The sequence below is a fragment of the Streptomyces sp. NPDC046887 genome, from assembly GCF_040644755.1.
GTDB lineage: Bacteria > Actinomycetota > Actinomycetes > Streptomycetales > Streptomycetaceae > Streptomyces > Streptomyces lichenis.
Genome location: NZ_JBEYXH010000001.1, coordinates 450,487 through 504,205, shown reverse-complemented (window position 1 = coordinate 504,205; position 53,719 = coordinate 450,487). Strand labels below are relative to the sequence as shown.

General features: G+C 71.1%; 63 protein-coding genes (2 of these 63 running past the window's edge). 18 read left to right on the top strand and 45 right to left on the bottom strand.

The genetic code is table 11. The annotated features are described in order from the left end of the window. The 31 genes from truA to rpsJ all read right to left on the bottom strand — a co-directional run. Nucleotides 1-259: the 5' end (the start) of a tRNA pseudouridine(38-40) synthase TruA gene (gene truA / locus ABZ945_RS02330; RefSeq protein ID WP_361262469.1), read on the bottom strand. Its footprint begins 608 nt before the window's first position; only the first 259 of its 867 coding nucleotides appear in the window; its start codon is at nt 257-259; the stop codon falls past the left edge of the window. Between the two features lie 104 nt (nt 260-363). Beyond that, nucleotides 364-849, bottom strand: a complete 486-nt coding sequence (rplQ, locus tag ABZ945_RS02325; RefSeq protein WP_361262467.1) for a 50S ribosomal protein L17 — start codon at nt 847-849, stop codon at nt 364-366. Between the two features lie 127 nt (nt 850-976). Then, nucleotides 977-1,999 (bottom strand): DNA-directed RNA polymerase subunit alpha, encoded by a 1,023-nt coding sequence (locus tag ABZ945_RS02320; RefSeq protein WP_003956430.1) that lies wholly within the window; start codon nt 1,997-1,999, stop codon nt 977-979. Between the two features lie 144 nt (nt 2,000-2,143). Next, entirely contained in the window at nt 2,144-2,548 is a 405-nt protein-coding gene (rpsK, locus tag ABZ945_RS02315; protein ID WP_003956432.1) for a 30S ribosomal protein S11, read from the bottom strand. 68 nt (nt 2,549-2,616) lie between these two features. Further along, on the bottom strand, nt 2,617-2,997 hold the full coding sequence (rpsM, locus tag ABZ945_RS02310; RefSeq protein WP_105868313.1) for a 30S ribosomal protein S13: 381 nt from the start codon (nt 2,995-2,997) through the stop codon (nt 2,617-2,619). 209 nt (nt 2,998-3,206) lie between these two features. Next, nucleotides 3,207-3,320 carry a 50S ribosomal protein L36 gene (gene rpmJ, locus ABZ945_RS02305; protein WP_003956441.1) on the bottom strand — a complete coding sequence of 38 codons (114 nt, stop codon included), beginning with the start codon at nt 3,318-3,320 and terminating at the stop codon, nt 3,207-3,209. 62 nt (nt 3,321-3,382) lie between these two features. Further along, nucleotides 3,383-3,604: a translation initiation factor IF-1 gene (gene infA, locus ABZ945_RS02300; protein ID WP_003956442.1), complete on the bottom strand. Its 222-nt coding sequence runs from the start codon at nt 3,602-3,604 to the stop codon at nt 3,383-3,385. A gap of 159 nt (nt 3,605-3,763) precedes the next feature. Beyond that, nucleotides 3,764-4,600, bottom strand: coding sequence for a type I methionyl aminopeptidase (gene map / locus ABZ945_RS02295; protein WP_361262463.1), 837 nt, complete (start codon nt 4,598-4,600; stop codon nt 3,764-3,766). Nucleotides 4,601-4,751: 151 nt separating this feature from the next. Beyond that, the gene (locus ABZ945_RS02290) at nt 4,752-5,417 is read right to left on the bottom strand and encodes an adenylate kinase (protein WP_361262461.1); all 666 of its coding nucleotides are present in this window, start codon (nt 5,415-5,417) and stop codon (nt 4,752-4,754) included. After that, on the bottom strand, nt 5,417-6,733 hold the full coding sequence (gene secY, locus ABZ945_RS02285; protein ID WP_361262458.1) for a preprotein translocase subunit SecY: 1,317 nt from the start codon (nt 6,731-6,733) through the stop codon (nt 5,417-5,419). The genes ABZ945_RS02290 and secY overlap by 1 nt, the downstream gene beginning before the upstream one ends. 387 nt (nt 6,734-7,120) lie before the next feature. Then, nucleotides 7,121-7,576 (bottom strand): 50S ribosomal protein L15, encoded by a 456-nt coding sequence (gene rplO / locus ABZ945_RS02280; protein WP_248632503.1) that lies wholly within the window; start codon nt 7,574-7,576, stop codon nt 7,121-7,123. Nucleotide 7,577: 1 nt separating this feature from the next. Beyond that, on the bottom strand, nt 7,578-7,760 hold the full coding sequence (gene rpmD, locus ABZ945_RS02275) for a 50S ribosomal protein L30 (RefSeq protein ID WP_105868308.1): 183 nt from the start codon (nt 7,758-7,760) through the stop codon (nt 7,578-7,580). Beyond that, nucleotides 7,760-8,365, bottom strand: coding sequence for a 30S ribosomal protein S5 (gene rpsE / locus ABZ945_RS02270; protein WP_005313527.1), 606 nt, complete (start codon nt 8,363-8,365; stop codon nt 7,760-7,762). Before rpsE ends, rpmD begins: the two co-directional genes overlap by 1 nt. Nucleotides 8,366-8,403: 38 nt before the next feature. Beyond that, nucleotides 8,404-8,787: a 50S ribosomal protein L18 gene (gene rplR, locus ABZ945_RS02265; protein ID WP_361262454.1), complete on the bottom strand. Its 384-nt coding sequence runs from the start codon at nt 8,785-8,787 to the stop codon at nt 8,404-8,406. 2 nt (nt 8,788-8,789) lie between these two features. Next, nucleotides 8,790-9,329, bottom strand: coding sequence for a 50S ribosomal protein L6 (rplF, locus tag ABZ945_RS02260; protein ID WP_361262452.1), 540 nt, complete (start codon nt 9,327-9,329; stop codon nt 8,790-8,792). A 21-nt stretch (nt 9,330-9,350) separates the two neighbouring features. Then, complete coding sequence (rpsH, locus tag ABZ945_RS02255) at nt 9,351-9,749, bottom strand: 30S ribosomal protein S8 (RefSeq protein WP_006347222.1); 399 nt, start codon at nt 9,747-9,749, stop codon at nt 9,351-9,353. Nucleotides 9,750-9,958: 209 nt separating this feature from the next. Next, nucleotides 9,959-10,144, bottom strand: a complete 186-nt coding sequence (locus tag ABZ945_RS02250; RefSeq protein WP_003948630.1) for a type Z 30S ribosomal protein S14 — start codon at nt 10,142-10,144, stop codon at nt 9,959-9,961. A gap of 5 nt (nt 10,145-10,149) precedes the next feature. Then, complete coding sequence (rplE, locus tag ABZ945_RS02245; RefSeq protein ID WP_361262449.1) at nt 10,150-10,707, bottom strand: 50S ribosomal protein L5; 558 nt, start codon at nt 10,705-10,707, stop codon at nt 10,150-10,152. After that, nucleotides 10,707-11,030, bottom strand: a complete 324-nt coding sequence (gene rplX / locus ABZ945_RS02240) for a 50S ribosomal protein L24 (RefSeq protein WP_105868304.1) — start codon at nt 11,028-11,030, stop codon at nt 10,707-10,709. Before rplX ends, rplE begins: the two co-directional genes overlap by 1 nt. Nucleotides 11,031-11,032: 2 nt before the next feature. Further along, nucleotides 11,033-11,401: a 50S ribosomal protein L14 gene (gene rplN / locus ABZ945_RS02235; RefSeq protein WP_003956455.1), complete on the bottom strand. Its 369-nt coding sequence runs from the start codon at nt 11,399-11,401 to the stop codon at nt 11,033-11,035. A 141-nt stretch (nt 11,402-11,542) separates the two neighbouring features. Beyond that, complete coding sequence (gene rpsQ, locus ABZ945_RS02230) at nt 11,543-11,836, bottom strand: 30S ribosomal protein S17 (protein ID WP_105868303.1); 294 nt, start codon at nt 11,834-11,836, stop codon at nt 11,543-11,545. Continuing rightward, on the bottom strand, nt 11,836-12,060 hold the full coding sequence (rpmC, locus tag ABZ945_RS02225; RefSeq protein WP_105868302.1) for a 50S ribosomal protein L29: 225 nt from the start codon (nt 12,058-12,060) through the stop codon (nt 11,836-11,838). Before rpmC ends, rpsQ begins: the two co-directional genes overlap by 1 nt. Beyond that, entirely contained in the window at nt 12,060-12,479 is a 420-nt protein-coding gene (rplP, locus tag ABZ945_RS02220; RefSeq protein ID WP_248632506.1) for a 50S ribosomal protein L16, read from the bottom strand. Before rplP ends, rpmC begins: the two co-directional genes overlap by 1 nt. A 5-nt stretch (nt 12,480-12,484) precedes the next feature. Further along, a complete protein-coding gene (gene rpsC, locus ABZ945_RS02215; protein WP_361262443.1) occupies nt 12,485-13,315 on the bottom strand; it encodes a 30S ribosomal protein S3 in 831 nt (276 codons plus the stop codon). Beyond that, the gene (gene rplV, locus ABZ945_RS02210) at nt 13,315-13,662 is read right to left on the bottom strand and encodes a 50S ribosomal protein L22 (protein ID WP_248632508.1); all 348 of its coding nucleotides are present in this window, start codon (nt 13,660-13,662) and stop codon (nt 13,315-13,317) included. The genes rpsC and rplV overlap by 1 nt, the downstream gene beginning before the upstream one ends. A gap of 49 nt (nt 13,663-13,711) precedes the next feature. Next, on the bottom strand, nt 13,712-13,993 hold the full coding sequence (gene rpsS, locus ABZ945_RS02205) for a 30S ribosomal protein S19 (protein ID WP_005481224.1): 282 nt from the start codon (nt 13,991-13,993) through the stop codon (nt 13,712-13,714). A gap of 12 nt (nt 13,994-14,005) precedes the next feature. Continuing rightward, entirely contained in the window at nt 14,006-14,842 is an 837-nt protein-coding gene (rplB, locus tag ABZ945_RS02200) for a 50S ribosomal protein L2 (protein WP_105868299.1), read from the bottom strand. Nucleotides 14,843-14,881: 39 nt separating this feature from the next. Then, on the bottom strand, nt 14,882-15,202 hold the full coding sequence (rplW, locus tag ABZ945_RS02195) for a 50S ribosomal protein L23 (RefSeq protein ID WP_361262438.1): 321 nt from the start codon (nt 15,200-15,202) through the stop codon (nt 14,882-14,884). Next, on the bottom strand, nt 15,202-15,852 hold the full coding sequence (gene rplD, locus ABZ945_RS02190) for a 50S ribosomal protein L4 (protein WP_248632510.1): 651 nt from the start codon (nt 15,850-15,852) through the stop codon (nt 15,202-15,204). Before rplD ends, rplW begins: the two co-directional genes overlap by 1 nt. 8 nt (nt 15,853-15,860) lie before the next feature. Then, nucleotides 15,861-16,505 (bottom strand): 50S ribosomal protein L3, encoded by a 645-nt coding sequence (gene rplC, locus ABZ945_RS02185; RefSeq protein ID WP_248632511.1) that lies wholly within the window; start codon nt 16,503-16,505, stop codon nt 15,861-15,863. A 13-nt stretch (nt 16,506-16,518) separates the two neighbouring features. After that, entirely contained in the window at nt 16,519-16,827 is a 309-nt protein-coding gene (gene rpsJ / locus ABZ945_RS02180; protein WP_003948644.1) for a 30S ribosomal protein S10, read from the bottom strand. 624 nt (nt 16,828-17,451) lie between these two features. Here rpsJ and ABZ945_RS02175 point away from each other — a divergent pair. Then, nucleotides 17,452-17,646: a CsbD family protein gene (locus tag ABZ945_RS02175; protein WP_361262435.1), complete on the top strand. Its 195-nt coding sequence runs from the start codon at nt 17,452-17,454 to the stop codon at nt 17,644-17,646. Nucleotides 17,647-17,770: 124 nt separating this feature from the next. Here ABZ945_RS02175 and ABZ945_RS02170 read toward each other — a convergent pair whose 3' ends face one another. Then, on the bottom strand, nt 17,771-18,550 hold the full coding sequence (locus tag ABZ945_RS02170) for an ALF repeat-containing protein (protein ID WP_361262432.1): 780 nt from the start codon (nt 18,548-18,550) through the stop codon (nt 17,771-17,773). A 256-nt stretch (nt 18,551-18,806) separates the two neighbouring features. On the opposite strand from ABZ945_RS02170, the gene ABZ945_RS02165 reads away from it, so the two are divergent. Continuing rightward, nucleotides 18,807-19,277: a hypothetical protein gene (locus ABZ945_RS02165; protein ID WP_361262429.1), complete on the top strand. Its 471-nt coding sequence runs from the start codon at nt 18,807-18,809 to the stop codon at nt 19,275-19,277. 461 nt (nt 19,278-19,738) lie between these two features. Continuing rightward, the gene (locus ABZ945_RS02160) at nt 19,739-20,044 is read left to right on the top strand and encodes a hypothetical protein (protein WP_361262426.1); all 306 of its coding nucleotides are present in this window, start codon (nt 19,739-19,741) and stop codon (nt 20,042-20,044) included. Between the two features lie 33 nt (nt 20,045-20,077). On the opposite strand, the gene ABZ945_RS02155 is transcribed toward ABZ945_RS02160, so the two are convergent. The 4 genes from ABZ945_RS02155 to ABZ945_RS02140 all read right to left on the bottom strand — a co-directional run bounded on the left by ABZ945_RS02155 (nt 20,078) and on the right by ABZ945_RS02140 (nt 21,859). Further along, on the bottom strand, nt 20,078-20,320 hold the full coding sequence (locus tag ABZ945_RS02155) for a hypothetical protein (RefSeq protein WP_361262423.1): 243 nt from the start codon (nt 20,318-20,320) through the stop codon (nt 20,078-20,080). Continuing rightward, nucleotides 20,317-20,679, bottom strand: coding sequence for a hypothetical protein (locus ABZ945_RS02150; RefSeq protein WP_361262421.1), 363 nt, complete (start codon nt 20,677-20,679; stop codon nt 20,317-20,319). The genes ABZ945_RS02155 and ABZ945_RS02150 overlap by 4 nt, the downstream gene beginning before the upstream one ends. Nucleotides 20,680-20,804: 125 nt before the next feature. Beyond that, complete coding sequence (locus ABZ945_RS02145) at nt 20,805-21,014, bottom strand: DUF397 domain-containing protein (RefSeq protein WP_361262418.1); 210 nt, start codon at nt 21,012-21,014, stop codon at nt 20,805-20,807. Then, entirely contained in the window at nt 21,011-21,859 is an 849-nt protein-coding gene (locus tag ABZ945_RS02140; RefSeq protein ID WP_361262924.1) for a helix-turn-helix transcriptional regulator, read from the bottom strand. Before ABZ945_RS02140 ends, ABZ945_RS02145 begins: the two co-directional genes overlap by 4 nt. Nucleotides 21,860-22,096: 237 nt before the next feature. Here ABZ945_RS02140 and ABZ945_RS02135 point away from each other — a divergent pair, with 237 nt between their 5' ends. The 4 genes from ABZ945_RS02135 to ABZ945_RS02120 all read left to right on the top strand — a co-directional run bounded on the left by ABZ945_RS02135 (nt 22,097) and on the right by ABZ945_RS02120 (nt 24,952). Then, nucleotides 22,097-22,588: an ATP-binding protein gene (locus ABZ945_RS02135; protein WP_361262415.1), complete on the top strand. Its 492-nt coding sequence runs from the start codon at nt 22,097-22,099 to the stop codon at nt 22,586-22,588. 231 nt (nt 22,589-22,819) lie between these two features. Beyond that, complete coding sequence (locus ABZ945_RS02130) at nt 22,820-23,668, top strand: helix-turn-helix domain-containing protein (protein ID WP_361262921.1); 849 nt, start codon at nt 22,820-22,822, stop codon at nt 23,666-23,668. Then, nucleotides 23,649-24,584 carry a hypothetical protein gene (locus ABZ945_RS02125; RefSeq protein ID WP_361262412.1) on the top strand — a complete coding sequence of 312 codons (936 nt, stop codon included), beginning with the start codon at nt 23,649-23,651 and terminating at the stop codon, nt 24,582-24,584. Before ABZ945_RS02130 ends, ABZ945_RS02125 begins: the two co-directional genes overlap by 20 nt. 86 nt (nt 24,585-24,670) lie before the next feature. Then, nucleotides 24,671-24,952 carry a hypothetical protein gene (locus ABZ945_RS02120; protein ID WP_361262410.1) on the top strand — a complete coding sequence of 94 codons (282 nt, stop codon included), beginning with the start codon at nt 24,671-24,673 and terminating at the stop codon, nt 24,950-24,952. A 75-nt stretch (nt 24,953-25,027) separates the two neighbouring features. Here the strand turns inward: ABZ945_RS02120 and ABZ945_RS02115 are convergent, their stop codons facing one another. Both ABZ945_RS02115 and ABZ945_RS02110 read right to left on the bottom strand, forming a co-directional pair. Next, a complete protein-coding gene (locus tag ABZ945_RS02115) occupies nt 25,028-25,846 on the bottom strand; it encodes a hypothetical protein (RefSeq protein ID WP_361262407.1) in 819 nt (272 codons plus the stop codon). Between the two features lie 76 nt (nt 25,847-25,922). Beyond that, complete coding sequence (locus ABZ945_RS02110) at nt 25,923-26,642, bottom strand: HNH endonuclease family protein (protein ID WP_361262918.1); 720 nt, start codon at nt 26,640-26,642, stop codon at nt 25,923-25,925. 276 nt (nt 26,643-26,918) lie between these two features. On the opposite strand from ABZ945_RS02110, the gene ABZ945_RS02105 reads away from it, so the two are divergent. Continuing rightward, nucleotides 26,919-28,106, top strand: a complete 1,188-nt coding sequence (locus ABZ945_RS02105; protein WP_361262404.1) for an alpha/beta hydrolase — start codon at nt 26,919-26,921, stop codon at nt 28,104-28,106. Between the two features lie 26 nt (nt 28,107-28,132). Here ABZ945_RS02105 and ABZ945_RS02100 read toward each other — a convergent pair whose 3' ends face one another. Further along, complete coding sequence (locus tag ABZ945_RS02100) at nt 28,133-29,581, bottom strand: MFS transporter (RefSeq protein ID WP_361262402.1); 1,449 nt, start codon at nt 29,579-29,581, stop codon at nt 28,133-28,135. A gap of 247 nt (nt 29,582-29,828) precedes the next feature. Here ABZ945_RS02100 and ABZ945_RS02095 point away from each other — a divergent pair, with 247 nt between their 5' ends. The 3 genes from ABZ945_RS02095 to ABZ945_RS02085 all read left to right on the top strand — a co-directional run bounded on the left by ABZ945_RS02095 (nt 29,829) and on the right by ABZ945_RS02085 (nt 33,628). After that, complete coding sequence (locus tag ABZ945_RS02095) at nt 29,829-30,197, top strand: low affinity iron permease family protein (protein ID WP_361262399.1); 369 nt, start codon at nt 29,829-29,831, stop codon at nt 30,195-30,197. Nucleotides 30,198-30,377: 180 nt separating this feature from the next. After that, nucleotides 30,378-32,078, top strand: a complete 1,701-nt coding sequence (locus tag ABZ945_RS02090) for a sigma-70 family RNA polymerase sigma factor (RefSeq protein ID WP_361262397.1) — start codon at nt 30,378-30,380, stop codon at nt 32,076-32,078. 137 nt (nt 32,079-32,215) lie between these two features. After that, the gene (locus ABZ945_RS02085; RefSeq protein ID WP_361262394.1) at nt 32,216-33,628 is read left to right on the top strand and encodes an LAETG motif-containing sortase-dependent surface protein; all 1,413 of its coding nucleotides are present in this window, start codon (nt 32,216-32,218) and stop codon (nt 33,626-33,628) included. 119 nt (nt 33,629-33,747) lie between these two features. Here the strand turns inward: ABZ945_RS02085 and ABZ945_RS02080 are convergent, their stop codons facing one another. Further along, nucleotides 33,748-34,221, bottom strand: a complete 474-nt coding sequence (locus ABZ945_RS02080; RefSeq protein WP_361262391.1) for a subtilase-type protease inhibitor — start codon at nt 34,219-34,221, stop codon at nt 33,748-33,750. A gap of 369 nt (nt 34,222-34,590) precedes the next feature. Beyond that, entirely contained in the window at nt 34,591-34,950 is a 360-nt protein-coding gene (locus ABZ945_RS02075; protein ID WP_361262388.1) for a hypothetical protein, read from the bottom strand. Nucleotides 34,951-35,326: 376 nt separating this feature from the next. Here ABZ945_RS02075 and ABZ945_RS02070 point away from each other — a divergent pair, with 376 nt between their 5' ends. The 4 genes from ABZ945_RS02070 (at nt 35,327) to ABZ945_RS02055 (ending at nt 38,233) form a co-directional block, all read left to right on the top strand. After that, the gene (locus tag ABZ945_RS02070) at nt 35,327-36,574 is read left to right on the top strand and encodes a hypothetical protein (protein WP_361262385.1); all 1,248 of its coding nucleotides are present in this window, start codon (nt 35,327-35,329) and stop codon (nt 36,572-36,574) included. 178 nt (nt 36,575-36,752) lie between these two features. Then, on the top strand, nt 36,753-37,187 hold the full coding sequence (locus tag ABZ945_RS02065) for a hypothetical protein (protein WP_361262382.1): 435 nt from the start codon (nt 36,753-36,755) through the stop codon (nt 37,185-37,187). Nucleotides 37,188-37,303: 116 nt separating this feature from the next. Beyond that, nucleotides 37,304-37,606, top strand: a complete 303-nt coding sequence (locus ABZ945_RS02060) for a tail fiber domain-containing protein (RefSeq protein WP_361262380.1) — start codon at nt 37,304-37,306, stop codon at nt 37,604-37,606. A 147-nt stretch (nt 37,607-37,753) separates the two neighbouring features. After that, complete coding sequence (locus ABZ945_RS02055; RefSeq protein ID WP_361262377.1) at nt 37,754-38,233, top strand: 2'-5' RNA ligase family protein; 480 nt, start codon at nt 37,754-37,756, stop codon at nt 38,231-38,233. A gap of 50 nt (nt 38,234-38,283) precedes the next feature. Here ABZ945_RS02055 and mfd read toward each other — a convergent pair whose 3' ends face one another. Continuing rightward, the gene (gene mfd / locus ABZ945_RS02050; RefSeq protein WP_361262374.1) at nt 38,284-41,814 is read right to left on the bottom strand and encodes a transcription-repair coupling factor; all 3,531 of its coding nucleotides are present in this window, start codon (nt 41,812-41,814) and stop codon (nt 38,284-38,286) included. Nucleotides 41,815-42,262: 448 nt separating this feature from the next. On the opposite strand from mfd, the gene ABZ945_RS02045 reads away from it, so the two are divergent. Then, entirely contained in the window at nt 42,263-43,762 is a 1,500-nt protein-coding gene (locus ABZ945_RS02045) for a DUF2079 domain-containing protein (protein ID WP_361262371.1), read from the top strand. A 39-nt stretch (nt 43,763-43,801) separates the two neighbouring features. Here ABZ945_RS02045 and ABZ945_RS02040 read toward each other — a convergent pair whose 3' ends face one another. Next, complete coding sequence (locus tag ABZ945_RS02040; RefSeq protein ID WP_361262368.1) at nt 43,802-46,585, bottom strand: AAA family ATPase; 2,784 nt, start codon at nt 46,583-46,585, stop codon at nt 43,802-43,804. Nucleotides 46,586-47,099: 514 nt separating this feature from the next. Between ABZ945_RS02040 and ABZ945_RS02035 the strand changes: the two genes are divergently transcribed. Next, entirely contained in the window at nt 47,100-47,702 is a 603-nt protein-coding gene (locus ABZ945_RS02035; protein ID WP_361262915.1) for a LuxR C-terminal-related transcriptional regulator, read from the top strand. 244 nt (nt 47,703-47,946) lie between these two features. After that, nucleotides 47,947-50,298 (top strand): hypothetical protein, encoded by a 2,352-nt coding sequence (locus tag ABZ945_RS02030; protein WP_361262365.1) that lies wholly within the window; start codon nt 47,947-47,949, stop codon nt 50,296-50,298. 148 nt (nt 50,299-50,446) lie between these two features. Here ABZ945_RS02030 and ABZ945_RS02025 read toward each other — a convergent pair whose 3' ends face one another. Together ABZ945_RS02025 and ABZ945_RS02020 are read right to left on the bottom strand one after the other, a co-directional pair. Then, nucleotides 50,447-53,026: an FtsX-like permease family protein gene (locus tag ABZ945_RS02025; RefSeq protein ID WP_361262362.1), complete on the bottom strand. Its 2,580-nt coding sequence runs from the start codon at nt 53,024-53,026 to the stop codon at nt 50,447-50,449. Beyond that, nucleotides 53,023-53,719, bottom strand: the 3' portion of a protein-coding gene (locus ABZ945_RS02020) for an ABC transporter ATP-binding protein (RefSeq protein WP_361262359.1). 92 nt of this gene lie beyond the right edge of the window; the window shows 697 of its 789 coding nt (coding positions 93-789); the start codon falls outside the window, past its right edge; the stop codon is at nt 53,023-53,025. The genes ABZ945_RS02025 and ABZ945_RS02020 overlap by 4 nt, the downstream gene beginning before the upstream one ends.

Below are 53,719 nucleotides of genomic sequence, written 5' to 3'. Positions count from 1 at the left end.
CCCGGTGCTCGGCCCACAGCGCCTCGGGCAGGTCGACATGGGCGACCTGCCCGCGGGCGTGCACCCCGGAGTCGGTGCGGCCGGCCACCGTCAGCTCGTACGTCCGGTCCGCGCGGGTCACCGTGCGCAGGGCGTCCTCGATGTCCCCCTGCACGGTCCGCTGCCCGCCGGCCTGCTTGGCCCAGCCGCGGAAGTCCCGCCCGTCGTAGGTCAGGTCCAGCCGCACCCGTACGAAACCGGGCTCCACCTCGTCGCTCACGCGCCCATCCTCTCCTCGTCCACCCTGTGCTCATGCGGACGGGCCCGCCCCCCAGGAACAGGGAGCGGGCCCGCTTACCGCAGCTCAGCCGGTCAGCCGGACACTTACGCGTCCTTCGACTCCTCGGCGGGGGCCTCGTCGGCCTTGGCCTCGGTGGCCTTCGCCTCCTCGGACTCCTTGACGGAGCGCTTGGTGGCGGCCTCGGCCTCGGCGACGGTCGCCTTCTTGGCGATCTCGCCCTCGACCAGCTCGATCACGGCCATCGGGGCGTTGTCGCCACGACGGTTGCCGATCTTGGTGATACGGGTGTAGCCACCCGGACGCTCGGCGTAGCGCGGGGCGATCTCGGTGAAGAGGGTGTGGACGATGCCCTTGTCGGTGATCGTCTGCAGCACCAGGCGACGGTTGTGGATGTCGCCCTTCTTCGCCTTGGTGATCAGGCGCTCGGCGACCGGACGCAGGCGGCGGGCCTTGGCCTCGGTCGTGGTGATGCGGCCGTGCTCGAAGAGCGACTTCGCCAGGTTCGCGAGAAGCAGCTTCTCGTGCGCGGCGCTGCCGCCCAGACGGGCTCCCTTGGTGGGACGCGGCATGGTGTTTCTCCTTGTGTCTGCACCGGCCGTACCAGGTACCGGTGTCAGTTACCGACGGGCGACTTCCCGCCGGAAGCTTGGTGCGCGCGGGTGCCGGGGCGCGCGGCCCCGGCACTCACGGTGGTGCTCAGTACTGCTCGGTCTCCACGAAACCGGCGTCCGCGTCGTCGTCGGCGCCGAAGGCGTCGGCGGCGGCGGTCGGGTCGAACCCGGGGGGCGAGTCCTTCAGGGCCAGGCCCATGCCGGCAAGCTTCGCCTTGACCTCGTCGATCGACTTGGCGCCGAAGTTGCGGATGTCGAGCAGGTCCGCCTCGGAGCGGGCGACGAGCTCGCCCACCGAGTGGATGCCCTCACGCTTGAGGCAGTTGTAGGAGCGGACGGTGAGCTCCAGCTCCTCGATCGGCAGCGCGAGGTCGGCGGCGAGGGCGGCGTCCGTCGGGGACGGGCCCATGTCGATGCCCTCGGCGTCGATGTTGAGCTCGCGGGCCAGGCCGAACAGCTCGACCAGGGTCTTGCCGGCCGACGCCATGGCGTCGCGCGGGCGCATGGCCTGCTTGGTCTCGACGTCGACGATCAGCTTGTCGAAGTCGGTGCGCTGCTCGACTCGGGTCGCCTCGACCTTGTAGGTGACCTTGAGGACCGGCGAGTAGATGGAGTCGACCGGGATACGGCCGATCTCCTGGCCGACCTGCTTGTTCTGCACGGCGGAGACATAGCCGCGACCGCGCTCGACGGTCAGCTCCATCTCCAGCTTGCCCTTGCCGTTGAGGGTGGCGAGGACGAGGTCGGGGTTGTGCACCTCGACACCGGCCGGGGGCGCGATGTCGGCGGCGGTGACCAGACCCGGGCCCTGCTTGCGCAGGTACATCACGACCGGCTCGTCGTGCTCCGAGGAGACGACCAGCTGCTTGATGTTGAGGATCAGGTCGGTGACGTCCTCCTTGACGCCCGGCACGGTGGTGAACTCGTGCAGGACACCGTCGATGCGGATGGACGTGACCGCCGCACCCGGGATCGAGGAGAGGAGCGTACGGCGGAGGCTGTTGCCGAGGGTGTAGCCGAAGCCCGGCTCCAGCGGCTCGATCACGAACCGGGAGCGGTACTCGTCGACGACCTCTTCGGTCAGCGAGGGACGCTGAGCGATCAGCATGGTGGGTTTTCCTTCAGTCGTGGACGCCCGCTATTTGACGTCCTCTGGTGCTGCGTACTGCGCTGCGTACTGCAAGGGTACGGGCGGCACGACCCGAAGGGGCCGTACCGCCCGGACTCTCACGAGCAGGTCAAGCGCGCTGCGTCAGACGCGGCGGCGCTTGGGCGGCCGGCAGCCGTTGTGCGGGGTGGGGGTGACGTCCTGGATGGAGCCGACCTCCAGGCCGGTGGCCTGGAGCGAACGGATCGCGGTCTCACGGCCGGAGCCGGGACCCTTGACGAAGACGTCGACCTTGCGCATGCCGTGCTCCTGCGCGCGGCGGGCGGCCGACTCGGCGGCCATCTGCGCGGCGAAGGGGGTGGACTTGCGCGAGCCCTTGAAGCCGACGTGGCCGGCGGAGGCCCAGGAGATCACGTTGCCCGAGGGGTCGGTGATCGAGACGATCGTGTTGTTGAACGTGCTCTTGATGTGCGCGTGGCCGTGAGCGACGTTCTTCTTTTCCTTGCGGCGCACCTTCTTGGCAGCGCCCTGACGTCCCTTGGGGGGCATCTCTTAACTCCTACGGGGGAGGTGGTCGGTCCTACAGCGAAGACCGCTGGTGAGGCGTCCGCTGAGGACTACTTCTTGCCCGGCTTCTTCTTGCCGGCGATCGCGCGACGCGGGCCCTTGCGGGTACGGGCGTTCGTGCTGGTGCGCTGACCGTGGACGGGCAGGCCACGACGGTGGCGCAGACCCTGGTAGCAGCCGATCTCGACCTTGCGGCGGATGTCGGCCTGGATCTCGCGGCGGAGGTCACCCTCGGTCTTGAGGTTGGCGTCCACGTACTCGCGGATCTTGACCAGGTCCTCTTCGGAGAGGTCACGAACGCGGGTGTTCGGGTTCACACCGGTCGAGGCGAGGGTTTCCTTCGCCAGGGTGCGGCCGATGCCGAAGACGTAGGTGAGTGCGACCTCCACGCGCTTTTCGCGCGGGATGTCGACACCGGAAACGCGTGCCATTCACTGGCTCCTGTGTACTCGGGGGTCTACCGCAGCGCCGATCCCGACCGCCGACCCCTGTCCGTATCGGATACGGGAGGTGGTACGTCCGGGTCCCCGGCCCCCGCCGGAGGTGCCGCCAGCCCGGTGTCCGGGCCCGGCGGGCGCTGCGTATGTACGGTGTACTGCTCGCGTCGCGCGAAGGTACTGCGAGGTGCAGGTGGTGTGCGTCAGCCCTGGCGCTGCTTGTGGCGCAGGTTGTCGCAGATGACCATGACCCGGCCGTGGCGGCGGATCACCTTGCACTTGTCGCAGATCTTCTTGACGCTCGGCTTGACCTTCATGGGTGTGAGGTTCTCCGGGTCAGTGCCAAGGGCTCCACCCGAGGGCGGAGACTCGGCAAGATCTACTTGTAGCGGTAGACGATCCGGCCACGCGTCAGGTCGTACGGGGAGAGCTCCACGACGACCCGGTCGTCCGGGAGGATACGGATGTAGTGCATACGCATCTTGCCGGAGATGTGCGCGAGGACCTTGTGACCGTTCTGGAGCTCCACCTTGAACATGGCGTTCGGCAGGGACTCGATCACGGTGCCCTCGATCTCGATGGCACCTTGCTTCTTGGCCACGCTTCGCCCTTCGAATCGGCTACCTTGATCGACTCCCGCTGCCCGGTGCGGACACACGGGTACACGAGAGCCGACGCATCAGTCTACGTCAGCCCTGTGGAAAACACGAATCCAGGATTCTGCCCGCTGACGGAGATCCCTACGCGTGACCGGCGGGTATCAACTGAGCGGATCGGGGGCGGCGGTGACGCCGAGCTGGGCGAGCTTGGCCTTGCCGCCGTCCGGGGCGGTGAGCACCAGCGGGCCGTCCTCGGTGAGCGCCACCGAGTGCTCCCAGTGCGAGGACCAGGTGCCGTCAGTGGTGATCACCGTCCACTGGTCCTCCAGCACCTCGGTGCGGGCGGTGCCGAGCGAGACCATCGGCTCGATCGCCAGGCAGAAGCCGGGCACCAGCTTGGGGCCCTTGCCGCGCTTGCGGGAGACGTAGTTCAGCAGATGCGGGTCCATGTGCATCTCGGTGCCGATGCCGTGGCCGCCGTAGTCCTCGATGATCCCGTACTTGCCGGTGGCCGGGCGGGGCTGGCGGCGGATGTAGGACTCGATGGCCCGGGAGATGTCCACCAGCCGGTTGCCGTTCTTCATCGCGGCGATCCCGGCCCACATCGACTCCTCGGTGACCCGGGAGAGCTCGATCAGCTCGGGGGCGTGCCCGGTGCCGACGAAGGCGGTGTACGCGGCGTCGCCGTGCCAGCCGTCCACGATGGCCCCGCAGTCGATGGAGATGACGTCACCGTCCTTGAGGACCGTCTCCTCGCTGGGGATGCCGTGCACCACGACCTCGTTGACCGAGGTGCAGATGGTCGCGGGGAACCCGCCGTAGCCGAGGAAGTTGGACTTGGCGCCGTGCTCGGCGATCACCTTGCGGGCGGCCTCGTCCAGGTCCTTGGTGCTGGCGCCGGGCACCGCCGCCTCCCGGGTCGCCGCATGGATGGCGGCGACGACCAGCCCCGCCTCGCGCATCTTCGCGATCTGCTCGGGAGTCTTGATCTGCACCATGACGGCTGACGCCTTTCCGGGGAGTACGGGGGGTGTGTCTCTCTGTCGGACGAGGCCGACCCCACCACGATACGGCCGCAAAGCGCCGGCCGCGGCGCCCCCGTGGGGACACCGCGGCCGGCGGATGCGACCTGCTTGCGAGCGTGCCGGGCTACGCGGCCTGGTCGCCGCGTCCGTGCAGCGCCCGCATGGCGCGCCCGGTGACCTCGTCGACCTGGCCCAGCGCGGAGATGGTGGCGACCAGCCCCTGCGCCTTGTAGTAGTCGATGATCGGCTCGGTCTGCGTGTGGTAGACCTCCAGCCGCTTGCGGACGGTCTCCTCGGAGTCGTCCTCGCGCTGGTACAGCTCGCCGCCGCAGGCGTCGCAGACACCCGCGGCCTTGGGCTGCTTGTACGCCACGTGGAAGACGTGCGCGCTGTCGTTGCGGCAGATCCGGCGGCCGGCGATCCGCTTGACCACCTCGTCCTCCGGGACCTCCAGGTCCAGGACGGCGTCCAGCTTCATGCCCTCGCGGTCCAGCATCGCGTCCAGCGCCTCGGCCTGGGCCACGTTGCGCGGGAAGCCGTCCAGCAGGAAGCCGTGCTCCGCGTCGGACTGCTCCATGCGGTCCTGGGCCATCCCGACGGTGACCTCGTCCGGGACGAGGTTGCCGGCGTCCATGTAGGACTTGGCCTGCTTGCCGAGCTCGGTGCCCTGGCTGATGTTGGCCCGGAACAGGTCGCCCGTGGAGATGTGCGGAATCGACAGGTTCTTGGCGAGGAACGCGGCCTGCGTTCCCTTGCCGGCGCCGGGCGGCCCGACGAGGACGATTCGCATCAGCGGAGGAACCCTTCGTAATTGCGCTGCTGGAGCTGGCTCTCGATCTGCTTCACGGTCTCCAGCCCCACACCCACGATGATCAGGATGCTCGTCCCGCCGAACGGGAAGTTGGGGTTGGATCCGCCGAAGCCGGCCAACGCCACTGTCGGCACGAGAGCGATCAGACCCAGGTACAGCGAGCCCGGCCAGGTGATCCGGTTGAGTACATAGCTGAGGTACTCGGCCGTAGGTCGACCGGCCCGGATACCCGGGATGAAGCCACCATACTTCTTCATGTTGTCGGCCACTTCCTCGGGGTTGAAGGAGATGGCCACATAGAAGAAGGCGAAGAAAACGATCAGCAGGAAGTAGACCGCCGTGTGGATCGGCTTGCCGTCCACCAGGTTCTGCTGGATCCACGCGGACCAGCCGGAGGTCGATCCGGAGAACTGGCCGACCAGGATCGGGATGTACAGCAGCGACGAGGCGAAGATGACGGGGATGACACCCGCCTGGTTCACCTTGAGCGGGATGTAGGTGGAGGTGCCGCCGTAGGAGCGGCGCCCGATCATCCGCTTCGCGTACTGGACCGGGATACGGCGCTGGGCCTGCTCGACGAAGACGACCAGGCCGACCATCACGAAGCCGACCAGGATGATGAAGCCGAACTCGATCCAGCCGCCGGCCAGGGTGCCGCTCTTCTTGATGGCCCACAGGGCGCTCGGGAAGCCGGCGGCGATCGAGATGAACATCAGGATCGACATGCCGTTGCCGATGCCGCGGTCGGTGATCAGCTCACCGAGCCACATGACGATGGCGGTACCCGCGGTCATCGTGATCACCATGGTGATGATGACGAAGATCGACTGGTCCGGGACGATCTGACTGGCCACCTGGCAGCCGGAGAACAGCGCACCGCTCTTGGCGGTGGCGACCAGGCCGGTGCCCTGGAGCACGGCGAGCGCGACGGTCAGGTAGCGGGTGTACTGCGTGATCTTCGCGGTGCCGGCCGAGCCCTCCTTCTTGAGGGCCTCCAGGCGCGGGATCACCACGGTCAGCAGCTGGAGGATGATGCTCGCCGTGATGTACGGCATGATGCCGAGCGCGAAGATCGTGATCTGCAGCAGGGCGCCGCCACTGAACAGGTCCATCAGACCGAGCAGGTTGTTGTCGCCCTGCCGGGCCTGGTCGACACAGATCTGGACGTTCTCGTAGCTCACACCGGGGACGGGGATGTGCGCCCCGAGCCGGTAGATCACGATGATGCCGAGCGTGAAGAGCAGCTTCTTACGCAGGTCGGGCGTCTTGACCGCCCGGGCGAACGCGGTGAGCACGGTGCCTCCTGCGACCCCCGCGCGAGAGCGTCAGAGGCGACGGGTTTGAATAATCAGCGGTTACCTGGCGAGGCGGCACTGTGCCAGCACAGTGCCGCCCAAACATTAATGTCGCCACCCTACCCGCCCCGGTGGCGCCCGGGAAACATCTGCCGGGGCCCCACAACCCGGGAAACAGCGGGGGAACGGCTGGTCGCCGTCCGAAACCCGCCCCTGGCCCGGGGGGACGTTCACCGACATGTGTGACCACGTCCACGATTCGCACGGTCCGGACAGACATGCGGGCGGACGGGCGGGGCGGGAATGCCGACGGCCCGGCCGGGGCCCCTGAGGGGCGCCCGGCCGGGCCGTACGAGTGTGTCACCGCGGCCGCGGGGGCCGCGAGGCTCAGACGAGCTCGGTGACGCTGCCGCCCGCGGCGGCGATCTTCTCCTTGGCGGAGCCCGAGACGGCGTCCACCGTCACGGTCAGCGCCACGGAGATCTCGCCCTGGCCCAGGACCTTGACGAGGCTGTTCTTGCGCACCGCGCCCTTGGCGACCAGATCGGCCACCGTGACCTCGCCACCCTCGGGGTAGAGCGAGCCGAGCTTGTCCAGGTTCACGACCTGGTACTCGGTGCGGAACGGGTTCTTGAAGCCCTTGAGCTTCGGGAGGCGCATGTGGAGGGGCATCTGCCCACCCTCGAAGCGCTCCGGAACCTGGTAGCGGGCCTTGGTGCCCTTGGTACCACGACCGGCCGTCTTACCCTTCGACGCCTCACCACGACCCACACGGGTCTTGGCGGTCTTGGCGCCGGGGGCGGGACGGAGGTTGTGGGCCTTCAGCGGGTTGTTCTCCGCCATGTCAGTCAACCTCCTCAACCGTCACGAGGTGGCGGACGGTGTGCACCATGCCGCGGAACTCGGGGCGGTCCTCCTTGACGACCACGTCGCCGAGGCGCTTGAGGCCCAGGCTCCGAAGGGTGTCGCGGTGGTTCTGCTTGCTGCCGATGTACGACTTGGTCTGCTTGATCCGGAGCTGCGCCATTACGCACCAGCCCCGGCACGCGCACGCAGCAGGGCCGCGGGGGCCACGTCCTCCAGGGGCAGACCGCGGCGGGCCGCGATCTCCTCGGGACGCTGGAGGCCCTTGAGGGCCGCCACGGTCGCGTGCACGATGTTGATCGCGTTGTCCGAGCCGAGCGACTTCGACAGGATGTCGTGCACGCCCGCGCACTCCAGCACGGCGCGCACCGGGCCACCGGCGATCACACCGGTACCGGGGGAAGCCGGCTTGAGCAGGACGACGCCCGCGGCCTTCTCGCCCTGGATGGGGTGCGGGATGGTGCCCTGGATACGGGGGACCTTGAAGAAGTGCTTCTTGGCCTCCTCCACACCCTTGGCGATGGCGGCCGGCACCTCCTTGGCCTTGCCGTAGCCGACACCGACGGTGCCGTCACCATCGCCCACCACGACCAGCGCGGTGAAGCTGAAGCGACGACCACCCTTCACAACCTTGGCGACACGGTTGATCGCGACGACACGCTCGACGTACGCGGTCTTCTCGGCGGCGGCAGCGCCACCGTCACGGCCCTTACGGTCCCGCCGCTCGCCGCCACCGGCACCGCTTCCGCGGCGCTGGGGTCCAGCCATTGGATTTACCTCTCTCTTTTCCGCTAGCTACGGGCCGACTAGAACTTGAGGCCGGCTTCGCGGGCGGCGTCCGCCAGGGCGGCGATGCGCCCGGCGTACTGGTTGCCGCCACGGTCGAACACGACAGCCTCGACGCCGGCGGCCTTGGCACGCTCGGCCACGAGCTGGCCGACCTGCTTCGCCTTCGCCGACTTGTCGCCCTCGCCGCCGCGGATGGACGCGTCCAGGGTGGACGCCGACGCCACGGTGTGACCCTTGATGTCGTCGATCACCTGAGCGGTGATGCCGCGGTTGGACCGGGTCACGACGAGGCGCGGACGCTCCGCCGTACCGGCGATCTTCTTGCGGATACGGATGTGGCGACGCTTGAGAGCCGCGCCCTTGTACGCCTTGCCCTTGGCGATCTTGACGCCGTATGCCATGGCTACTTACCAGCCTTTCCGACCTTGCGGCGGATGACCTCGCCGGCGTACTTGACGCCCTTGGCCTTGTACGGGTCGGGCTTGCGCAGCTTGCGGATGTTCGCGGCGACCTCGCCGACCTTCTGCTTGTCGATGCCCTCGACCGAGAACTTGGTCGGCGACTCGACCTTGAAGGAGATGCCCTCGGGGGCCTCCACCAGGATCGGGTGGCTGTAGCCGAGCTGGAACTCCAGGTTGGAGCCCTTCGCGGCGACGCGGTAACCGACACCGCTGATTTCGAGCGCCTTCGTGTACCCCGTGGTCACACCGGTGATCATGTTGGCCACCAGCGTGCGGGACAGGCCGTGCAGGGCCTTGTTCTGACGCTCATCGTTGGGGCGGGTGACGTTGAGCACGCCGTCCTCGCCCTTGGCGATCTCGATCGGAGCGGCGACGGTGTGGCTCAGGGCGCCCTTGGGGCCCTTCACCTGGACCGTGCGGCCATCGATGGTGACGTCCACGCCGGCGGGAACCGTGATGGGGAGCTTGCCGATACGCGACATTGGCTTTTCCTCCGTTCCCGACTACCAGACGTAGGCGAGGACTTCCCCACCCACGCCCTTCTTCTGCGCCTGCTGGCCGGTCAGGAGACCGTGGGACGTGGAGATGATCGCCACGCCCAGGCCGCCGAGGACCTTCGGCAGGTTGGTGGACTTCGCGTAGACCCGCAGGCCCGGCTTCGAGATCCGCTTGATGCCCGCGATGGAGCGCTCACGGTTCGGACCGAACTTGAGCTCCAGGACGAGGTTCTTGCCGACCTCGGCGTCCTCGACCTTCCAGCCCGTGATGAAGCCCTCCTGCTGGAGGATCTCCGCGATGTGAGACTTGATCTTGCTGTGCGGCATCGTCACGGAGTCGTGGTACGCCGAGTTCGCGTTACGCAGACGCGTGAGCATGTCTGCGATCGGATCAGTCATGGTCATGAATTGGCCTTCGGCCTCTCTCGCCGGGGTTTCCTATGTGCGCCATCCCTCTCCCCACTCATGGGCGGGACGGGTGCGGCGCGGGGACCTACGGCGTAGTAAGTCTTATGGGCGGCAGGCGCCCAACCCCAACAGCCTACGGCACGCGGGGCCGGGCTCCTGCCGACCAGATGCTTACCGAGAGCCTCCGGTAATCCCCAAGTGGGGGATTACCAGGAGCTCTTGGTCACGCCCGGCAGCTCGCCACGGTGAGCCATCTCACGAAGGCACACGCGGCACAGGCCGAACTTGCGGTACACGGAGTGGGGACGCCCGCAGCGCTGGCAGCGGGTGTAGCCACGCACACCGAACTTGGGCTTGCGAGCAGCCTTCGCGATAAGGGCCTTCTTCGCCATCTCGCTTACGCCTCCTTGAACGGGAAGCCGAGGTGACGGAGAAGGGCGCGGCCCTCGTCGTCGTTGGTCGCCGTGGTCACCACGGTGATGTCCATACCCCGGACGCGGTCGATCTTGTCCTGGTCGATCTCGTGGAACATGACCTGCTCCGTGAGACCGAAGGTGTAGTTGCCACGGCCGTCGAACTGCTTGGGGGACAGGCCGCGGAAGTCGCGGATGCGCGGGAGCGCGAGCGACAGGGTGCGGTCCAGGAACTCCCACATGCGGTCGCCACGGAGCGTGACGTGGGCACCGATCGGCTGGCCCTCACGCAGCTTGAACTGCGCGATGGACTTGCGGGCCTTGGTGACGGCCGGCTTCTGACCGGTGATCGTGGTGAGGTCGCGGATGGCGCCCTCGATCAGCTTGGAGTCGCGGGCGGCGTCGCCCACACCCATGTTGACCACGATCTTGACGAGGCCGGGGACCTGCATGACGTTCTCGTACGAGAACTCGTCACGCAGCTTGCCCGCGATCTCCTCGCGGTACTTCGTCTTGAGACGCGGAGTGGTGGTGGTAGCCATCAGATGTCCTCACCCGTCCGCTTGGCAACGCGGATCTTGTTGCCCTCGTCGTCGAAGCGGTAGCCGACCCGGGTCACGACCTTGTTGCCGTCCTTCTCGACGACGAGCTGGACGTTGCTCACGTGGATCGGGGCCTCGGTGGTGACGATGCCGCCGGCCTGCGAGGCGCGGCCCGGCTGGTTGGCCTTGGTGTGCTTCTTGACCCGGTTGACACCCTCGACCAGGACGCGGTCCTCGCGGGGGAAGGCCGCGATGACCTTGCCCTGCTTGCCCTTGTCCTTACCGGTGATGACCTGGACCAGGTCGCCCTTCTTGATCTTCATGCTTACAGCACCTCCGGCGCGAGCGAGATGATCTTCATGAACTTCTTCTCGCGCAGCTCACGGCCCACCGGGCCGAAGATACGGGTGCCGCGAGGGTCGCCGTCGTTCTTCAGAATGACGGCGGCGTTCTCGTCGAAGCGGATGTACGAGCCGTCCTGGCGGCGGCGCTCCTTGACGGTGCGAACGATGACCGCCTTGACGACGTCACCCTTCTTCACGTTGCCACCGGGGATCGCGTCCTTGACGGTGGCGACGATGACGTCACCGATGCCCGCGTAGCGGCGACCCGAGCCACCGAGAACACGGATGCAAAGGATCTCCTTGGCACCAGTGTTGTCGGCGACCCGCAGTCGCGACTCCTGCTGGATCACGTCTATCTCCTGATCGTCTGCCGGTTCCCGGGGGCCGTCGGTGTACGACGGACCCCGAGCCTGGCGGAACTGTGCCGGGACGTGTGCGCCCCGGCGGGGGTGATGCGGTGCCCTCCCCTCACGAGGAGGGCGCCCGCAAAATTACTTGGCCTTCTCGAGGATCTCGACGACGCGCCACCGCTTGGTGGCGGACAGCGGCCGGGTCTCCATGAGGAGGACACGGTCGCCGACGCCGGCGGCGTTCTGCTCGTCGTGCGCCTTGAGCTTGTTGGTACGGCGGATGACCTTGCCGTACAGCGCGTGCTTGACGCGGTCCTCGACGGCGACGACGACGGTCTTGTCCATCTTGTCGCTGACGACCAGACCCTCACGGGTCTTGCGGAAACCGCGGGCCTCGGTCTTCTCGGGGTTCTCAGTCACGTTGCTCTCGCTCATCAGGCGCTCTCCACCGTCTCGATGCCGAGCTCGCGCTCACGCATCAGGGTGTAGATCCGGGCGATGTCCTTACGGACGGACTTGAGCCGACCGTGGTTCTCAAGCTGGCCGGTCGCCGCCTGGAAGCGGAGGTTGAACAGCTCTTCCTTGGCCTCGCGGAGCTTGTTGACGAGCTCCTCGTTGCCCAGCTCGCGCAGCTCCGACGCCTTGGTACCGGTCGACATCACAGCTCACCTGCCTCGCGCTTGACGATCTTGCACTTCATCGGCAGCTTGTGAGCCGCACGGGTCAGAGCCTCGCGCGCGATCTTCTCGTTCGGGTAGGACAGCTCGAACATGACGCGTCCGGGCTTGACGTTCGCGATCCACCACTCCGGGGAACCCTTACCGGAACCCATGCGGGTCTCGGCCGGCTTCTTGGTGAGGGGACGGTCCGGGTAGATGTTGATCCAGACCTTGCCGCCACGCTTGATGTGGCGGGTCATCGCGATACGCGCCGCCTCGATCTGGCGGTTGGTCACGTACGCCGGAGTGAGGGCCTGGATGCCGTACTCGCCGAACGCAACCTGCGTACCACCCTTGGCCATGCCATCGCGCTTGGGGTGGTGCTGCTTGCGGTGCTTGACCCTACGGGGGATCAGCATGACGGTCAGGCCTCCGTTCCAGTGCTCTCAGCAGCCGGAGCAGCGGCGGTCGCCTCGGCCTTGGGGGCCTCGGCACCGGTGTTCTGCTGCGGCTTGCGGCCACGGCCGCCACGCTCGCCACCGCGGCCACCACGGGCCGGGCGGTCGGCGCCACCACGGGCCGGGCGGTTGCCGGCGCGGGCGGCGGCGTTCTCGGCGCGGACCTCGGCGATGTTCTTGACGTCGCCCTTGTAGATCCACACCTTGACGCCGATGCGACCGAAGGTGGTCTTGGCCTCGAAGAAGCCGTACTCGACGTTCGCGCGCAGGGTGTGCAGCGGCACACGGCCCTCGCGGTAGAACTCCGAGCGGGACATCTCGGCGCCGCCGAGGCGGCCACCGCACTGGATCTTGATGCCCTTGGCGCCCGCCTTCATCGCCGACTGCATGCTCTTGCGCATGGCACGGCGGAAGGAGACGCGGGAGGAGAGCTGCTCGGCGACGGCCTGGGCCACCAGCTGAGCGTCCACCTCGGGGTTCTTGACCTCAAGGATGTTCAGCTGGACCTGCTTGCCGGTCAGCTTCTCCAGGTCGCCGCGGATGCGGTCGGCCTCGGCGCCGCGGCGGCCGATCACGATGCCCGGACGGGCGGTGTGGATGTCGACGCGGACGCGGTCGCGGGTGCGCTCGATCTCCACCTTGGAGATGCCGGCGCGCTCCATGCCGGACGTCATCATCCGGCGGATGGCGACGTCTTCCTTGACGTAGTCCTTGTACAGCTTGTCGGCGTACCACCGCGACTTGAAGTCGGTGGTGATGCCGAGCCGGAACCCATGCGGGTTAACCTTCTGGCCCATTACCGGGTTCCTTCCTTGCTGCTGACGACCACGGTGATGTGGCTGGTCCGCTTACGGATCCGGTAGGCGCGGCCCTGGGCGCGCGGGCGGAACCGCTTCAGGGTCGGGCCCTCGTCCACGTACGCCTCGCTGATGAACAGCGAGCCGGCGTCCGAGTGGTCGTAGTTGTGCGCGGCGTTGGCGATGGCGCTGTCCAGCACCTTGCCGACCGGCACGCTCGCGGCCTGCGGGGCGAAACGCAGGACCGCCTGAGCCTCCGTGGCGTCCATGCCACGGATGAGGTCCACCACGCGGCGGGCCTTCATGGGCGTGACGCGGATGTACCGCGCCTGGGCCCTGGCTTCCATGGTTGTCCCTTCAGTGTCTGACACGTTCGTCATGGTCTGTCACCCCGCGTTAGCGGCGCTTCGACTTCCGGTCGTCCTTGACGTGACCCCGGAAGGTGCGCGTCGGCGAGAACTCGCCGAGCTTGTGGCCGACCATCGACTCGGTGACGAACACCGGGATGTGGGTCTTGCCGTTGTGCACCGCGATCGTGTGGCCGAGCATGGCCGGAATGATCATCGAGCGACGGGACCAGGTCTTGATGACGTTCTTGGTGCCGGCTTCGTTCTGTACGTCCACCTTCTTGATCAGGTGGTCGTCGACGAAGGGCCCCTTCTTGAGACTGCGCGGCATCTAAACCCGCTCCTAGCGCTTCTTGTTCGTCTTGCGGCGGCGGACGATGTACTTGTTCGAAGCCTTCTTCGGCGAACGAGTACGACCCTCCTTCTGACCCCACGGGGAGACCGGGTGGCGACCACCGGAGGTCTTGCCCTCACCACCACCGTGCGGGTGGTCGACCGGGTTCATCGCCACACCGCGAACGGTCGGGCGAACGCCCAGCCAGCGCTTGCGGCCGGCCTTGCCCCAGTTGATGTTCGACTGCTCGGCGTTGCCGACCTCACCGATGGTGGCGCGGCAGCGCGCGTCCACCATGCGGATCTCGCCGGACGGCATACGGAGGGTCGCCATGGCGCCCTCACGGGCCAGCAGCTGCACCGAGGCACCGGCGGAGCGGGCGAACTTGGCGCCGCCACCGGGGCGGAGCTCGATCGCGTGCACCGTGGTACCGACCGGGATGTTGCGCAGGGCCAGGTTGTTGCCGGGCTTGATGTCGGCGCCGGGGCCGTTCTCGACCCGGTCGCCCTGGCTCAGGCCACGCGGGGCGAGGATGTAGCGCTTCTCGCCGTCCACGTAGTGCAGGAGCGCGATGCGCGCGGTGCGGTTCGGGTCGTACTCGATGTGCGCGACCTTCGCCGGCACGCCGTCCTTGTCATGGCGACGGAAGTCGATGACACGGTAGGCGCGCTTGTGGCCACCGCCCTGGTGGCGGACGGTCACACGACCGGTGTTGTTACGGCCGCCCTTGCTGTGCAGGGGGCGGACCAGCGACTTCTCCGGCGTGGACCGCGTGATCTCGACAAAGTCGGCGACGCTGGAGCCACGACGGCCCGGGGTCGTCGGCTTGTACTTGCGGATACCCATTTCTCAGTCCTCGTCCGATATTCGGACCAGGGCGCTCCGTTAGGAGGCCTGGCCGAAGATGTCGATACGGCTGCCCTCAGCAAGGGTCACGATGGCGCGCTTGGTGTTGGCGCGCTTACCGAAACCGGTGCGGGTGCGCTTGCGCTTGCCCTGGCGGTTGATCGTGTTCACGCCGACGACCTTGACCGAGAAGATGGCCTCGACGGCCTGCCTGATCTGGGTCTTGTTGGCGCGGGGGTCCACGACGAACGTGTACTTGTTCTCGTCCAGCAGGGCGTAGCTCTTCTCGGAGACGACCGGCTTGACGAGAATGTCACGCGGGTCCGAGAAGGTCTTGCTGGTGACGACGGCCTCGCTCATCAGGCGTCGCTCCCTTCGGTCTCAGCGGTCTGGGGGCCAGACACGAAGGACTCGAAGGCGGCCTTGGTGAAGACCACGTCGTCGGAGACGATCACGTCGTACGTGTTCAGCTGGCCCGGCTCCAGGATGTGCACCTGGGGCAGGTTGCGGGCGGACAGCCACGCGGCCTCGTCGGAGCGCTCGACGACCAGGAGCAGGTTCTTGCGCTCCGAGATCTTGCCGAACAGCGTCTTGGCGGCCTTGGTGGACACGTCCCCGTCGACCACGCCGGTGACGACGTGGATACGGGAGTGGCGCGCGCGGTCCGAGAGGGCACCGCGCAGGGCGGCGGCCTTCATCTTCTTCGGGGTGCGCTGCGAGTAGTCACGCGGCACGGGGCCGTGGACGACGCCACCGCCGGCGAACTGCGGGGCGCGGGTCGAGCCCTGACGGGCGCGGCCGGTGCCCTTCTGGCGGTAGGGCTTCTTGCCACCGCCGCGGACTTCGCCACGGGTCTTGGTCTTGTGCGTGCCCTGGCGGGCAGCGGCCAGCTGTGCGACGACGACCTGGTGGATCAGCGGAACGCTGGTCTTGGCGTCGAAGATCTCCGCGGGGAGATCGACGGTCCCGGCCTTGTCGCCCGCCGGCGAAAGGATGTCAATGGTGCTCATCGGTTACCTCAGGCCCCCTTGGCCGCGGTACGGACCAGGACGAGGCCGCCGTTCGGACCGGGAACCGCGCCCTTGATGAGCAGCAGACCCTTCTCCGCGTCAACGGCGTGGACGGTCAGGTTCTGGGTGGTGACCCGCTCGTTGCCCATGCGGCCCGCCATGCGGAGGCCCTTGAACACGCGGCCCGGGGTGGCGCAGCCACCGATGGAACCGGGCGAGCGGTGCTTGCGCTGGGTGCCGTGTCCGGCGCCCAGGCCACGGAAGTTGTGGCGCTTCATGACACCGGCGAAGCCCTTGCCCTTGCTCTTGCCGGTGACGTCGACCTTCACGCCCGCCTCGAAGACCTCGGCGGTGACTTCCTGGCCGAGGGTGTACTCGGAGGCGTCGGCGGTGCGGATCTCCACCAGGTGGCGGCGCGGGGTGACGTCGGCCTTGGCGAAGTGGCCCTTGAGGGGCTTGTTCACCTTGCGCGGGTCGATCTCGCCGAAGGCGATCTGGACCGACTCGTAGCCGTCGGAGTCGTTGCTGCGGACCTGGGTGACGACGCAGGGCCCGGCCTTGACGACGGTCACCGGGACGACCCGGTTGTTCTCGTCCCAGACCTGGGTCATGCCGAGCTTCTCGCCCAGGACGCCCTTAATGTTCTTGGTCATCTCGCGCGTCACCTCAGAGCTTGATCTCGATGTCGACGCCGGCCGGCAGGTCGAGACGCATGAGCGAGTCGACCGTCTTCGGCGTGGGGTCGAGGATGTCGATGAGGCGCTTGTGCGTGCGCATCTCGAAGTGCTCGCGCGAGTCCTTGTACTTGTGCGGCGACTTGATGACGCAGTACACGTTCTTCTCAGTGGGCAGCGGCACCGGGCCCGCGACCGACGCACCGGTACGGGTCACCGTCTCGACGATCTTCTTCGCCGAGGAGTCGATGACCTCGTGGTCGTAGGCCTTGAGCCGGATGCGGATCTTCTGTCCCGCCATGGCTACTCAGTAGTCCTGTCTCTCGTAACGCTCTGGAACCTGGTGGGCCGCGGCCTTGCGGCCACTCGCCCCCCTCCGACCCACGCGGTCGGGCGTGTCGCACTCCCTCTACGAAGATCTCCCGAAGGATTTCCCAACCAAGGGGGTACGGCCTGCACGGACCGCGGTGCTCAATCAAGAGCTGTCGGGGGTGGAACACCCACCGGGTGCCTGGTAGGCGCCCCGCTGACACTTCCCGGAAGATTCCCGTACGTCCGCCCCTGGCGTCTTGCGAAGCCGTATATGGGACGACGAGTACTGTGGGACTCGCTTCCGGTCCTCCCGGCGGGAGGCGCGCAGCATCGGCACTCAACCGAGCAACCCGGACAGTCTGCCACACCGGGCGCCGCCGATGCCAATCGAGCCCAGAAGATTACCCCGGGGCCTTTGGCTGTCAAACCACGGCACGCGGCGTCCGCGGTGCGGTGGCCCCCGGGGCGCGCGCCCTCGCGGCGCACGGGGATGCCGCCTCCGGCCCCCCTCACCTCCGCTCTCCCCCATTTTCGGATCACCGGGTTTACGTCAGCCGGGCCAGGTCATCCGAAGAGCAGACGAAGCACTGCCAACGAGGAGGAGGGCGACAAAATGGCCGCCGACGAGAAGGCTAAGGCGAAGACCGAGCAGGCCACCGGCAAGGTGAAGCAGGCCGCCGGCAGCGCCCTGGGCAACGAGCGCCTTGAGGCCAAGGGCCACGCCGACGAGGCCAAGGGCCACGCCCGCGAGGCCAAGGAAGACATCAAGGACGAGCTCAAGGGCAAGGGCAAGGACGAGCGCCCGTAAGGCTCGCGCCTCGGCGAGTAGGTACGCCGGTCCGCGCGTACGACGGGAGGGCGGCCCCTGATGACCAGGGGCCGCCCTCCCGTTTGCGCACACGTCTCCCGGACCGGCTCCGGCCGCCTTCCGCTCAGCGCTTGGCGGCGGGCTTCACCGCCGCGGGCTTCTTCACCGCCACCGGCTTCTTCTTCGCGGCCTCGTCCTTGGCGCGCGCCTGGTCCTGGCCGATGTCCAGGAAGTGGCGCAGCTCCTCCGGCGTGCCCTTCAGCGCCTTGGCCGCGGCGGCCTTGACCGCGGGACCGCCCGCCGCGGCGATCCGGGTGACGCGGTCCCGGTCGTCGGTGAGGCGCGCCGCGTACTGACCGCTCTCCAGGAAGGCCTGGACGGCCTGCGGCGTGCCGGCCTTCAGGGCCGTCTTCGCCGCCTCCTTCACCGCGGGACCGCCCGTGGAGAAGATTCGGGAGGTCCGCACCGAGTCGTCCGCGAAGCGCGCCCGGTGCTGCTCGGTCTCCAGGAAGGCGACGATGTCCTCCGGTTTGCCGTCCATCGCCTTCGCGGCGGCTTCCTTCACCCCGGGGCCCCCGAGGCTCATGATTTTTATCACCCGCACCCGGTCGTCGTGGAGCCGCTCCTTGTACTGGCCCACCTCCAGGAAGTCGCGCATCTCCTCGGGCGTACCGTCCACCGCCTTCTGCGCCGCCTTGCGTAGTCCAGGGCCGATGTACGGGTTGGCCAGGATCCGGAGGATCGCGACCCGGTCATCATCGGCCTGCGGGCTGCCCGTCGCCGAGGCGGCCGGCGCCGAGGCCTTCGGCGCCCCACCATCCGTGGCGAGCGCCGGGACAGCGAACAGCAGGGCGGGGGTGATCGCCACCGCAGCGGCGATGGCCGTGAATCGGGCCGGCTTCATACGCATCTCTCCAAACCGCGGAGGCGTCTCTGCACACCGTCCGCGAAATCCACGAAAATCCGATAAACGGCTTTGATCTTGTGCGAAGCCTGGCGGCAGGTCAACTGGATTGAGGAGCCCGAACGCGGCCCGCACGGCCCGGAGCAGCCCTCCCCGGTCCAATCTCCCCTCCCCCGTGCACGAAGATGGCCGGGAAGGTGCACGAAGGTGGCCTGAAGGCGGCCACGAATCCAGACGGACCCTGGGGGACGAGAACATGCGCAAGAAAGTGACCGCGACCGCGATCCTGCTGGCGGCGGCCCTGCTCACCGGCTGCGGCAGCGGCGGCGACGGCGGTGACACCGGTGCCAAGGACAAGGGCGGTGCCTCGAAGCCCTCGGCCGCCGACAGCCCCTCCACCAACGAGGGAACGAAGACCGAGGACGCCTCGCACGAGGTGACCCTGGAAGTTACCGGCAAGGGCAAGGGCAAGAGCATGATCATGTGGAGCATGGCCCAGGACCTGAAGACCGAGACGGTCACTCTCCCCTGGAAGCGCACGGCCACGCTCACGCCCCAGGGCGCGGAGAAGCAGGTCGGACTTCAGGTCATGGTCACCCCCGGCACCGTCGAGGGTGAGAACGGCATGCTGACGGCGGGCGGCTGCACCATCACGGTGGACGGCAAGCAGGTCGCGGACAACGACGACGGCAAGACGCCGAAGCCCTGCACGTACAAGATCAAGTAGCCGATGCCACCCGGTCGGCGCGCCGGAGCCCAGGTCAGGGCCCCACCGTGCGCCGACCCACGGCCACGGACCAGCGGAACCCGCTGGGCGCCCGGACGCCCACGGTGCCGCCCCGCTCGGTCCCGTCCCCCGACATCAGCAGGCCGGACGCCTTCCGCGCCACGGCTCCACCGGCAGCGCGGCAGCGCGCTCCGGCGGAGGGAGCGCCTTCGCACGGAACAAGTCCAGAGCTTCCACGAAAGCGAGGGATCAGATGGACCCGACCGTGGCGCTCGCCCTGATCCGCATGGCCGCGGCGGACCGGACCCTGCCGTTCTGGGGCCAGCTCTCGGACGCCGAACTGGTCCAGCTCGGCCTGGACACCCTGCTGGCAGGCATCGACACGTCCTCCCTGCCCCTGCTGGCAGGGGGGGCTGGCACGCGGCGAGTACGGCGAGGCCCGAGAGCTGTTCGACCGGGTGGTGGCGGAACTGGACCTGCTGCCCCAGACCCCCGAGGAGCTGGCCGAGGCCCGCTGGATGGCGGCCCGCTGGTGGGCCCGCCGAATCGTCGCCCACGAACTCGACCCGCTCGAAGGAGCCCGGCTGATCTGTTGGGAGGCCGCCGCCGAGCTCGGCTACCCGGCCGAGCTGAGGTCCCTCGTCGCCCTGGTGGAGGCCGCAGACCGACCGGACGACGACCACCCCCCGCCCGAGCCGAACCAGGACGTCATCATCCGCGCGGCACGAGCGCTACTCGCTCCCGAGCTGCGCGAGCCGCTCGGATAGGCGCACACCGCCCTTGCGGTCGGAGCCGACCGCTCATGGCGGCCCGACCAGTCGGACGACCGTCACGGTGAGAACGCCCGATGAGACGACGTAGCGGAGGATGACGCCGGACACCGTGGCCTCCCGCCGGTCCTTGTCGCTCCCCACCCGGCACGATGCGTGCCCGTAGGGATCCGCCCCGATGGACCGCGCGACCCGCGTCCTGAACAGCGTCGGATCGGACAGCTTGTTCAGGGCCTCCTCGGCCGCGGGGGCATAGGCGACGCGGTACTTCATGCGCCGGCCTCCGAGGTCCGGGTCGCCGATCGCTCCGCTTGGAGCAGGACGTCCACCCGGTCCAGCTCGTCGCCCGGAATCACCTCCAGCGCCCACTTGCGGACGACCGCCCCCACCGTGCCCGGCCCAGCCCCGGAGACCTCCGCCTCGAAGGCGGCCCTGCGCTCGGCGTCCAACGCGGCCCGCACATCCCGCACCGTCAGCGGGACATCGAACTCCTCCCCGCCGTAAGTGACCCGGACGGGCCCGCTGACCTCGTACACGCGCGCTTCGCCGTCCAACTCGGCGAACGCGGCCTTCTGCGCGTTGATCCTCTCGACGAGTGCTTCCTCGTCCGGGTCATGGGAAAGGTCGGTCACTGCCCCTCCTCGTTCGTCTGCCGCATATGCCAACGAGCGCGGGCCGTCACCGTCACCGGCATACCGACGCCCCGCGTCCGACCTGGTGAGGCCGGACGCGGGGCGCGGAACGCGTACGTCGTCGGTCAGCGCTCGACGGCGTACGCGACGAACGCCGCCCACGCGGTGGGCGCGACCCCGAGCTGGGGGCCAGGAACGTTCTTGGAGTCACGGACGTGCACGGCGGCGGGAGCTACGGCAACCTCGACACAGTCGTTGGGGTTGCTGTTGTCACTGAAGCTGCTCTTGAACCAGACCAGTTCGTCGGCCGACTCGACGGACGCCTTGCGGATCATGTCTCTCCCAGCATTTGCTCGATGAAGGCCAGCGACTCCCGTGGGGTGAGAGCCTGTGCTCGGATGATGCCATAGCGCAGTTCCAGGATCCGGAGCTGCCGAGGATGCGATACCGGGCGTCCTCCGTTCTCGTCGTCCGCGCGGCCCACTGACGAGCCGTCCCCGAACTTCAGGACCTGGATCCGGCCGTCCGTACCGGGATGGTCCCACCGGTCCACAGGCATCACCTGGATGTCGACGTTGGGCAACTTTCCGATCTCAAGCAGCCGTTCCAGCTGCCGATGCCAGATCTCCCGTCCCCCCACCGGGCGACGCAGTGTCATCTCCTCCAGCACGAAGCTCAGCTCCGGCGCAGGGGTGCGTTCGAAGATGACCTGCCGCCCGATGCGTCCTGACACCGCACGCTCCAACTGGTCAGGAGACAGGGTCGGCCGTCGCGTCCTGAGTACCGCCCGGGCGTACTGCTCCGTTTGCAACAACCCGTGCAGGTTGTGGCTCCCGTACGACAGCAGCTCCACCGCCCTGGCCTCCAACTTGGCCAGTTGCCGCACCTTCTTCGGGTACCGCACCTCCGCCACATCCGGCTTCAGCGCCGCGATCGCACCGTTGGCACGGAGGGCCTTGTCCGCCCTGTCCAAGTGCTCCGCGCGCGGGATCCGGGTTCCCGCCTCCAGCTTGTAGACGTAGTCCTCGCTGTACCGCATCGCCCGGCCGAACTCCAGCGCGCTCAATCCGGCCCGCTTGCGGTGCCACCGCATCATCTTGCCGACGGTGGCCACCACGGCCGCGCCCGCCTCGTCCTCCGGATCGACCTCCCACCCTGGCTCGTCCACCTCCTCGCCCATGGAGTCCGCCTGCTCCGGCTGCTGCTCGGGCTGCTCGGGCTGCTCCGACTCGTTGCCCTGGTCCGCTTCCTCGCTCATGCGCTCCGCCTCCTGTCGTCACGCCATCTGTCTGCGAAACGCCCTTCCCGGGTCGGCGCGACGACAGACAAGACATCACTGGACAAGCTCCGGACAGTCACCGTACGCACGCCCTGAGTCACTGGCGTCCGGATGTGAACCCCCGCCAGGATCTGTGACATGAACCACATCACCGCACAACAGCCCATGTCAGAGCCTTACTTCTGCTTGCAGCTCTCCAGCACACCGCGTGGAGCGCGGCTGGCACGGCTGCTGGCCGGGGAGCGGCTGGAGGCCTGGGACCTGCCGTACGGGGTCGCCGAGGCCGCCGGCCAGATCGTCGCCGAGCTGGCGGCGAACGCGGTGACCCACGGGCGGGTGCCAGGGCGGGACTTCCGGCTGGAGTTGGCCGTACGGGACGAGGTGCTGCGCGTCGAGGTGTCGGACGCGCGAGCGGAGAGCCGCCCGCCCGTTCGACCGCAATCCGGGCCGCCGTTGAGCGAGTCGGGGCGCGGGCTGGTGATCGTGGAGGCGCTGGCGGATCGCTGGGGTGTCGCGGACGGACCGGCTCCCCGAAAGTCGGTCTGGGCTGAGCTGTGGCTTTCCGTACCGGAGCGTGGGAATTCGGGTTCCGGTGGATCGGGCGGTCTTTCCAAGGACCACGAGAGGTGAAAGAACCCCACCAAGCCCCACCCCTCCCGCCCGGAACGAGCTCTCACCCTCTCGGGTGAAAAAGGGCAACTGGGCTGGCCAAGCGGCAGGTTGCGTGTCCTAGGCTCACGGCAGCAGGCCGGGTCGACACATACGTCGGCCCCCGCCGGGACTGGCATCCCGTAGGCGAGGGCCTGACCACTAAAGGAAGCAGAGACCTTCCCTGTGGATACTCCACACCCTAGCGCGCCCCTGCCCTCCCGGTCAGTAACTGGCACCAACTCCCCGCGCGGAGTGGTGCACGAGAACTCCCGGCACACCACCCGGTTCACGGTGGTCGGCAACCACCTCGCCCAGCACGGCGAGTTGTCGCTGACCGCGATCGGACTGGCCGTGCACATCCAGTCGCTCCAGGCCGGCGCCCGCGTGGACATCAAGTCGCTGACCGCGCGGTTCCCCGAGGGGGCGCACCGGGTCGCCGGGGCGTTGCGCGAGCTGGAGGCGCACGGCTATCTGCGCCGGGAGCGCCTACGCACCCCGGCCGGCCGGGTGGTGACCCGCACGATCTCCTGCAACCAGCCGCGCGCCGTCCGTACCCCCGCACCTACCTCTGCCGAGCCCGACCGGCCGCCGCCCCCATCGCCGCCGCGCCGACGCCCGCCCGCGCCCCTGCGCGTACCGCATCCCGCGTTCCCCGCCGGGGCGCTGCTCGCCGCCGCCACCGAACTGCTGGCCGGGCTGTACCGGGCGGACGTGCGGTTGCTGCTCCCGGCGCGGGACGTACAGCGGCTGGCCCCGGGGGTGGCGGCCTGGCTGGAGCGGGAGGTCGCCCCCGAGGCCGTACGCCATGCCCTCACCGCCAACCTGCCACCCGAGGGCGTACGGCGGCCGGCCGCGCTTCTGGCCCACCGGCTGACGGCCCTGCTGCCACCGGAGCCACCACGCCCCGTACCCAAACCGAAACCCGACCCTCTCCACTTCTGCGAACCCTGCGACGTGGCCTTCCGCGCCCCACTGCCGAGCGATTGCCCGCACTGCGCGAAGGCCGTCCCTCACCCATCCAACGATCAGAAGGAGTCCGATGGTCAGCTCGCCCCATGAGGCGATGCACCGGATCTTCCAGGAGTATCCGGCACTCTTCACCAGCGTGGCGGAGGCACTGGGCGTGCCCTTCGGCACCCTCGTCGCGGTGACACCCTTACCGACCGACCTCACCGAGACCCGCCCCCTGGAACGGCGACTCGACACCCTCCTGCGCTTCGAAACCGAGGAAGAAGGCGAATTCCTCCTCGCGGTCGAAGCCCAAAGCAAACGCGACCCCGCCAAGCCCGCCAGCTGGGCCTACTACCTCAGCTACCTGTACAACAAGTACGGCCAGCACCCCGTCCTGCTCGTCGTCTGCCAGGACCGGGCAACCGCCGAGTGGGCCTCACAACCGGTCCACTTCGGACCACCCCAATGGGCCTCACTCATCCTGCGCCCCCTGGTCGCCGGGCCGCACAACATGCCGGTCATCACCCAGGAGACCGAGGCCCGCAAGGACCCGTTGCTGGCCACCCTCGCCGCGATCACCCACGCCGACAATCCGGACGTCGGTGCCATACTGAAAGCCGTCTCCAGCGCCCTGGGGACACTCCCGGAAAAGCTCTCCATCCCTCTGGCCGAACTCGTCTCCCAAGGCCTGGGCAAGCGCCCCGTCTCCGAACAGTGGAGGAACCTGATGGCCGTCGACACCTCCTTCTACACGTCATGGATCTCGGAAGAGATCCGCGAGGAAGGGCGCGAACAGGGCCGCGAAGAAGGCCACCACCGGGGCCTGGCACAGGCACTGCTCCTCGTCCTCGAAGGACGCGGCATCGCTGTCTCGGAGCAGCAGCGGGAGCGCATCACGGCCTGCGAGGACAGCGAGCAGCTCAACCAGTGGACGCGGCGGGCCATCACCGCCGAGTCCACCGCCGAAGTCCTTGGCCAGGACGCACCCGACGAAGAGCCCTCCTCCGAGGAAGACCGGCACTGACCGCATCCCGCCCGGGCCCTGGCGTCGTCGCACGCCAGGGCCCGGGCGTGCGCCCGGTCTCCGAACACGGGAGGAGCCTGATGGCTATGGACAAGTCCTTCTACACGTCATGGATCGTGGAGGAAATCCGCGAAGAGGGCCGCCAGCAGGGCCTCCGAGAAGGGTTCCAGGAGGCCCTGCTCCTCCTCGTCCTCGAAGGGCGCGGCATCGACGTCCCGGAAGAGGCTCGTGAGCGAATCACCACCTGCCGCGACCTCGGCCTCCTCAAGACATGGATCCAGCGAGCCATCACGGCAGACTCCGCCGACGACATCTTCACCGAGGAAGCAACCGACGGAGAGCCCTCCGCCCGGGAGGACCAGCACTGACCGGCGCTCGCCATCCCCCTCCCCCTCCCCCTCCCCCTCCCGGGGCCCGGGGAAAGTGACGGTGGGCTCCGCGTGTCAGGTCGCGGCGGGGAGGTGGCGGGCTGCGGTGAGCTTGGCCATCCTCTGGAGTCTCGCGAAGTAGGAGACGCAGTACTCCGACTTGATCAAGGTCACAACCTTGTCGAGGTCGGCGATGCGAGCCCAGAGGAGGGCTGTGCCACGGTCGTCCAGACCGCCGTTCAGCTCTCTCTGGACGAGGCCGGCGACGTCGGCGTCCAGGAGGATCAGCTCCACGCCCTCGACGTCAATGCCGCGGTAGCTGTCCGGGTACGGGGCGCGCTGGTGGTCCTTCCACAGCCGGGCGAGTCGGTCCTCGGGCTGCGCCCCGCTCATGTCGGCAGCGGCCACGTCTGCCGGAGATGCAGGGCGCAGGAGCAGGGAAACGGCGTCGAAGACGGCACGCACCATGGTGATGGCCCTGACCGGGCCCAGGGCGGCACTCGTCACCGTGCCCTGCGTGAGCTTGTCGCGGAGGCGTCGGCCGCGGTCGAGCTCGGCGGCGAGTTCGACCGGAATGAGCCCCGCCTCGGCGGCCCGCTCGATGAGGTCCTGGAGGGGGCCGCCGATGGCCAGGCGCTCGGCAAGGACGTGCTCCAGGGCGAACAGGGAATGTGTGACGGCCACGGTGGCGAACTCGTACCGGTAGTAGGAGTGCCGGATGAGCTCGCGGGACGTTTCCATCGCGCTCATGACGTACATCGACGCCTCGCCGGGCAGAACCAGGTCGGCCACCAAGGCGTCCATGCCCGCGTAGTCGAGAACGACGTCGCGGACACGCGGATCCGGTACTGGCGCGGCGAGCGGGCCGGGCGACGGCGGCGGCAGGGCGTTCACCAGCGCGATCTTGTCGTCCGAAGGCTCTCGGTGCCAACGGATTTGCGGGAGGGGGGAGGGGGCGGCGTGGGCCCGCTCATCCCCCGCACTGCGCCAGCATGGCCTTCTTGTCGGCCGAGGTGACCGGCAGCTCGTACTTCACGGCCACCTGGGCGAAGCGGACCGCGTAGGCGCAGCGGATCGGCTTGCTGGGCGGGAGCCAGGAGGCGGGGCCGGAGTCGCGCTTGGCGGAGTTGGTGGAGCCGTCGACCGGGAGCAGATTGAGGGTGTCGTTGGCGAGTTGCCGCCGTTTGGCCTCGGGCCAGCGGGCGGCGCCGAGCTGCCAGCCGTAGGAGAGCGGGACGACATGGTCTATCTGGACCTCGGCGGCGTCGGCCTTCTTCCAGGCGATGTCCTTACCGGTGTAGGGGTCGGCCAGGGTCAGGGACATGACCACGCAGTCGGACCCGGACCGGAATGTGACCTTCTGGCCGTCGCGCTTGAGCAGGTCGTTACGGGTGTCGCAGCCGTTGCGGGCCAGTGGCACGCCGTCGGCGGTGTCCAGCCAGGCGTGGCCGAACTTGTCGCGGTCGTAGCCGGTCTTGGGGCCCCGGCCCTTGACGGCGACCTTCTCGATGACCGCCCGGGCCTTCGCCTTCTCGGCCGCCGAGGTGAGGGCGGCAAGGCCGGGGCGGGTGCCGTCCGGGTTGTCCAGCGGGCTCACCGCCCGGCCGTCGCCGGGGACGCCCGGGGCGGCGGAGGGGTCGCCCGGGGCGTCGATCTCGGGCAGCGTCTCGCACCCGGAGAGCAGGGCCATGGCGGTGGTGGCGGCGAGCAGGGCCGCGGCGGGCAGGGCCCCGCGCCTCGGGCCACGTCGAACCGCGGCGGGCAGGGCCGGCCGCTCCGGGCCGCTGTGAACCGTCGTCATGAGCATGGGCATGCCCGCGATGCCGGGGCTTCATGTCCGACTCGGAGGGGATCGGTCGGCCTCCGGTGGGAGGAGAGGGGGGAGAAGTGCGTAGCACCGGAGTCGCATGGCGCTCGGGCCGTGGGATGACGACCGGGGACCATCCTGTTGCCTAGCCTCGCCGCTATGAATCGACTGCGTTTACTGCCTCGTGGGGCCACGGCCGCGCTGCTCGGTCTGTCCCTCGTCCTGGTCGGCTCGGGTGCCGCCCAGGCCGCCACTGCCCCGGTCAGTCCGGTCGGTCCGGGCGCCCCGGTCACCGCCGATGCGGCTCGGGTGCGGCTGCAACTCCCGGCGCCCACCGGGAGGTACGCGGTCGGGCGGGACACGCTGCACCTGGTCGACCGTAGTCGCCCCGACCCATGGGTTCCCCGGGCGGGGGCGCGGGAGTTGATGGTGTCGATGTACTACCCTGCCCGGCCCGGCGGCGGCCGGACGGCCCCCTATATGACCGGGGGCGAGGCCGGGGCCTTCCTCGAAGCCCGGGGGCTGAGCGACGCGGTGTCGGCCGCCACGCTCAGCGGCACCCGCACCCACGCCCGCCCTGGCGCCTCACCCGTGCGCGGCAGGCACCCGCTCGTGGTGCTGTCGCCCGGGTTCAGCGTCAACCGCTCCACGCTGACCCTGCTTGCCGAGGAACTGGCCGGTCAGGGGTATGTCGTCGCCGCCGTGGACCACGCCTACGAGTCCGTCGGCACGGCCTTCCCCGGCGGGCGTCTGCTCACCTGCGCGGCCTGCGAGCAGATCGAGCCCGGCGGGTACGGCGTGGTCCCACCGGGCCGGGCGCGGGACGTGTCCTTCCTGCTCGACCGGCTGCTCGCCGACCGGCACCCGGCCTGGCGCCACGCCCGCATGATCGACCGGGACCGGATCGGCATGGCCGGCCACTCCATCGGCGGCGCCTCCGCCATGTCCACCATGGCCCGTGACCAGCGCGTCCTGGCCGGGGCGAACCTCGACGGCTCGTTCATGGAGCCCGTACCGGCGAAGGGTCTGGGCGGCCGTCCGTTCCTGCTGCTCGGCACCGGCGATGACGACAGCACCTGGGCCCGCGACTGGCCCGTCCTCGACGGCTGGAAGCGCTGGATCAGCGTCACCGGCTCGGGCCACTTCACCTTCACCGACGTCCCGGTGCTGGCGGACCAGTTGGGGCTGCTGCCGCCGGACGAGCCGCTGTCGGGCACCCGCTCGCAGGAGATCACCCGCGCGTATGTCACGGCCTTCTTCGACCGGCATCTGAAGGGGCTGGACCGGAAGCTGCTGGACGGTCCGTCCGCCCAGCACCCGGAGGTGGTCTTCGAGCGCGAGGGCTGACCGGGCCCCTGCCTGCGGCCTACGGCCTACGGCCTGATGGGTCGCCCTCGGCGCGTGGCGAGAGCGGCGACCAGCAGGGCGGCGGCCGACAGGGCGGCCGCGACCGCGAAGACGGTACGGGTTCCGGCGGCCACGTCGGCGGGCGGCGCGGTGGCGAGGTCGCCGGTGCCCACCGCGTAGGCGAAGACTGCGCCCATCACCGACGTACCGGTGACCAGGCCGAGGTTGCGGGAGAGGCCCAGCACCCCGGAGACCGTGCCGCGCTGGTCGGAGGGGACGTCGGTCATCACGGCCGCGTTGTTGGCGGTCTGGAAGAGGGCGTACCCGGCGGTGGTGACGGCCAGCGGGGCGAGGTAGCCCGGGACGCCGAGGGCGGCGGGCAGTACGGCGAGGGCCGCGCAGCCGGTGACCATGACGGCCAGCCCCAGCAGGGTCATGGCGGGTGCGCCGAGGCGGTCCACCAGGCGGCCGGCGGGTATGCCGGTGAGGGCGGCGACCGCCGGTCCGGTGGACATGGCCAGCCCGGCCAGGGCGGCGGACAGCCCGAGGGCGCCCGAGAGGTGGAAGGGGCCGACGACCAGGGTGGTCATCATCACCGTGGACACCAGGGCGCTGGTGGTGAGCCCGGCGCCCAGCCCGGGGCGGCGCAGCAGCGCGGGCCGGACCAGCGGCGCGGCCGCCCGGGCCTCGATCCGTACGAAGAGCAGCGCGCCGAGCGCGGCGGCGGTGAGCAGGGTGATGTAGGGGCCTTTGCTGAGTGTCATGGCCAGGGCGTACGCGGTGAGGGTGGCGGCGAGCACGGCGGTGCCGGCGTGGTCGAAGCGGATGGCGGAGGCGGTGGGGCTGGTGAGTCGGGAGCGGTCGGCGGGGAGGTGGCGGCGGATGATCGCCCAGGTGGCGGCGGCCAGGGGCACGTTGAGCAGGAACACGGCCCGCCAGCCGAGGCCGGTGACGAGCAGGCCGCCGAGGGACGGCCCGAGGGCGGTGCCGACGGCGGAGACGGTGCCGAGCAGGCCCATCGCGCTGCCGGTGCGCTCCTTCGGTACGGTCCCGCCGACGAGGGCCAGGGTCAGCGCCATCATCACGGCGGCGCCCACGCCCTGCGCCACGCGGGCCGCGACCAGCGTCCACAGCCCGGGCGCCAGCCCGCACAGCACCGAGGCGCCGGTGAACACCGCGAGCCCGCCCAGCATCAGCCGGCGCCGCCCGACCAGGTCACCGAGCCGCCCGGCGGCGACCAGCAGCGAGGTGACGGCGAGCAGATAGCCGAGGACCACCCACTGGACCGCCGGGAAGGTGGCGCCGAAGACCTCCGCCAGGGTGGGCAGGGCGACGTTGGCGACGCTGGTTCCGAGCGAGGACAGCAGCATGGCTCCGGCCAGCCCCGCCAGCGCCCAGCGGACCGAGCCCGAGGGGGCGGGTGGCCCGGAGGCGGCTGCGGACCCGGTCGTGTCGGTGGACGACGAGATGGACATCGGTCTCCCTGCGGGCGGGGCGGTCCGTCCGTCCCCGCAGGCCAGAGGCCGCAGAACGGTCGAAGCCGGGGGTGGCGTCGGGAGCAGCGTGCGGCGTGGAATGTCGTTACGGCAAGGGAGCTTGCCAAGGCGGCAATCCCGGGGACTCCCCGAGGACTCCCCGGGGGCTTCGCTCCCCCGCACCCCGGGCAGGAGCACCGCACGGCCGGAGCGGGACCGGCCGCACCCTCGGCCCGGGAGGCGGACCATGACCTTGGAACATCCGGCGGAGCGCGGCGGCAGCAGACGCGGCCCCTTCGAGCACCTGGCCGAGAAGGCCTCCAACTTCACCAGCAGCCCCGCGTTCTTCGGAGTCTGCCTGCTCCTGGTGGGCATCGTCATCGGGGTGCATATCGCCAAGGCGCCGCTCACCTGGATGCTGCTCGCCGGTGAGTCGATGACGGCCGTCACCCTGCTGCTGCTGGCCCTGCTGAAGAACAGCGAACGCCGCGCCGAGCATGCCGTCCAGCAGAAACTGGACGCCATCGCGGCCGCCCTCCTGGAGGCCCAGCAGGGCGAGTCCGGCCCGGCCCGGGACAAGCTGCGCACGGCGATCGGGGTCGAGGAGGAGACGTAGGACGAACCTCCTCAGCGGCCGGGGAGGTCGGGTCCGGTCTGGTGGGGTGGGAGGGGAGGGGCGTACGGTGAGCGCTCGCCCGGGGGCCGCCGTCCGGCTCCGGGTGCCGTCGGGAGGTGGCGGGGGTCGGACGCGGGCGGCGGCTTTCCGATGGACGAGCGCCCTGGACGAGGTCCGCAGATGACCGGCATACACGCGCGGCACCCCGGCCGCACCGACCCGGCGGTGCCCGCCGACGGGCGATCCGACGCCGAACTCGGCGGCGAGGTGCGGCGGTCGGGGGACGAGGTGGCGCTCGCCGAGCTGTACCGCCGCCACCATCCGGCCGCCCTCGCCTACGCCCGTACCTTCGCCCGCGACCCGCACACCGCGGAGGATCTGGCCTCGGAGGCGTTCGCCCGGGTGCTGCGGGCGGTACGGTCCGGCGTGGGGCCCGAGGCCGCCTGGCGGCCGTATCTGCTGACGGTGGTGCGGCACACCGCCGGGGAGTGGGCCGCCACCGCCCGGCGGACCGAGCTGAGCGAGGACTTCGAGCAGTGGCTGGACGAGCGGGTCGCCGCCGATCCGGGCGCCGGGGGCGTGGAGTGCGCCGGTGGCGAGGAGCGGATGGTCGCGCTGGAGGACCGCAGCATGGTGGTCCGCGGCTTCCGCGCGCTGCCCGAGCGCTGGCAGGCAGCCTTGTGGCACAGCGTGGTGGAGGGCGAGTCGGCCGAGCGGATCGGGGTGCTGCTGGGGGTGAGCCCCAGCGGGGTCACCTCGCTCACCGCCCGGGCCCGCGAGGGGCTGCGCGAGGCGTACTTGCGCGCGCACGCCGAGAGCGGCAGCCGGAGCGAGGAGTGCCGGCGCCATGGACCGCTGCTGGCCGCCGCGGTGCGTCGCGGAGGACGGCGGTGGGACCGGCGGCTGCGCCGGCATCTGGACGGTTGTGGAGACTGCCGGCACGCGATGGTGGAACTGGCGGATCTGGACCGGCGGTTGGGTGCGGTGTTGCCGGTGGGGCTGTTGGTATGGGGTGGGCACGCTTATGTGAGTGGGCAGTTGGGGGCGGTCGCGGGGGCCGGCTCCATGGGTGGTGGGGCGGCTGGGGCCGGTTCCGGGGGTGGTGGGGCGGCTGGGGGTGCGTCCCTGGCGGGCGGGAAGCTTGTTGTGGTGGGGGCCGCGGTGGTCGCCACTTCGGCGCTGGTGGTCGGGGGGCTGCTGCTGCCGGATGGGGAGAGGGAAGGGGAGGGGAAGGGGGCTTCGGTGGTGGGGCCGGTGCGGAGTGACGTACCGGCGCCGCGGTCGTCGGAGGCCGCCACGCCGGAGGTGTCCGGGACGCCCAGCCCGCGGGCGACGAAGGCCGAGCCCTCGCCTCGGGTGAGTGCGACGCCGTCCGCCGCGCCGTCCTCGTCGCCGTCGCCGTCCGAGTGGCTGCCGAAGGCGGAGGACCGCACCCGGTTGCGGCTCGCCGCCACCGACCGGTGCATGGAGATCCCGGGCGGGAGCGCCGCCGAGGGTGCCCAGGTCCGGGAGGCGGCCTGCGACGGGAGTCGGCGGCAGGTGTGGGAGTTGCTGCGGCCGGGGGATGACGGGCGGGTGCAGATCCGCAACGGCGGAACGGGCGGGTGCCTGGCCAACCAGGGGACGGAGGTGGATGACGCCCCGGTCGTGCAGAGCGGCTGCGATCCGTCCGACTCCCGCCAGTTGTGGACGATGTACGCGCCGGCGGGTACGGGCGAGGCGCGGTTCATCCAGGAGGGTGACCGGATGTATCTGGGGTTGAACGACTGGTGGAACGCCGCCGAGGGGAAGGCGCACACTACGGATATCGGTACGAATCGCCACTACTACGGGTCTTCTTCGTTCGGATTCCGTTATGACGGGGCGTTGTTCGACGGCTGAGGACGGTCGCGCCCGGCGGATTCGGCTGATTCCCGCGGCTTCGGTAAAGGGTTGGCAAAGGGGCGGGACGGGGGCGGGTGGGGGGACTCCCCACCCCCGTAACGCCCCACTGATCCACCGATCCCGAAGGACCCCCCATGCACAAGCGCGCCCGTACGGGTCTCGCCGCCGCGGCGGCCACCACCGCCGTGCTCGCCGCCGGCGCCGTGGCCGCACCCGCCGCCCAGGCCGCAGAGGACGGCCCGGCCCCGGTCAGGAACCGGGTGCTGGTGGTCATAGCGGAGTTCAAGGACGCCCAGCACGTCGACGCGGAGGCGCTTCGGCAGGACGCCGCGAAGGAGTACTTCGACGGGCCGCAGTCGATCGCCGGCTACTACACCAAGGTGTCGCAGGGCGCCTTCACCTATGTCCCGGCCGCGGAGGAGAAGGTCGTCGGGCCGTACACGCTGGATCTGCCGCAGAAGCCGTGCGACGCCGGGGCGGTCAACAAGGCCGCCCGGGAGGCCGCGGCGGCGGCCGGGTACGTCGAGAAGGAGGACTACGACTCCATCTCCGTCCTCCAGCCCGGCGAGGGCAGTGAGTGCGGCTGGCTCGGGCTCGGCTCCATGCCCGGCCCGAACACCTGGCTCCAGGTCGGCAAGGGCAAGATCGGCAAGACGGCCATGGTCCACGAGTTCGGCCACAACCAGGGCTTCAACCACCACAAGCGCGATGAGTGCCCGGGCGGCGACCTCAGCCGCTGCACCACCGCGGAGGGGCACAGCGGCCGGACCCCGATGGGCGGGGGCGGCACCGGCGTCGGCTTCGTCGCCCCGGAGCTGATCAGCAAGGGCTGGCTGCCCGGTGGCCAGGCCGTCACCGTGGAGAAGTCCGCCACCTTCACGCTCAAGCCGCTGTACGGCGGTGCGGCGGGCGGGGTCCGGGCGCTGGACATCCCGCTGGGCGACGGCGGCAAGGACCGGCTGGTGGTGGAGTACCGCCACGAGGACGCCGGCTACGCCGATGACGAGGACGGCAACCTGGACGCCGACGTGGAGGGGGTGCACGCCTATCTGGTGCCGGAGGGCGACTACAACAACTCCCGGCTGCTCGACCCGACGCCCGGGGAGGGCAAGGGCGACGCGGAGGCGATCACCTCGCTGACGGACGCGGCGAACAAGGTGGGGGTGAAGGTGGTGAAGTCCGGCGGCGGCTCCGCCACGGTGTCGGTGAGCCTCGGCGGGGTGCCCGCGTCCGCGACGGACGGGCCGTCCGACAAGCCGCAGGGCACCGACACGCCCGCCCCGCAGCCGGTGAAGGAGGCCGGCGGGCCCGCCACGGAGCACGGTGAGGAGTCCGACGCGGCCGCCGCGCCCGGAGGCTCCTCCGGCTCCCCCTCCCCCGCCCCGGCCGACCACACGGAGATGGGCGGCAGCGGGAAGAAGGACCTGGCGGCTACGGGAGGCAGCTCGGCGACTCCGGTGATCGCGGGCGTCGGCGCCCTGCTGGCCGCGGTGGGCGCGCTGTGCCTGTTCGCCATGCGCCGCCGCGGGGGGCGCCGGCGCGCCTGAGACCCCCCGGGTACCGCCCGACCCCCACGCCCCGGTGCCCGGGCAGGGCCACGGGGCCGGGGACTCTCGGAAGGGAGCCCCCGGCCCCGTACGGCCGTAGGTGGGGAGCGGTGGGGGTGTCAGAAGGTGGTCAGGGGCCCGAAGGCGCCTCGTACGCAGTCGTTGGAGAAGGAGCGCGCCTCGTCAACGCGCCGGCCCTGCCAGACCCCTTGCAGGGTGACGGTGACGGGGCGCAGGTCGAGGGTGCAGGAGGTGCCGGTGTCGTGGAGCCGGGAGAGCCGGCCGTCCGCCTCCTGGAGCGCGTCGCAGGCGGCGGCAGGCCGCGGATGGGTGCCGCCGGGGGCGTAGGCGCAGGACAGGGTGACGGCTCGGTCCGGCGCGGAGGCCTTGGCGGAGGGGCCGTCGTTGAGCGTCAGCACCAGCGCGGAGGGCGCGTAGAGCGAGCGGGCGGCCGGGGCCTGTGCCGGGGCGGCGGGCGCGTGGAGCGAGCGGGCGGTGGCCGGGGCCTGCTCCGGGGCGGCGGCCCCTGCCGCGGCGGCGGTGATGGCGACGAGGGTCAGCGCGCCGGCGACGGCGGTGATACGGGACTTCACGGGACTCGTTCCTCCTGGCGGACCGAACACGGGGGAGCCCGCCGCCGTCCATGTCGGGCAGGGCGGCAGGCATCGCCGAGTGTCCTCGCGTAGCGGGCCGCGCGTCCGCCGAATGCGGCCCAGACAACCCTGATTGGCGTAAGTCATCCAGTCGGGTTGTCGCACTAAGGCGGCGCAATGGAGCTGTGCCCCCGGCAGTTGACCGGCTCTGTGCCGTGCACTGCGCCGCTGACGGCCGTGGGCGCTAGAGCGGCCGCCGACCCGCCCGGCTGTCCAACTCCAGCGGCACTTACACAGCCCAGCATGCCTTTCAGAGGTCAGCCCTTCACCTCCAAATCACCACCGTCGCCGCTATCTGCAACACCCCGGTCAGACGAGGCCGTTGCCGATCTGGCCAGCGGCACCACCGCCGCCCCCGGCGAGACCGCCGCCACCACCGCCGGCACCCTCGCAGCTGATGCCGCTGTTGCCGGCGGTGGCCGTGGTGATGTTGGTGGGCAGGAGGAGGGTGGGGCCGGTGAGGACGCCGCTGCCGGTGGTGGTGGTGTTGGTGGCCTGGTTCGCCCCGTGGACGACGGCGGTGTTGCCGATCTGGCTGTTGCCGATCCCGATGACGTCGGCCTGCGCCGCCTGCACCGGGCCGAGGACGACTCCGGCCGCCCCGGCCGCGGCGGCAACCACCACGGCCCGCTTGCGCACACCCGCCCGCGGAAGACTCCACATACCCATGGACATGCCTCTTTCGCTGTCATGTGCGGCTGCCGACAAGGCGCCGCCCGGCCCGCTCTCGGACCCGGAGCCGGCCATCGGCTAACGCCTCCCCTCGCGAGCCGGACACGGGGCACGGGGGTGAAGCACCGGTTCGGGAGGGCAGTGGTCCTTCCGCTTCTATGGGGTTCTGTGGGGCCTGGGAAACCCCTGGCGGGTTGCTGGCTGGGTGGTGACTGGGCTGGTGGCTGTTCGTTGGTCGGGGCAGGGCGGGGGCTGTTGCTCTCGCCTGGGCTTCCCGGGCATGGCCGGGGGGCGTTGCCGGGTGCCGAAGGGATGTGGGGTTGTGGTGGTGCGGGCGGAGCAGGCGAGGGTGTTGGGGGCGGGTAGGGGTGCGGTGGGGCAGTGGCTGGCGATGACCGGCCAGGCGCTGCCAGGGTTGCGGGCGTGGGCGCGGGCGGAGCCGGATGGGGCGTTGGCGGTGGCGTTGTGGGCGTACGCGGATGCCGAGACGCTGGGGCACCAGCAGGTCCGTGCCCATGTGCAGGCGGCGCACGCAGCGGCTGTACGGGATGGGGATGGGCACGCGGCGTCGTTGATCCATGCGCTGTGGCTGGCGGCGCACAACCAGCACCGGGCCACGGCCAACCACCTGGTGGTGCACCTGGCCCAGCATCCCGCCGATGTGCTGGCCGGTCCGCTGATGTCGGCGTTCTCGCTGTGCGGGGACCTGGCCTACCGCGACCACGGCCGGCAGCTGACCTTGGCCCAGTACGAGGCGGCGGGCGAGGAGTCCTGGCCGTGGGCGTCCTGGGCGGCGGCCGCGCTGGCCGAGCGGGGCGAGGTGGAGCGGGCCTGGCACCTGGCCGAGCACGCGCTGCGCCTCCAACCGCGTTCCGGTACGGCCGTGCACGCCCGCGCGCACGCCGAGCACGAGCAGGGCACCGGCCCCGGCTACACCAGCTTCATCGACGGCTGGCTCGACGCCGACCCGCACGCCGGCCAGCGGCGGCATCTGCAGTGGCATGCCGCGTTGCAGGACCTGGCGGGCGGGAACCTGGAGGCGGCCCGACGGCGGGCGGATGCCGAGTTGCACCGGGGGGATGTGGGCATGCGGGCGGCGACCAACTGGCGCCTGCTGCTGGCCGGGCAGGCCCCGGCCCGTACCAGCGACCTGGACCACGTCCACCAGCTGATCGCGGAGGAAGGGGGCTGGGCGGAGGTCTTCCACACCTTCCAACTCGCCCTCGCCCTGGCCGTGGCCGCCGACACCGACGGCCTCCAGGCCATGGCCGACCGCGCCGGGACGGATCCGCGCCCGGACTACCACCAGGTCCTCCACCCCGTCGTCCAGGCCCTCGCCCATATGACCGACGGCCGGCCCGGCAAGGCTGTGGACCTGCTGACCCCCCTGGGCCGGGAAGCCGAACGCATCGGCGGGGTGCGGGTGGAACGCGAGATCATCCAGGACACCCTGGCCCGCGCCCTCATCGACACCGGCCAACTGGAGCAGGCAGCCCACCTCCTCCACCACCGCGTCACCCACCGCCACCACCACACCTACGAAGACCTTCTCCTCACCCCCCACCCCACCGTTCCCAGCCCCGCTCCCGCTCCGGCCGATGCCACGGCGACGCGGTCCTGAGTGCCCCGGCGCCAACCCGCGGACGGGAGTTGGCGGACGACGCCCCCCGATCGGGTACTTCGGCCCCACGCCTCGTGTCCCGCTGGTGAGGGGAGGCGTTAGCCGATGGCCGGCCCCCAGGTCCGAAGTGCGGGCCGGGCGGCGCCCTACCGGCCGCCGCCATGACGGAGAAAGAGGCATGTCTATGGCTATGTGGAGTCTTCCGCGGGCGGGTGTCCGCAAGCGGGCCGTGGTGGTTGCCGCCGCGGCCGGGGCGGCCGGAGTCGTCCTCGGCCCGGTGCAGGCGGCGCAGGCCGACGTCATCGGGATCGGCAACAGCCAGATCGGCAACACCGCCGTCGTCCACGGGGCGAACCAGGCCACCAACACCACCACCACCGGCAGCGGCGTCCTCACCGGCCCTGCCCTCCTCCTGCCCACCAACGTGACCAACGCCGCGGCCGGCAACAGCGGCATCAGCTGTAGCGTCGTCCCAAGCCCTTCCAACACCGATGGCCTCTCGGGAGCCAACGACAACCAGGGTGCTGTTGGAGACGTCGCCAACCAGGGAAGTGAAGTGGCGTCTGACCGGGCGCTGAAGACGGCGGTGACGGCGGTGGTCTGGGAGCGGTGAAGGGCTGGCGTCAGCGGAGTGCACTGGCCCGTGTATGGGTGCCCGCCGGGGTCAGGCGGCTGCGCGAGCGGGGCGGGTCGGCAGCCGGTCTGGCGTCCACGGCCGTCAGTGGCGCCGTGCACGGCACCGAGCCGGTCAACGGCTACCGGGTGCTGGAGCAGGTGGTGAACCTGCCCATCAGCACCTGGCGCTACCACTGGGACCCGCCCCATGTACGACACCTGGGTCCCATGGCACAGGACTGGTGGCAGGCGTTCGAAGTCGGCGAAGGTGACCGGACGATCTGCTGCACCGACGCCAACGGGGTCGCTCTCGTCGCCATCCAGGCACTGCACCGGGAACTGACCCAACTGAGGGAGGAAGTCGCGGTGCTGCGGGCCCAGGCGGCTCAGGATGAACGTGGTGTGCCCGGGGCCTGACCGGCACCGGGCCGACGCCGACGGTGTGGGCGGTGGCTGTGCGGCCACCGCCCACACCCGCTCCTGGGAGCTGCTGTCTTGGGTCGATACGCGCGTCCCGCCCGCAGGGAGCGGTGAAGGGCTGACGTTCGAAGGGTGTACTGGCCCATGCCGGTGGCCGATGCGGTGGTGGGTGGGCAGCGGATGCGGTTTGACGAGCCGGCGAGGGCCGGGCTGCCGGCTCATGTCACCGTGCTGTATCCGTTTCTGCCGGTGGAGCGGATCGGGGCGGGGACGCTGGACGCGCTGCGGGCACTGGTGTCAAGGCATGAGGGTTTTGAGGTCGTGTTCGGGGGGTTCGGCCGGTTTCCGGATGCGCTGTGGTTGGCGCCGGAGCCTGCTGAGCCGCTGCGGGCGCTCACTGAGGCGATCAGCGGGCGGTGGCCGGAGGCGCCGCCGTATGAGGGGCGGTTCGCCGAGGTGGTGCCGCATCTGACGGTGGCGTCCGGGCAGTCGTCGGAGGTGTATGCGGCGGTGGAGGGCGAGTTGGGGGCGGGGCTGCCGTTCGCGGCGCGGGTGGAGGAGTTGCAGCTGATGGTGTCGGACGGCACCCGGTGGCATGAGCGGGCGGTGTTCCGGCTGGGGTGAGGGCGGGAGGGAGGGCCGGGGCGCGTGGCCCCGGCCCCGTATCCGTACCGTCAGGAACCGAGGATCGAGGTGAGAAACTCCCCCGTCCAGGCGAGGAGTTCGCGGCCGACGACGGGCTTGCCGCCGATCTTGCCGGAGGTGGGGCGGGGGACCAGGATCTGCTTGGTGGGGGCCTTGATGACGGTACGGGGGTAGAGGCGCTTGAGGCGCAGCTCCTGGGATTCGCGGAGTTCGACGGGGCCGAAGCGGATGTTGGGGCCCTGGAGGACGATCTCGCCGACGCCGCAGGCGCGGGCCAGCATGCGGAGGCCGGCGACCAGGAGGAGGTTTTCGACGGGTTCGGGCAGCTTGCCGTAGCGGTCGGTCAGCTCCTCGCGTACCGCCTTGATGTCCGCCTCGGTGGTGGCGGAGGCGATGGAGCGGTAGGCCTGGAGGCGCAGCCGCTCGCCGGGGGCGTAGTCGTGCGGGACGTGCGCGTCGACGGGGAGTTCGATCTTGACTTCGAGGGGGGCTTCTTCTTCGACGCCGCCGTCCAGGGAGGCGCGGTAGTCGGCTACGGCTTCGCCGACCATGCGGACGTAGAGGTCGAAGCCGACGCCCGCGATATGGCCGGACTGCTCGCCGCCGAGGAGGTTGCCCGCGCCGCGGATCTCCAGGTCCTTCATCGCCACGTACATACCGGCGCCCATCTCGGTGTGCTGGGCGATGGTGGCCAGCCGCTCGTGGGCGGTCTCGGTGAGCGGCTTCTCCGGCGGGTAGAGGAAGTAGGCGTAGCCGCGCTCCCGGCCCCGGCCGACCCGGCCGCGCAGCTGGTGCAGCTGGGAGAGGCCGAAGTTGTCGCCGCGCTCCACGATCAGGGTGTTGGCGTTGGAGATGTCGATGCCGGACTCCACGATCGTGGTGGAGACCAGGACGTCGTAGCGCTTCTCCCAGAAGTCGACGACGACCTGTTCCAGGGCCTGTTCGGACATCTGGCCGTGGGCGGTGGCGATCCGCGCCTCGGGGACGATCTCGCGGAGGCGGGCGGCGGCCCGGTCGATGGACTCGACGCGGTTGTGGATGTAGAACACCTGGCCCTCGCGGAGCAGTTCGCGGCGCAGCGCGGCGCCGATCTGCTTCTCCTCGTAGGGGCCGACGAAGGTCAGGACCGGGTGCCGCTCCTCGGGCGGGGTGGTGATGGTGGACATCTCGCGGATGCCGGTGACCGCCATCTCCAGGGTCCGGGGGATGGGGGTGGCGGACATGGTGAGCACGTCCACATTGGCCCGCAGCTTCTTCAGCTGCTCCTTGTGCTCGACACCGAAGCGCTGCTCCTCGTCCACGATGACCAGGCCCAGGTCCTTGAACTTGGTCTCGGAGGAGAAGAGGCGGTGGGTGCCGATGACGAGGTCGACGGAGCCGTCCCGCAGCCCTTCGAGGGTGGCCTTCGCCTCGGTGTCGGTCTGGAAGCGGGAGAGCGCCCGGACGTTGACCGGGAACTGCGAGTACCGCTCGGAGAAGGTGCCGAAGTGCTGCTGGACGAGGAGGGTGGTGGGGACGAGGACGGCGACCTGCTTGCCGTCTTGCACCGCCTTGAACGCGGCCCGTACGGCGATCTCGGTCTTGCCGTAGCCGACGTCGCCGCAGATCAGCCGGTCCATCGGGACCGTCTTCTCCATGTCCTCCTTCACCTCGGCGATGGTGGACAGCTGGTCGGGGGTCTCCGCGTACGGGAAGGCGTCCTCCAGCTCCCGCTGCCAGGGGGTGTCCGGGGCGAAGGCGTGGCCGGGGGCCGCCATCCGGGCGCTGTAGAGCTTGATCAGGTCGGCGGCGATCTCCTTGACCGCCTTCTTGGCCCGGGCCTTGGTCTTGGTCCAGTCCGCGCCGCCCAGCCGGTGCAGGGTCGGTGCCTCGCCGCCTACGTACTTGGTGACCTGCTCCAGCTGGTCGGTGGGGATGTACAGCCGGTCGCCGGGCTGGCCGCGTTTGGCCGGGGCGTACTCGACCAGCAGATACTCGCGGGTGGCGCCCTGCACGGTGCGCTGCACCATCTCGATGTAGCGGCCCACGCCGTGCTGCTCGTGGACGATGTAGTCGCCGGCTTCGAGGGTGAGCGGGTCGATGGTCTTTCGGCGGCGGGCCGGCATCCGGCCGCCGTCCTTGCCGGCCGCCTTCTGGCCGGAGAGGTCGGTCTCGGTGAGGACGGCGAGCTTCAGGGCGGGGTCGACGAAGCCGTGGTCGATGGAGCCGCAGGAGACATGGACGAGGGAGGGGGAGATGGCGGCCAGGTCGCGGTCCAGGCGGGCGGGGATGCCCTCGCCGCCCAGGACCTCGACGGTACGGGAGGCGGGGCCGTGCGCCTCGGTGACGAAGACCGTCCGCCAGCCGTCGGCCAGCCAGCCCTTGGTGTCGGCGAGCGCCCGGGCGGTGTCGCCCCGGTAGGTCTCCGGGGCGCGCATCCCGAGGGTGACGGTGTCCTCGTCCAGCTCGGCGTCGGCGGCGAAGGGTGACACCGACCACCACATCATGCCCAGCTCACGGGCCCGGTCCCGGACGTCGGCGATACCGCGGAGGGAGGCCGCGCCCACGTCGATGGGGGCCTCTCCCCCGCCGGCGGTGGCCGCCCAGGAGGCGGCCAGGAACTCCTGGCTGGTGGCCACCAGGTCGGCCGCCCGGGTGCGTACCCGCTCCGGGTCGCAGACCACCGCCATGGAGCCGGCCGGCAGCACGTCGAGCAGCAGCTCCATCTCGTCCACCAGCACCGGGGCCAGGGACTCCATGCCCTCCACCGCGATGCCCTCGGCGATCTTGTTCAGCAGCTCGCCCAGCTCCGGGTGCGCCTCGGCGAGCGCGGCGGCCCGGCCCCGTACCTCGTCGGTGAGCAGCAGCTCACGGCAGGGCGGCGCCCACAGCCCGTGCTCGGCCACCTCCAGGGACCGCTGGTCGGCCACCTTGAAGTACCGGATCTCCTCGACGTCGTCACCCCAGAACTCCACCCGCAGGGGGTGCTCCTCGGTGGGCGGGAAGACGTCCAGGATGCCGCCGCGTACGGCGAACTCGCCGCGCTTCTCGACCAGCTCGACCCGGGCGTAGGCGGCCGCGGCCAGCCCCTGGACGATCTGCTCCAGGTCGGCCTGCTGCCCGGTGCGCAGGGCCACCGGCTCCAGCTCGCCCAGCCCCTTGACCTGCGGCTGGAGCACGGAGCGGATGGGGGCGACGACCACCGAGACCGGGCCGGTGGCCGGGTCGTCGGCGGACGGGTGGGCCAGGCGCCGCAGTACGGCGAGGCGGCGGCCCACGGTGTCCGAGCGCGGGGAGAGCCGCTCGTGCGGCAGCGTCTCCCAGGACGGGAACTCGGCGACCCCGTCCGGATCGAGCAGTGTGCGCAGGGCCGCCGCCAGGTCCTCCGCCTCGCGCCCGGTCGCGGTGACCGCCAGCACCGGGCGGCCGGCGTCCCGGGCCAGCGCGGCGATCGCGAACGGCCGGGCGGCCGGCGGTCCGACCAGGTCCACCTGGGGCCGGCGGCCGTCGGCGGCGGCCTTGACCGCGTCGGCGAGGGCGGTGTCCTTGACGACGGCGTCGAGCAGACCGTGCAAGCTCATGGAGGCGTCCATCCGGGGAGATACGGGGTGATATACGGGGCGGGAAACACGAAGGGCGGATATGGGGGCGGTACCGGGGGGAAGTACGAGGGCGGATGTGGGGGCGATACGGGGGGCGGGGGCAACGCGGAAGGCCCGACACGTCACACGGGCCGGGGGTTCCCAGCGTACGACGTGCCTGTGACAGCCGCGTCCGAAATCGGACGCCCGCCGGGAGGCCCCGGGCCCGGGCACGCCTGTGGCGCGGCGGCCGAAACCGGGCGCCCGTCGGGAGGCCCCGGGCCTCGGGGCTGGGCGCGGGGGCCGACCCCGGTGGTCGTCCGGATGAACGTGTTCCCGGACACTTGTGCCGTAATAGGTCAACCGTGCGAGGCCCGGGGGGCGTATACGGCTTCGGCGCCATAGGACCGGGGCGCACAGCAGCAGCAAGCGAAGGAGCCGACCACCCATGCGCGGAGACACCGTCGCCGCCCCCGCGGCGCGCGGGGCCGGAACCGGGGAGCCGGAGGCGCCGGTACCGATACCCGGGGCGGTGACGGCGGCGACGGCGGATCCCGGGGCGGTGAGGGCGGATCCCGGGGCCCGGCGGGTCGGGGTGGACTGGGTGGAGCGCGCTCCCTGGCTGCTGGCGCTGCTGCTCTTCGCCGCGTACACCGCCCTCTCCGTACTGCGCTACCACCGGATGGAGACCCGCTCCTGGGACCTGGGGATCTTCGAGCAGGCGATCCGCGGCTACGCCTGGCTGGGGGCGCCGGTCGCCGATCTGAAGGGGCCGGGTGTCAATGTCCTCGGTGACCATTTCAGTCCGGTCACCGCGCTGATCGCGCCCGTCTATCGCGTCTTCCCGACTCCGGTGACGCTGCTGGTGGTGCAGGCGGCGCTGTTCGCGCTGGCCGCGGTCCCGGTGACCCGGGCGGCCGGGCGGCTGCTGGGGCGGGGCAAGGGGCTGGCGGTGGGGGTGGCCTTCGGGCTCTCCTGGGGCATGCAGCGGGCGGTGGACTTCGACTTCCACGAGATCTGCTTCGCCGTCCCGCTCATCGCCTTCTCGCTGGAGGCGCTGCTCGCCCGGCGCTGGCGGGCCGCCCTGCTGTGGGCGTTGCCGCTGGTGCTGGTGAAGGAGGACCTCGGGGTCACGCTCAGCGCGATCGCGCTGGTCACCGCCTGGCGGGCCCGGCGGGACTCGCGCCGGGCGGTGTGGTGGGCGCTGGGGGTGGCCGCGTTCGGGGCACTCGCCGCGCTGCTGACCTTCACCGTGCTGATCCCGGCCTTCAACACCGCGGGCGGCTACGACTACTGGACCAAGGTGGACGGCGGGCCCACCCCGCTCGCGGGCGCAGAGACCAAGGTGCGCACCCTGCTGTGGCTGCTGCTGCCGACGACCGGGCTGCTGGCGCTGCGCTCCCCGCTGCTGCTGGTCGCCGCCCCCACGGTCGGCTGGCGCTTCCTCTCCGGTGACGACCACTACTGGTCCACGGACTGGCACTACAGCGCCGTACTGATGCCGGTGCTGCTGCTGGCGCTCGCCGACGCGGCGGACATCACGCGCCGCAGCCCGCGGCCCTGGCTGCGGCGGTACGCCGACGGGCTGCCGGCCTGCGCGGCGGCGGCCGCCCTGGCGCTGACCCCGTCGCTGCCGCTGGGCGCCCTCACCGAGTCCGCGGCCTGGCGCAAGCCGGAGAAGGCGGCGGCGGCCGAACGGATCCTGGACCGCATCCCGGACGGGGCGACCGTGGAGGCCAATGTGGGCCCGATCAGCAGACTGGCCGGGCGCTGCCGGGTGCTGTGGGTGGGCGACTCGCGCGGGGTCACCCCCGACTACATCGCCCTGAACAACGGCTCCGGCTGGGTGCGCGACCCCTATGCGTACGCCCGCCGGCTGCATCCCAAGGCCCGTTACTACCTCCATGGCGAGGGCGGCGACTATCTGGTGCTGAAGCGGAGCGGGTGAGGTTTCCCCGGTTTCGTCGGTTCGTCGGTTCCTTGGCGGTTACCGGCCCGGATGGCCGCCGTCGGCCAGGGCGCCCGCCAACTCCGTACGGCGGCGGATGCCCAGCTTGCGGTAGGTGCTGGTCAGATGGGTCTCCACGGTGCGGCGGGCCAGGTGCAGCAACCTGGCGATCTCGGTGTTGGTGCGGCCGTCCGCCGCCAGCCGGGCGATCCGCCGCTCGCTGCCGGTCAGCGAACCGGAACCGGTACGGGCCGCCGCCGGGGCACGGGCGCCGCCCTCGCGCAGCGCCTGGCCGGTCTGGTCGAGCAGCCACCGGGACCCCGTGCGCTCGGCCAGCTCGGCCGCCTCGCGAAGACAACCCCGGGCCCGGCCGCGCTCCCCGGCGGTGATCAGCTGGCGGCCTTGGGCGAGCAGGGCCCAGGCCAGCTCCGGGGCGGCGGCGTCGGGCGCCGCCCGCAGGGTGCGGACGGCCTGCTCGGCCAGGGCGAGACCGCGGCGCCCGCCGGTGGCGGTGCCCAGGACGCGCAGGGCGCGGCCCACCGTACGCGGGGTGTCCCACACCCGGGCGAGCCGTAGCTCCTCGTCGACCAGGGCGAGCGCCTCCCGGCCGCCGCCCAGGGCCAGCCGGCACTCCGCGGCGGCCGTGCGCCAAGGGGTGACCACCGGGCTGACCACCTCGCGGGCGGACTGGCGCCGGCCGCACTCCAGGAAGTCGTGGAGCGCGCCCGCCGGGTCCCCGATGGCGGTCCGCAGCACCCCGCGGGCGTAGAGGAAGCGGTTCAGGTGCCAGCCCTCGGGGGCTTCCCGCAGGTCGAAGCGGTCGGCGAACCGCCGCGCCTCGTCGAGTCGGCCGGTGTGTACGAGCGCCACCAGCGCGTGGGCGTCCCGGTTGGACGGGCGAGCAGTGAAGTCGGGGGCGGGGGCGCCGGTGAGGTGGGCGAGCAGGGTGGTGTGGTCGCCGCGGGCGGCGGCGATGTCGGCGCGGGTGTCCAGCAGGGCGAGGTGCATCGGATGGAGGAGGGAGGGGTGCTGCCCGGCCAGTCCGCTCTCCACCAGCCGGTCGGCCTCGTCCAGTTCGTCCGCCCACTGGGCCACCGCCGCGGCCGTGCCCAGCAGGAACGGCTCGGCCAGCGGGTCGGCGGGCTGGGCGAGCAGCTCCCGCATCCGGCGCATGGCCTCCCGGGCGGAGAGCAGCCCGGCGGTGGCCGCGTGCCGGATGAGCAGGGCCTGGCCCGCGGTGCCGAGCGCCTCCGGGGAGTGCGTCCCGGTCTCGCGCAGCCGGCGGTAGACCGCCTCCCGGGCCGCCGGGTCGGAGTCGGACAGTAAAGCGGTGGCGGTCCGCACGGTGCGGGCCAGCTCAGGATGCCCGGCCATCCGGCCCTCGGCGCGGCCCAGTACCTCCAGGGCGGTGCGGATCTCGCCGCGGGCGGCCAGGGCGGTGCCCAGCGCCACGGCGGAGCGCACCCGGTTGCGGGGCGGGGCCGGCAGGTGCTGCGCCTCGGCCAGCCGGGCGATGGCCGCCGGGGCGTCGGCGGAGGCGTACTCCAGGGAGCCGAGCTCGGTCAGCAGGCGCTGCCGCAGGCCGTCGGCCAGCGGTTCGTCCAGTGCCCGGCGGAGGTAGCCGGCGGCGGCGTCGGGCCGGTCGCCGTGCACGGCGACCGTCACCGCGTCCCGCAGCACCCGCAGTGCCCAGGGCAGCCCGACGGCCGGTGCCCGCAGCAGCTGGCGGGCGACCGCCTCGACCCGGTCGCCCCGGTGCAGCATCACCTCCGCCGCCGCCCGGTGCGCCGCCTCCCGGCGCGGGCGGGGCCAGCCGGTGAGCACGGCGTCGCGCAGCAGCGGGTGGGTGTAGCGGGGGCGGCCGTCGGTGTCGGGGCGCAGCACCCCGAGCCGGACCATGGCGGCGAGCCAGCCGGCGGTACGGGCCGGGTCGGTGCCGACCGCCGTGGCGATCAGCTCCACCGGGTCACCGGTCGGGCCGGGCGGCCACGCCTCCTCCAGCGCGGCCAGGCAGCGGGCCGCGTCGGCGGTGGCCGGACCGGCGTTCTCCAGCCACCAGGACACGGCCGCCGGGTAGGAGCCCGGGTACAGCGCGGCGCAGGTCTCGGGCAGCTCGGGGACGCCGCCCGCGGCCAGGGTGCCGCCGAGGTCGTCCAGGAGGGCGCGCAGCAGCGCGGGGCTGCCCGCGGCGGCCCGTACGCACCAGGCCGTCCATCGCTCGCCGGCGGCCGGGAAGGCGGCCCGGACCAGCCCGGCCGCCGCCTGGTCGCCGAGCGGGGCGAGGGTGCGGGTGCGCACCAGGGACGGGGGTAGCGGCTGGGCCAGTCCGGCGGGGCCCGGCTCGACGTCGTACTGGCTGCGCTCGGTGGCCAGCAGCAGTGCGGGTAACCCCTCCACCCGCCGGGCCGCCTCGGCCAGCCAGCGGCGGGAGGCCCCGTCGGCGAGGTGGACGTCGTCCACCGCCAGCAGCAGCGGTGCCTCAGCCGCGTACGAGCGCAGCAGCCGCCACAGCCGGGCGGCGCTGGCCCGGTCGTCGCCGTCGGGCGCCAGATCCGCGAACTCCGGTACGGCACTGAGCAGATGGAGCACGGTGGCGAAGGGCACCGAGGCGTCCTCGGGCGAGCAGCGGGCCCGCAGCACCCGCAGGCCCCGGTCGGCGGCGTGGCGCGCGGCGGCCTCCAGCACGGCGGTGCGGCCGGTGCCGGTGGCGCCGCGGATCAGGACGAGGCCGCCGCTGCCGGCCCGGGCGCGCGCGGCCTCGGCCGCGACCAGGGCCAGGGCCTCGTCGCGCTCCCGGAGCTTCACGGTCGCGGTCACAGTCACCGGTGTCTCCCTCCCCATGGCCCGGTAGGTGCTCCCCCGTGGTGCTCCCCTCTGGGAGATGGGCGTTCGGCCGTGTTGGTGAAGTGACATGACCCACGTTCAGTTGTGGGCGGCTCACCGGCGCGCCGGTTTCCCTTGGCGGGTGCGGCCCGGGTCCACACCCGCCCCTGACCGTCTCCGGGGTGCCTTTTCGGCCCCGTTCGCCCCTGCCCGGCCTGCGGCGATCTGTGCCCGGTGGGTCCTTCACGGCGGGCCTCGCGCCGGACTCGTGGTGTGTCTCGTGGTCCTCCACGATTGCGCTTCCGTGGCGGCCCGAGAACTGTGGGAAGCGTTCCACCGCCGCCGGACCGAGCCGGACGGCGGGCTCCTGAACAGGGGGAAACGTTTGCTCGCCGCACCCCGGACCACCGTCCCGCCCGCCGGCACGCTCCGTTCGGCCCCTGGCTCCGGTTCCGGGCCGGGCACCGGCGCGCTCCGTTCGGCTCCCGGCTCCGGTGGCGCCCCGCGCGTCCCGGTGGCCGTGACCGCCTCGGACCCGCTCAGCCGCGAGGGCGCGGTCAGCCAGTTGCGCCGCCATCCGGAGATCGACCTGCGCGAGGAGCCCGGCCCGGGCACGGTGGCGCTGCTCGTGGAGGACTCCCTCGACGACGCGGCGCTCGCCCGGCTGCGCCGGATCGCGCGCGGCGAGGGCGCGCGGGCCGTGCTGGTGGTCGGCTCCATCCGGGAGAACGAGCTGCTGGACATCGTGGAGTGCGGCGTCGGCGCCATCGTGTGGCGGCACGAGGCCACCGCGCACCGGCTGGTGCAGGCGGTACTGGCCGCCTCCCGGGGAGACGGGGACCTGCCGGCCGACCTGCTGGGGCGGCTCATCAGCCAGGTGGGCACCCTGCACCGGGGCGCCGCGGGCCGCACCGGCTCCGCCTCGCCCGGGCTGGTGCCCCGCGAGGTGGACGTGCTGCGGCTGGTGGCCGAGGGCTTCGACACCGGGGAGATCGCCGGGCGGCTCTCGTACTCCGAACGGACCGTCAAGAACGTGCTGCACGGGCTGACCACCCGGCTCCATCTGCGCAACCGCGCCCACGCCGTGGCCCACGCGCTGCGGGAGGGTTACATCTGACCGTGCGGGCGGCGGGTGGCCGAAGGGGCAGCGATGACTTCGACCGTCTGATCGGGGGCCCGGAACCGCTCAGCCGCGGCGAGCGTTCGGGGGCGGGGAGGGCGGTCGGGCGGGTGCCGGGGAAGCGGCAGGTACGGGTGGCGGCGGGGGCCTGAGCTGGGAAGACCAGTACCGGTAGGGGAACGGGCGAAGGCGGCGGCGAGCGACACGCCGCCTTCACCATCCCTTCAGGAATGAGGTGTCCATGCCCTGGAGTGGGTCCCCGCCGGCCACCGCCGGCCACCACTCCGAGAACGGACACCCGCAGATGACCCGTCCTGCCCACCCCCTCCGGCGCTCCGCCACCCCACTGTTCGCGGCGGCGACCCTGACCGCCGCGCTGGCCGTCGCCGGCCTGCCCGCCCCGGCGGCCGTCGCGGCCGCGTCCACCGGCACCGGCACCGGGGGCACCACCGGCACTGTCGGCACCACCGGCACGGCCTCCGCGTCCAACCCCAACCCCCGGACCTGGCCCGGGATGCGGGACGGGAGCGCGATCGATCCGAAGAGCCTGGTGCTGCCCCGGTGGATGTCGCAGATCAGCGGCGTCATCGGGAACCGGCCGCTGAACCGGATCGTGATGCCCGGCAGCCATGACGCCGGCTCCTGGAGCATCACCGACCGGACCGGGGTCTGCGACACCGCGTCCGAGGCGGACCTGGCGCGGAAGTTCCCGCCGGTCGCGGCCGCCATCTCGATCACCCAGATGTCGTCCATCAAGCAGCAGCTCGCCAACGGTTCGCGCTATCTGGACCTGCGGCTCTGCAAGCAGGGCGGCAAGTGGTACACGTACCACGGCGGTCCGCTGGGCGGCCTGTTCTTCGACGACCCGGCCACCGGGCGCACGGGTGAGATCAACGAGATCGCCGAGTGGCTCCGCGAGCACCCCGAGGAGATCGTGACGATCGAGCTGCGCACCTCGGTGCCGGCCGACTCCGACCCCTCCGAGGCCCGGAACACCGCCGCCGAGGACGAGGCCGAGGCGGTGAACCTGCTCGGCGCGGCGATCGGCACCGACCGGATCGCCGACCGGAACAAGCTCTCCCCCACCTCCACGTACAACCAGTTCATGGCCGCGAAGGCCAACGTCGTCCTCATCGACACCAAGAACCGCACCAACCACCCATGGGCATGGCGCAGCGACACGGTGGAGAGCCGCGACAGCTATGTGGAGAACAAGGACTGGGGCGGGCTCATCCGCGACGCCCTGAAGGACTTCTTCAACTCCCACCCCGCGATCGACAAGATCAGCAACACCGCGATCAAGCGGAACGAGGAGGTGCTGCTGAACGACTTCGGTGACCCGGACAAGCTGTTCACGCTCTCCGGGAACGTCGACTCCACGCTCGCCATCCCGGACGCCGTGGACGACGTGCTCGCCAACAACATGAACTACAAGCCGGACGGCATGCCGTACATGCTCTACCTGGCCCGGGAGCACAACACCCGGCTGCTGGCGAAGCTGGAGGGCCGCTGGCGCCACTCCGACATCGCCCGCAACAGCAACATCGTCCAGATCGACTACGTCGGCATGGGCGGCAGGCGCGCCGACGGGTCGATCATCTTCTCCGACGACATGAGCGCCGCGATCATCTCCAACAACACCCCGACGACGGCGCCGAACACCCTGGTGGGCGCCGAGCGCCGGGCCGACGGCGGCTGGAACGCCACGGCGGAGCTGCCGGGGGCGTACTCCTCGGCAGAGTTCGGCGGGGGCGAGCGGGCGGTGGCCGCGATGCCGGACGGCTCGCTCCACTTCGCCGCCTATGGCGCCGACAACCTGATGTACCACAACATCCGCTTCACCGACGGCTCCTGGCAGGGGTGGCAGCGGTTCAACAGCGCCGACGCCGACCGCCGGTTCCGGACCGGTCCGCTCGCCCTGACCAGCACCCCCAACGGCACCCTGCACATCGCCGCCGTCGACAAGGACGGCAATCTGATGCACACCCTGCGCCGGCCGGACGGCACCTGGCAGGAGGGCTGGGGCGCGGTCTCGGACGGCCAGGGCCGCCCGTTCCAGGCCAAGGACGTGGCGCTCGCCGGGCTGCCGAACAACTCGATCAAGGTGCTCGCCTACGGCAAGGACGGCGCCATGCGGATGACCGAGCGGTATGCGAACGGGGTGTGGGAGCAGACCGGCTGGCAGACCATCCCCGGTGTGGGCGGCGCCCCGGTCTTCGCGGGCCGTGAACTGGCCATCGCCGCGACCAAGGACCACTCCGTCCAGATCGCCGCGATCGGCCAGGACGGGAAGGTCTACCACATGGTCCAGGACGTGCGGCGAGTCAACAAGCCGTGGGGCAGCCCGCAGTGGGCCCCGAACGACGCCATGCGCGCCACGGACGTCTCGCTGGCCACCCTGCCGGACGGCTCCGCGCAGCTGGTCGCCATCGGCCTGGACGGCAACGTCTGGCACACCGTGCGGCACGGGGACGGCTCCTGGACCGGCTTCGGCTCGGTACGCGGCTCCTACGGCAGGGCCCTGGCCGCCACCGGGGTCTCCATCACCGCCCTCCCGGACGGCCGCACCTACACCCTCGCCGGCGCCCGCTGACCACCCCCAGTAGGCCGGAGGGGCTCCACCTCCACCCCCGTGAGAGGTGGAGCCCCCGTCCCGCCCGGCCGGCCCGTGAAGGGCGAGCCGTCCGGCCCGCCCACCAGGGGTGGGCCGGGCGGGCAGCCGCCGGGCGGTGCCGTGCGTGCTACTCGCTGGCTATCGCGTTCAGCACGTTCATCCGGCCCGCCCGGAAGGCCGGGACCAGGGCGGCTATCAGGCCGACGAACGCCGAGCCGACGAAGACCGCGAGGATCGTCGGCCAGGGGATCTCCAGCACCTTCAGCCCTTCCAGGGCCAGCAGCTTCTGCGCCGCGGTGCCCCAGCCCATGCCGAGCCCGAGGCCGAGCAGCGCGCCGAACAGGGCGATCACCACCGACTCCAGACGGATCATGCGGCGCAGCTGGCGGCGGGAGAGGCCGATGGCCCGCATCAGGCCTATCTCCCGGGTGCGCTCCACCACCGACAGGGCCAGGGTGTTCACCACGCCGAGGACGGCGACGATGATCGCCAGCGCCAGCAGTCCGTAGACGATGTTGAGCAACTGGCCGACCTGGTCCTCCAACTGCTTCTTGTAGTCGGTCTGGTCGCGGACGTCGTACTGCGGGTAGGCCGCCAGGGTCTTCTTCAGCGCGCTGTAGGCGGCCGCCTCCTGGCCGTCCCGGGCCTTGGCGAACATGATCGCGTTCTGCGGCATCTTCTCCGCGGGCAGGTACGTCTCCGCGGTGGTGATGCCGGTGTACCAGGCACCCCGGTCCACGGTGTCCTCGTCGGAGGTGATGGCCGCGACCTTCAGCCGGGCCGTCTGGCCTCCCTTGAACGCCACGGTCAGGGTGTCGCCGAGCTTCACGCCGTGCCGGTTCGCGTACGCGTCCCCGACCGACATGGCGTCCTTGCCGTAGGCGGCGGGCAGCTCACCGGCGACGGTCTCCCGGCGCAGGTCGGAGGCGTAGGTCGGGTCGGCGGCGACCAGGCCCTCGGTCTCCTTCTTCCCGTCGGGGGAGGTGACGACGGCGTCCACGATGCGGTAGTCGGTGACATGGTCCAGGCCGTCGCTCTGCTTCATGGCCCGTTCGGCCTGCGGCATGATCGGCTGGCCGGTGGGGCTCATCACGATGAAGTCGGCGCCCACCGTGCGGTCCAGCTCGTCGGTGGCCGAGGCCACCATGGAGGAGCCGACCACCGCGAGTCCCGCGACCAGGGCGAGCCCGATCATCAGCGCGGCACCGGTGGCGCCGGTGCGGCGCGGGTTGCGCAGCGCGTTGCGCTCGGCGAGGCGGCCGACGGGGCCGAAGACCCGTAGCACCAGGGCGCCCAGCACCCGGACCACACCGCCGGCCAGCAGCGGGCCGATCACCACGAAGCCGATCAGGGTGAGCACCACCCCGAGGCCGAGGAGCAGCGATCCGTCGGCCGCCTCGGTGGAGCGCGCGGCTCCGACCAAGGCGGCGGCGCCACCGGCGGTGAGCAGCAGCCCCAGGACGCCGCGCACCCGGCCGGCCCGGCGGTCCGCCGGGGTACCGGCGTCCCGCAGCGCGGCCATCGGGGAGACCTTGCCCGCCCGGCGGGCCGGGGCGTAGGCGGCGATGACGGTGACGACGACCCCGAGGACCAGTCCGACCACCGGGGTGGTCCAGCGGATCGTCAGATCGCTGGTGGACAGCTCCATGCCGACGGCCGACATCAGCTCCATCAGCCCGATGGCCAGGCCGACTCCGGCGCCGACGCCCAGGACCGAGCCGAACACCCCGAGCAGCACCGCCTCGACCAGCACCGAGCGGTTGACCTGGGAGCGGCTGGAGCCGATGGCCCGCAGCAGGCCGATCTCCCGGGTGCGCTGGGCGACCAGCATGGAGAAGGTGTTGACAATGAGGAACACCCCGACGAGCAGGGCGATCCCGGCGAAGCCGAGCATCGCGTACTTCATCACGTCCAGGAAGCCTGCGACGTCCTGCCGCCCGGCGTCCGCGACCTCGGTCTGCGTCCGCACCTGGTAGTCCCCGCCGAGCGCGGCCGTCACGTCCTTCTTCAGCCGCTCCTGGCCCACCCCGTCGGCGGCGTCCACCGCCACCCGGGTGAACAGGTCCTTGCCGCCCAGCAGCCGCTGCTGCGCGGTGGCGGTGTCGAACCAGACGATGGCCGCGCCCGGGTTGGTCACCTTGAAGGCCGCGGTGCCGGATATCCGGGCGGTGAAGTCGCCGGTGACGGCGATGGTGCGCAGCTCGTCGCCGATCTTCAGTCCGTGCTTCTCCGCGGTGTCGGCGTCCACCAGCACCTCGGTGGGACCGCGCGGCGCGTGGCCGGAGGCGATCTCCATCGAACGCAGCTCACCGGGCGTCCAGTTGCCCGCGATGGTGGGGGCACCGGTGGTGGAGCCCATGTTCTTGTTGCGGGAGTCGACCACGGTGACGCTGGTCGAGGCGACCTCGCCCCGCGCGGCCTCCACTCCGGGCACCGCCGCCACCCGCTCGACCAGGGCGGCGGGCAGCGCCTCGGGCCGCCCCGTCGCCGGCCCCGAGTCGTCGTCCTCGTCCCCGGCGCCCTTGGGGCTCACCGTGACATCGGAGGCGTCCAGCGCGAACAGCTTGTCGAAGGTGGTGTTCATGGTGTCGGTGAACACCAGAGTGCCGCTGACGAACGCCACCGACAGCAGCACCGCCACCGCCGACAGCGCCATCCGCCCCTTGTGGGCGAGGACGTTGCGCAGGGAGGTTCTCAGTACGCTCACGACGTCCGTCCCCGGGCGTCGAAGTCCTTCATCCGGTCGAGCACGGCCTCGGCGGTGGGGCGGGTCATCTCGTCCACGATCCGGCCGTCCGCCAGATACAGCACCCGGTCCGCGTAGCTCGCCGCCACCGGGTCATGGGTGACCATCACGATGGTCTGGCCCAGCTCGTCCACCGAGCGGCGCAGAAAGCCCAGGACCTCCGCGCCCGCCCGGGAGTCCAGATTCCCCGTCGGCTCGTCACCGAAGATGATCTCCGGCCGGGCGGCCAGCGCCCGCGCCACCGCGACCCGCTGCTGCTGGCCGCCGGAGAGCTGGCCCGGCCGGTGCTTCAGCCGCTCGGACAGGCCCACCGTGTCCACCACCCGCGCCAGCCAGCCCGCGTCGGGCCGTCGGCCGGCGATGTCCATCGGCAGCGTGATGTTCTCCAGTGCGTTGAGCGTGGGCAGCAGGCTGAACGCCTGGAAGATGAAGCCCACCCGGTCCCGGCGCAGCTGGGTCAGCTTCTTGTCCTTCAGCCCGGTGATCTCCGTGTCGGCCAGGAAGATCTGCCCGCCGGTGACCGTGTCCAGCCCGGCCAGGCAGTGCATCAGCGTCGACTTGCCGGAGCCGGACGGGCCCATGATGGCCGTGAACTCGCCCTGGGCGATGTCCACGTCGACGTGGTCCAGCGCCACGACCCGGGTCTCCCCGGTC

Excerpts from the sequence above, each read along its gene's own strand:
- rplQ (WP_361262467.1), bottom strand. The coding sequence starts at position 849 with ATGCCGCGTCCCACCAAGGGAGCCCGTCTGGGCGGCAGCGCCGCGCAC.
- ABZ945_RS02320 (WP_003956430.1), bottom strand. The coding sequence starts at position 1,999 with ATGCTGATCGCTCAGCGTCCCTCGCTGACCGAAGAGGTCGTCGACGAG.
- rpsK (WP_003956432.1), bottom strand. The coding sequence starts at position 2,548 with ATGCCCCCCAAGGGACGTCAGGGCGCTGCCAAGAAGGTGCGCCGCAAG.
- rpsM (WP_105868313.1), bottom strand. The coding sequence starts at position 2,997 with ATGGCACGCGTTTCCGGTGTCGACATCCCGCGCGAAAAGCGCGTGGAG.
- rpmJ (WP_003956441.1), bottom strand. The coding sequence starts at position 3,320 with ATGAAGGTCAAGCCGAGCGTCAAGAAGATCTGCGACAAGTGCAAGGTG.
- map (WP_361262463.1), bottom strand. The coding sequence starts at position 4,600 with ATGGTGCAGATCAAGACTCCCGAGCAGATCGCGAAGATGCGCGAGGCG.
- ABZ945_RS02290 (WP_361262461.1), bottom strand. The coding sequence starts at position 5,417 with ATGCGAATCGTCCTCGTCGGGCCGCCCGGCGCCGGCAAGGGAACGCAG.
- rplO (WP_248632503.1), bottom strand. The coding sequence starts at position 7,576 with ATGGCGGAGAACAACCCGCTGAAGGCCCACAACCTCCGTCCCGCCCCC.
- rpmD (WP_105868308.1), bottom strand. The coding sequence starts at position 7,760 with ATGGCGCAGCTCCGGATCAAGCAGACCAAGTCGTACATCGGCAGCAAG.
- rpsE (WP_005313527.1), bottom strand. The coding sequence starts at position 8,365 with ATGGCTGGACCCCAGCGCCGCGGAAGCGGTGCCGGTGGCGGCGAGCGG.
- rplR (WP_361262454.1), bottom strand. The coding sequence starts at position 8,787 with ATGGCATACGGCGTCAAGATCGCCAAGGGCAAGGCGTACAAGGGCGCG.
- rplF (WP_361262452.1), bottom strand. The coding sequence starts at position 9,329 with ATGTCGCGTATCGGCAAGCTCCCCATCACGGTTCCCGCCGGCGTGGAC.
- rpsH (WP_006347222.1), bottom strand. The coding sequence starts at position 9,749 with ATGACCATGACTGATCCGATCGCAGACATGCTCACGCGTCTGCGTAAC.
- ABZ945_RS02250 (WP_003948630.1), bottom strand. The coding sequence starts at position 10,144 with ATGGCGAAGAAGGCCCTTATCGCGAAGGCTGCTCGCAAGCCCAAGTTC.
- rplE (WP_361262449.1), bottom strand. The coding sequence starts at position 10,707 with ATGGCTACCACCACCACTCCGCGTCTCAAGACGAAGTACCGCGAGGAG.
- rplX (WP_105868304.1), bottom strand. The coding sequence starts at position 11,030 with ATGAAGATCAAGAAGGGCGACCTGGTCCAGGTCATCACCGGTAAGGAC.
- rpsQ (WP_105868303.1), bottom strand. The coding sequence starts at position 11,836 with ATGAGCGAGAGCAACGTGACTGAGAACCCCGAGAAGACCGAGGCCCGC.
- rpmC (WP_105868302.1), bottom strand. The coding sequence starts at position 12,060 with ATGTCGACCGGTACCAAGGCGTCGGAGCTGCGCGAGCTGGGCAACGAG.
- rplP (WP_248632506.1), bottom strand. The coding sequence starts at position 12,479 with ATGCTGATCCCCCGTAGGGTCAAGCACCGCAAGCAGCACCACCCCAAG.
- rpsC (WP_361262443.1), bottom strand. The coding sequence starts at position 13,315 with ATGGGCCAGAAGGTTAACCCGCATGGGTTCCGGCTCGGCATCACCACC.
- rplV (WP_248632508.1), bottom strand. The coding sequence starts at position 13,662 with ATGGAAGCCAGGGCCCAGGCGCGGTACATCCGCGTCACGCCCATGAAG.
- rpsS (WP_005481224.1), bottom strand. The coding sequence starts at position 13,993 with ATGCCGCGCAGTCTCAAGAAGGGGCCCTTCGTCGACGACCACCTGATC.
- rplB (WP_105868299.1), bottom strand. The coding sequence starts at position 14,842 with ATGGGTATCCGCAAGTACAAGCCGACGACCCCGGGCCGTCGTGGCTCC.
- rplW (WP_361262438.1), bottom strand. The coding sequence starts at position 15,202 with ATGAGCGAGGCCGTCGTCACCAGCAAGACCTTCTCGGACCCGCGTGAC.
- rplD (WP_248632510.1), bottom strand. The coding sequence starts at position 15,852 with ATGAGCACCATTGACATCCTTTCGCCGGCGGGCGACAAGGCCGGGACC.
- rplC (WP_248632511.1), bottom strand. The coding sequence starts at position 16,505 with ATGACCAAGAACATTAAGGGCGTCCTGGGCGAGAAGCTCGGCATGACC.
- rpsJ (WP_003948644.1), bottom strand. The coding sequence starts at position 16,827 with ATGGCGGGACAGAAGATCCGCATCCGGCTCAAGGCCTACGACCACGAG.
- ABZ945_RS02175 (WP_361262435.1), top strand. The coding sequence starts at position 17,452 with ATGGCCGCCGACGAGAAGGCTAAGGCGAAGACCGAGCAGGCCACCGGC.
- ABZ945_RS02170 (WP_361262432.1), bottom strand. The coding sequence starts at position 18,550 with ATGAAGCCGGCCCGATTCACGGCCATCGCCGCTGCGGTGGCGATCACC.
- ABZ945_RS02165 (WP_361262429.1), top strand. The coding sequence starts at position 18,807 with ATGCGCAAGAAAGTGACCGCGACCGCGATCCTGCTGGCGGCGGCCCTG.
- ABZ945_RS02155 (WP_361262423.1), bottom strand. The coding sequence starts at position 20,320 with ATGAAGTACCGCGTCGCCTATGCCCCCGCGGCCGAGGAGGCCCTGAAC.
- ABZ945_RS02145 (WP_361262418.1), bottom strand. The coding sequence starts at position 21,014 with ATGATCCGCAAGGCGTCCGTCGAGTCGGCCGACGAACTGGTCTGGTTC.
- ABZ945_RS02140 (WP_361262924.1), bottom strand. The coding sequence starts at position 21,859 with ATGGGCGAGGAGGTGGACGAGCCAGGGTGGGAGGTCGATCCGGAGGAC.
- ABZ945_RS02135 (WP_361262415.1), top strand. The coding sequence starts at position 22,097 with ATGAACCACATCACCGCACAACAGCCCATGTCAGAGCCTTACTTCTGC.
- ABZ945_RS02125 (WP_361262412.1), top strand. The coding sequence starts at position 23,649 with ATGGTCAGCTCGCCCCATGAGGCGATGCACCGGATCTTCCAGGAGTAT.
- ABZ945_RS02120 (WP_361262410.1), top strand. The coding sequence starts at position 24,671 with ATGGACAAGTCCTTCTACACGTCATGGATCGTGGAGGAAATCCGCGAA.
- ABZ945_RS02110 (WP_361262918.1), bottom strand. The coding sequence starts at position 26,642 with ATGGCCCTGCTCTCCGGGTGCGAGACGCTGCCCGAGATCGACGCCCCG.
- ABZ945_RS02105 (WP_361262404.1), top strand. The coding sequence starts at position 26,919 with ATGAATCGACTGCGTTTACTGCCTCGTGGGGCCACGGCCGCGCTGCTC.
- ABZ945_RS02100 (WP_361262402.1), bottom strand. The coding sequence starts at position 29,581 with ATGTCCATCTCGTCGTCCACCGACACGACCGGGTCCGCAGCCGCCTCC.
- ABZ945_RS02095 (WP_361262399.1), top strand. The coding sequence starts at position 29,829 with ATGACCTTGGAACATCCGGCGGAGCGCGGCGGCAGCAGACGCGGCCCC.
- ABZ945_RS02090 (WP_361262397.1), top strand. The coding sequence starts at position 30,378 with ATGACCGGCATACACGCGCGGCACCCCGGCCGCACCGACCCGGCGGTG.
- ABZ945_RS02085 (WP_361262394.1), top strand. The coding sequence starts at position 32,216 with ATGCACAAGCGCGCCCGTACGGGTCTCGCCGCCGCGGCGGCCACCACC.
- ABZ945_RS02075 (WP_361262388.1), bottom strand. The coding sequence starts at position 34,950 with ATGGGTATGTGGAGTCTTCCGCGGGCGGGTGTGCGCAAGCGGGCCGTG.
- ABZ945_RS02065 (WP_361262382.1), top strand. The coding sequence starts at position 36,753 with ATGTCTATGGCTATGTGGAGTCTTCCGCGGGCGGGTGTCCGCAAGCGG.
- ABZ945_RS02055 (WP_361262377.1), top strand. The coding sequence starts at position 37,754 with ATGCCGGTGGCCGATGCGGTGGTGGGTGGGCAGCGGATGCGGTTTGAC.
- mfd (WP_361262374.1), bottom strand. The coding sequence starts at position 41,814 with ATGAGCTTGCACGGTCTGCTCGACGCCGTCGTCAAGGACACCGCCCTC.
- ABZ945_RS02045 (WP_361262371.1), top strand. The coding sequence starts at position 42,263 with ATGCGCGGAGACACCGTCGCCGCCCCCGCGGCGCGCGGGGCCGGAACC.
- ABZ945_RS02030 (WP_361262365.1), top strand. The coding sequence starts at position 47,947 with ATGCCCTGGAGTGGGTCCCCGCCGGCCACCGCCGGCCACCACTCCGAG.